We start from the raw sequence: 57,671 nt of genomic DNA on the forward strand, positions 1-57,671 counted from the left end.
TTTAAGGTTGCTTTTTAAAAAGCTGTTCGTTTGCGATCATTTCTGATCGACTTGAATTATTCTCTTAGAATCTTTCAAGGTTGTTTCACTGTTCAGTTATCAAGGTTGTGTTGTTAACAGCAACTCCAGTATATTATCATGTATCAAGAAGTTTGTCAACAACTTTTTCATTTTTCTTTCGAGCCGCTTGCGACCCGAACAACTTCATTATCATATCAAATGATTTGAAGTTTGTCAACAACTTTTTAATTAATCTTTTAAATCCTTCTTTTAAAAAGTTGTCATGCTGTGGTAGAATCTCATCTTCCTGACCGCTCTCCCCGCCAGCCATGTTATAGTACCACTTCACTCCTATAGAAGTCAATAGAAATGTCGAATATTGTTAAAGTGGCACGATTGCAGTAATTGTGCTATTTTATCTGACAATTTGTACAAACTCGTTTTTTACAGGATTTCCAATGCCTCGCGCACATTCTCAACCCCTTTTAGTAACATTCCATCCGGCTTTTGTATATTTTTCATACACACTTTAGGCAGGATACATTGCTTAAATCCCAGTTTGTGCGCTTCTGCTATTCTTTGTTCTACCATATTTACAGATCTCACTTCGCCACTCAAGCCTACTTCGCCAAAACAGATCATATCTTCTGCGATCGGACGATTGCGAAAACTTGATATGATCGCCAGGACCAGTCCAAGATCCGTTGCCGGTTCACTGACCTTCATGCCTCCTGCAATATTGATATAAGCATCCTGGTCTGCCAGTCTGACTCCCACGTTTTTTTCCAATACTGCCATCAAAAGGTTGACGCGGTTGTAATCCACGCCCGCCGCCGTTCGTCTTGGCATACCAAACGCACTGTGGCATACCAGCGCCTGTATCTCCACCAGCAAAGGTCTTGTACCTTCCATGGTACATACAACGATCGAACCACTGGCATTCTTGGGTTTGCCATCCAACATATATTCTGACGGATTGGGAACTTCCCGCAATCCTGACTGGCACATTTCAAAGACACCGATCTCGTTCGTAGAACCAAATCGGTTTTTAACAGCACGCAGGATACGATAACTGGCATAGCGATCCCCTTCAAAATAAAGAACCGTATCTACCATATGCTCCAGTACACGCGGGCCTGCCACCGTCCCCTCTTTTGTCACATGTCCCACGACAAAGATAGCGATCCCCTGTTCTTTTGCTAGGCGCATCAGCACGCTGGTGGCTTCTCGTACCTGCGAAACACTCCCCGGTGCCGAATTGACATTTTCACGGAACATGGTCTGGATGGAGTCGATGACAACCACCTGTGGCTTGCGCTCTTCGATCACGCCCTGTATCAGATCCAGATTGGTCTCGCACAAAAGTGTCATTTCATCAGAAAAGATACCGATCCGGTCTGCACGCATCTTAATCTGTTGCAGTGATTCCTCTCCCGAAATATACAAGACCGCGATTTTCTGGTCTGACAGACTCTTACAGGTCTGCAATAAGAGTGTCGACTTACCAATGCCCGGATCTCCGCCTACCAATACTAAAGAGCCCGGCACAATGCCACCGCCCAGTACACGGTTCAACTCTTCGATATGAGTATCCATCCTCTTTTCCGATGACGACTGGACATCATTTAATTTTGCCACCTGTACTTCTGTGATCTGTCTATGTGTCACACTGGATTTTTTATCAACGATTTCTTCTACCATGGTGTTCCATGCCTTGCACGCCGGGCATTGTCCGACCCATTTGGACGATTCATAACCACATTCCTGACAGAAAAATACGTTATTCTTTCCCTTTGCCATTCAATTTCCTCACGGTTTCTTCTATATATTAAGTATTCATGTAATCGGAGTGAACTTTCTATTACATAAGAAAGATCCTCGTCAATCTATGACGGGGATCTCCTTTTTATTATATCTTGTATGCTTTTAGCACTTTTTTACATCTACAGAGATCGCACTTTCGGCATCCAATTCCACGCTCAAATTCAACTTACCGCCTAAATTCGTCTTCATTGTACCGGCATCAGCCCCGGCAACCTTGACATCATATTCGGTTTCCGGTTCAAGTTCCAAAGTGATCTGCGCGTCTTCCGGTCCCTCTACCGTAAATGTCACGCCATCTTCGGTAGCCTGAAAATGCTCTACGGAAGTCCCCGGAACAGATTCATATACAAACATACCATTTCGCTCCAGTTTGGTGATCTCCTTGAAAGTCTTTACCTTGTATAAGTCTCCCTGATGACTCACATTGTCCAGTTTGGACTTGGTCTCCAAACTGTAATCTCCAAAACTAATAGTACCATCTGACTCACAACGAATTAATTCGCTAACTACAGCCATTTTCTTCTCCTCCTGCTTCTTTAAGGCAATGCCTTTTCTCTGTCTTACAATGTATGAACATTATATAATACAAGATATAAAATATCTAGTAAATCCAAGGATATTCATAAAAATTTTAGAATTATGAAGTAAAGACGATCTTGCCTTTTCTCATCGTGACAACGGCCTTACTGCCCTTCTTTACATCCCCGGAAAGAATAAGTTCTGCCAAAGGATCTTCCAGATCTGTCTGGATGCGCCGGCGCAATGGTCTTGCTCCGTATTTCGGATCATAGGAAACCTCTACCAGATGCTTCTTGACCGCATCCCGGATGGTCAGATCGATATCCAACTGCGTCTTGCAGCGCTCGATCAAAGAACGGGTCATGATCGTCACGATCTCCTTCATATCCTCCTTATTCAGGGAACGGAATACGATCGTCTCGTCAATTCGATTTAAGAACTCCGGCTTAAAGATGCGTTTTACCTCTTCCATAACGCCGTTTTTCATAAATTCATAACTATTCTTCTCATCTTCGACCGATGCAAAGCCCAGTTTCTTCGGCTCAACGATTGCCTGCGCTCCGGCATTGGAGGTCATAATGATGATCGTATTTTTGAAACTAACCTTGCGTCCCTGAGAATCCGTAATATGTCCGTCATCCAAGACTTGAAGTAAAATGTTAAATACATCCTGATGTGCTTTTTCAATCTCATCAAAAAGAACGACCGAATACGGATTACGGCGCACTTTTTCACTCAACTGTCCGCCTTCTTCGTGTCCTACATATCCTGGCGGTGAACCGATCATCTTGGATACGCTGTGCTTTTCCATATACTCCGTCATATCAACGCGGATCATTGCTTTTTCGTCTCCAAAGACTGCCTCTGCCAAAGCCTTGGAGATCTCTGTCTTCCCAACACCTGTCGGTCCTAAGAACAGGAAGGAACCGATCGGGCGGTTTGGCTCCTTGAGACCTACACGTCCTCGTCTGACCGCACGCGCTACAGCACTGACCGCATCTTCCTGTCCTACCACTCTCTTATGCAGGGTCTTTTCCAAATTGCGCAGGCGAACAGCTTCTTTTTCATTTAATCTGGATACCGGGATCTTGGTCCAGATAGAAACCACCTGTGCAACATCATCCTCTGTCAGAACTAACTGCTGTTTGTCTTTTCTGTGTTCGTATCTCTTTCGCAAAGACTTTATTTTCTTTTCCAGAGTCGCCTGCTGTTTGCGGCAATCAGATGCTCCTTGCACATCCCCTGCCATCAGGCATTCTTCTACACCGCGAGCCGCCTCCTTGCACTCTTCTTCCAAGGTCAGCATCTGATCCGGTGCTTTCACTTCCATCAGACGTAATCTGGCAGCCGCTTCATCCACCAGATCAATCGCCTTATCCGGCAGGAAACGATCTGCGATATAACGCTGCGACATTGTCACCGCAGCATGGACCGCTTCGTCCGAAATCGTAATGCCATGGTGCTTTTCATAGCGTTCCTTGATGCCTTGCAAGATAGCCTCTGTCTCTTCTTCAGTCGGTTCTTCCACCGTGATCGGCTGGAATCGGCGTTCTAGGGCGGCATCTTTTTCTACATATTTGCGATATTCTGCGATCGTAGTCGCACCGATGATCTGGATCTCGCCTCTTGCCATTGCCGGCTTTAAGATATTGGAAGCGTCGATCGCACCTTCTGCACCACCTGCACCGATGATCGTATGCATCTCATCTATGAATAATATGATATTTCCTGCCTGCATCACTTCGGCGATCACGCGTTTGATACGTTCTTCAAACTCGCCACGATACTTAGAACCTGCCACCATACCGGACAGATCCAGTGTCATCACGCGTTTATCTGCCACAGAATCCGGCACCATGCCTAACTGGATCCTCTGTGCCAAGCCTTCCACGATCGCAGTCTTTCCAACACCCGGTTCCCCGATCAGGCATGGGTTGTTCTTGCCCCTGCGGCTCAAAATCTGGATCACACGCTGGATCTCGCCCTCTCTGCCGACAACCGGATCCAACTTGCCCTGCCGTGCCATATCTGTCAGATCTCTGGCATATTGATCCAAGGTAGATGTCTCGCCGGCACCGCGTTTTCTTCTCTTATTGGCATTATTTTCTCTATATGTAATGCCTTCTCTTCCCATAGTAGAGATCAACTCTGCGAATAATTTCTGTGTATCTACGGACATGGATGCCAAGATGCGTGCGCCCGCTGTATCCTGCATACGCACCATGGCAAGCAAAAGATGCTCTGTACCGATCTCATCCATACCACATGCAATGGCTTCCTGTTCTGCCTGTGCCAGCATCTGATCTAACTTTGGTGTATTGCCGTCCCATTCTGCAACAGCGATACCGCCTTCCGGCGAGATCAGTTCTTCGATCAGGTCGATCAAATTCTTTTCTGATACGCCAAGACCCTGTAAAACCTTGGCAGCCAGACTGTCTTCCTGTCTGACCAATGCGACCAGCAGATGCTCAGTCCCTATATAATTATCTCCCAGACGTTTGGCTAAGCGTTTGGCATCCGCCAAGGCTGCCTGCGCCTGTTCCGTCAACTCCATCATATTATAAAGCCTCCATATTATAAGTCATTTAAATCAAGAATATCCAACTGTGCATCAAGGTCAGCCCCCTTATAGCGGGTATTTTCCTTGCTTTGGAAAGCCTCGGTTCCCTTGATGTCACTGTAGATCGGCTCCTGCGGTGCCGTCTGTCTATTCTTGTTTGGCTGCGCCTGTAAAGCATCTTCCGAAGCCGCCTTGCCAGCCGTTTCGCGTTTGACCTCCGGCGCTTCCTCTGTCGTCTCGATCTCAGGCTGAGTTTCTTCTGCCTCCATATCTGTCAGATCATCTTCAAAAAGATCATCCTCCAGATCGTCGAACTCGTCCTCTTCTTCCTCACGCAGATTTCTGCGCAGTTTGACAAAGATCGATGTCTTTTCCGCACCCTGATCCGCATCCTCATCCTCTGCAGGATCATCCATAAGATCTTCTTCTATCGCTTCATCTTCTGCGCCTGCCAGATCCGGATCGTTCGGCTCATCCTCATCCATCCAATCCTCTTCTTCCTCCCTGCGCCTGCGGGATAACAAAAGATTGATGATCACAACCGCAAGTACAACAATAACGAACAAAAGGATCGCTACCAGATAGCGCTGCTTCTGCCATTTTCCAAAATATTCATCACTGCCGGCAGCAGTCGTCACCGGCTCCTCTGCCGTCGTATCCTGTGATAACAGGTCTTCATTCACTCTCTGGAGGCTGCCATCCGTATTATCATACTGGAACCATCCGGTCACGCCGTCCTGATTGGTACCATATACAAAATAGAAATCGCTGTCATCCCCCTCTTTGTAAACAGATAAGGTCTGATCTCCAACGGTCAGTGTCGTCTCTGTAAAAGAATCACGCAAAAGACTATCCGGCGTTGCCAGAACCACATACTGTTCTGCTGTACCAAGCATGGTAAAAGGTGTCACCTTATTCATGGCTTCGTCATACTGATAAAAGACACCATCCCCTGCCGTGTTATCTGCTCTCTTTAGATAAAGAAGGGTGATCGATCCATTGGATAATTCCCGATAGGCATAGCCATCAATAGTCACTCTGGTACGGCTGAAGCCTGCCGGAATCGCGCTCTCCGGGTAACGCTCGGAAACCACATAGGCAACGCCATCAATGACAAACTGTCCGTCTGCCGCCTGTGTCGCAGTATCCTGTGTATCCTGGGTCTGCTGTGTATTCATATCCCCAGTGCCTCCGGCAACCTGTACGGAAGCAGAACTTCCGGTGATGGTCGGATGATACGATCAAAGAGGACTGTCCCTGAGAGGCTGCCGTAAATTGCAAAGTTGCACTCGTCCCCTCAAACGTGATCGTGTTGCCATCCGTCGTATAGGAAGCAGAACTTCCGGCGAACTGCAAAACATCTGCATTGTAGCGCAGACTGATGCTGCCGGACTCTGACGCTGTAACCGTAACCGATAAGGTATCACCGACAGAAAGACTGTCCGCACTCATATGGATCGTCGTTGTCCCCTCCGCAAAACACGGAAAAGACAAGGTCGATAAAAGGGCAAGCACGCCCACAAGCATACCTATGAAATTCTTATGTTTTCTATTCATTATGTTCACCTCAACAAGTCTTCTCAAATGAGTATTCTACATATGAAATTATAGAAAACTATAAGACTTACGTCAACAATTTCTGCATAAGAGTATGCCCCAAATTCCACCAGTCAATACAGAAAAGACTGCCACTAAAATCGTACTGTTGCATTTTAACAGATCCAGATCCATCCATAAAGCAACCGAAAAAATAATGCTGATCGATACCAAAAGCGCCACCAAGCCACACACCACGATCATTTCCCTGTCTAATCCCTTTTTCTTTGATTCCATCTTTTTCGTCTCCCTTCATTTGATGGGATCATCCTACCATATGTTATGTACCATTAATGTCTCATCTTGTTTTCCTTTTTCATTTTCGTTATGATTACAAGCGGTAATCAAATAATTGATATGAAATAATCAAAAAACGGAGGATTATTACTTATGAAAAACTGCATTGTCGCACAATCCGGCGGTCCGACCGTAGCTATCAACGCCAGCCTTTCCGGCGTGATCGAAAAAGCACATACCAGCGGCTCTTACGATCATATTTACGGATCCCTGCATGGCATTCTTGGCATCTTAAACAATGATATCATCTGCTTTGACGATAAATTAGAAGACGAGGCTTTTTTACAGGCACTTGCTACGACGCCTGCCATGTACCTTGGTTCCTGCCGTTATAAACTGCCAAAGATGGCAGACGATATCGAACTCTACGAAAAGATCTTTGCTTTTTTTGAGGCAAATGATATCACCGGTTTCTTTTATATTGGTGGCAATGATTCCATGGACACCGTACTGCAGCTTTCCACTTACGCAAAACTTCATGAAAAATCCGTCACCATTATGGGCGTGCCAAAGACCATTGATAACGATCTGTGTCTGACCGATCATACGCCGGGTTTTGGCTCTGCCGCTAAATATATCGCAACCACCTTGCAGGAGATTGCTTACGACACTTCGATCTATCCTCTGCCAAGTGTAACGATCGTCGAGATCATGGGGCGTGATGCCGGCTGGCTCACAGGTGCCGCTACCCTAGCCAGAACCGATTATGGTTTGGGGCCGGACCTGATCTATCTGCCGGAAACAGCCTTTGATACCGAGAGATTTTTAGAAGATGTCAAAGAGATCATGCAAAAGAAACCAAATGTCCTGATCGCCATATCCGAAGGCATCCGCGACAAAGACGGAAAATATATCAGCGCCTCCACCAAGACGCTTGACTCTTTCGGACACAGCCAGTTAAGCGGTGCCGGTAAGACCTTAGAGACTTTGATCGCACACCGCTTGGGCATCAAAGTGCGCTCGATCGAGTTAAATCTGCCGCAAAGATGTGCCGCTCATCTTTCTTCCCTGACGGACATCGAGGAGTCCAAGGAATTAGGACGCACCGCCGTAGCCCATGCCTTAAAAGGAGCCAGCGGTTATATGAGCATTATCCGCCGCGAATCCAACCAGCCTTATAGGGTATCCTACGATATTGCGGATATTTCTCTCATCGCCAACGAAGTCAGATCCGTACCGCGTGATTTCATTAACGCCTCCGGCAACAATGTGACAGAAAAAATGGCAGAATATCTCCGCCCTATCATTGTCGGTCAGCCAAGCCTGACCTACGAAAATGGCATGCCGGTCTATCTGCCGCTGCCGCATCTGTATCCTTCTTTATAAAAAAGAATGTGCCTTAAGCACATTCCTAAATAAATACCCCATAGAGTGCCTTATCTCACAGCACTTCTATGGGGTGATTTTTTACTATATATGAAACCTGCGTTTCATCTCTATTCTGGCAGTACGTCCGCCCAGGATCATTGATCCCAAAAACATGAAAACCGTAACCAAAAAGGCAATATCCGAAACCAGCGGCTGGGTCACGATACCGATACGGATCAGAACCAGCGGTACGATACCGACCAATACCATCGCCACCTGTAGGATCAGATAACTCTGCCAATTCCTACGGTTGATCAGCATAAGGATCGCCAATGCCAGATCCAGCAAAATGATCGCCGCCGGCAGCACGTAACTGACCGACCAGCCGGAAAATCCCAAAAAGGTATCGATCAGAATGATCAAAAGCACGGCACCCGCAACACCGGAAAGAATGCGGATACGATAGCCTGCATTATCCTTTAAGATAATGTAGCCCAGCCACAAGAGGTACGCCAGGGAACAAGTCACGATTTCTCCCCAACGCAGTGTCGGTGTCAGCCAGACATTTAAGGCGATGCAGACACTTGCGATCACAATAAAGGCAAAACTAAAGATCCGATATAAAACGGTCGTCTTGCGCACCCCCGATACTACATCCGTAGGTATGTCCTTCTTCCTTTTTCCCATCCAACACCCCACTGCAAAGCGGGCACTTGACGGCATCATCTAAAATCTCTACTCCACAATATTTACACTTACTCATAATATACTCCATTTGTCTCAATCTTTACATCTATCCCATCCTGCGCGATCTGACGGAAAACTCTGCGCTGGATCGCCGTATCCTGCCATGCCGAGGTATAGGTATAGACTAGGGTGTCCTGATAGGATGTGATAGTCGCCTTGAGACTCTGCCCCTTTGAAAAAGATAAAAAAGAATGAACGGTCTGGATATAGGGTTCATATACCTTTTCTACCTTGATATTGCCGATATTGGTCACCGTCGTCGTGTTGGCAAGCGCCGACTGGGTATAGACCAGGCGCATAGCCAGATTTTTCAAAAAGAGCGGCACGGCACGCGCTACGACCATCAACTCATTGGATACATTGTAGGAAAAGATCTTTTCCAGATGTTCCTTGTTGATCTGTGCACGCAGACTGTCTTTTGTAATGGCAAGGATCTCCGCAAAGGTATATTCGTTTTTTTGCGGTGCAAATTCTGCAGACACCATGACAAAGAAATTCTTGGTCGTAATAGAATCAAAATACGGACGCAGATTGACCGGAACCGCCACACGAATTGGTCTGTCCTCTGTAATATGGCGATAATTTTCCTGATATGCCGCCCAGATAAAAGTTGCCACCAGATACTCGTTGATGCTGACACCATAAGCATGACATACTTTTTTCAGTTGCGGAATCGGCAGATAGCCATGGATCACACCAAAACCATCGTATGCCAGTTTCTCTCCCTTGATCAGAAATGCCCTCTTGGACTGGTAAACGCTCTTAGACTTTTTCTTATAGTTTTTCAGGAAAGAATCCTCACGGTTCAAAGACGTATCTGCACTGAGCTGATCTCCCTGGGTCTCGCGCAACTTGGGATGTGCCAGACGCAGATACTGATAGGTCAGTTCCCGTAAAAAATTGATGCCTCCCATGCCATCCGTCAGTACATGAAAGACCTCTAAGTTGATACGATTCTTATAATAAGTCACACGGAACATATAACTGTTGTTCTTGGACTGATGGATCAGGCGGCAGGGATAGGTATGCTCCTCATGTACCCGCGGTGCCTTCTTTCCATTTTCTTCAAAATAATACCAAAAAATGCCACTGCGCAGACGCAGGTTAAAGCCCGGCATCTTTGGAAGTACCATATCCAGTGCCTCCTGCAAGAGCCCTTCATCGACCTCTTCTTTCAGCACACAGGAAATACGGTATGTATTTGTCATGCTCTCTCCCGCTATGACCGGAAAGAGATTTGCTGTGTTATCTAATTTGTCCCACCGAATATAATCTTTTGCCATAAATACCCCTTTTCTTCTTTTATCTATTGTGGGTCATATGCAAGGATTAGTCAACCTATATTTTTGCATATGAAAGAATGAAAAAAGGCTCACCCCTACATTTGTAAGGATGAGCCTATTGATTTACCTATACCAATCTTATAAGAAGATATACTTGAGTACAAAGAGTACTGCCAGGATATACATAAGTGGATGGATCTTCTTAGCCTTACCAACAACGATGTTGATAACAACGTAAGAGATAACACCTACTGCGATACCTTCTGAAATGCTGTAAAGAAGTGGCATTGCGATCATGCAAAGGTATGCCGGAATGGATTCTGCCGGATCATTAAAGTCGATATCAACAACAGCAGATACCATCAAAAATCCTACAAAGATCAAAGCCGGTGCAGTTGCAAATCCAGGAATGGTTGTAAATACCGGAGCAAAGATGATTGCCAGTAAGAATAAGAAACCTGTAACTACAGATGCAAGACCTGTTCTTGCGCCTTCAGATACACCTGAAGAACTCTCTACGAAAGTAGTTGTTGTAGATGTACCAAGGATAGCACCTGCAGAAGTTGCGATAGCGTCTGCCAAAAGTGCTGGCTTGATTCTCTCTAACTTTCCGTTCTCATCCAACATATCTGCCTTGTTGGCAACACCGATCAGGGTTCCGATCGTATCAAACATATCTACGAACAGGAATGCAAAGATGATAACAACGAAGTCTAAAGCATTGACTCTGCCCATATCTGCCCGGAAGCACTGACCAAAGGTCTCTCCCAAAGAACTGAAGTCGAAACTTACCCACTGGGTAGGGATCAAAGAATAGAATCCTGCATCAACATCAACGGTATAGATCCCTGTCAACTGACAGATGATACCAAGGATCCATGTAGCGAAGATACCAATGAGGAAAGATCCCTTAACATTCTTGATATGTAAAACAGCAATGATGATCAGACCGATCACACAGAGCAATGCTGCGATACCTACGGTGTGGAAATTCTCTGTGAAGTTTACAACGGTAACCAGCGTAGAGTCACTGTTTACAACAATGTGTCCGTTCTGTAAACCGATGAATGCAACGAAAAGTCCAATACCAACAGATACGCCCTTTTTCAACTGCATTGGGATGGCATTAAAGATAGCCTCACGCACATTGGTAAGAGAAAGTACGATAAAGATGATACCTTCTGCAAATACTGCCATAAGAGCGATCTTCCAATCATATCCCATGGTTCCGCATACGGTGTATGCAAAGTAAGCATTCAGTCCAAGTCCCGGAGCAAGTGCAAATGGATAATTTGCTAAAAGTGCCATGCAAAGGGTTCCGATAAATGCTGCGAGTGCAGTTGCCATAACAATCGCGTTTGCGTCCATGCCGGATGCAGAAAGGATTGAAGGATTGACTGCCAAGATGTAAGCCATTGTCATGAATGTGGTAAGACCACCGATGACTTCTGTCTTCACATCAGTGTTGTTCTCTTTGAGTTTGAACATTTTTTCTAACATGTTTTCCTCCTATTACTACGTGTCTTGCACGCGTTATCGTGGGCAGGTAAGGATGCGTTCTGCCCTTGTTCAACCAGATGATTATACTTGAAAAACCGCCCTTTTTCAAGATAAAGTGACAAGGGGATAAAAATATGTCCCATTATTTATCCTTATGTTTTTTATCAGCCATTCTTATAAATATATAACTCTGCTTTAATTTTTATAATCTTGCCTTATGAGTACCTTGTCACAAAGTCGCCACCATGCTATACTTATGAGCGTGTATGTAATCACAGGTTCGGACAATTTTGTCCCTCAAATACATAAGCAAATATTATATAGGAAGGAACACATTATGAAAATCGGATTTGACAATGACAAATACCTGCATATGCAGTCAGAGCACATCAAAGAACGCATCAACCATTTCGGAGACAAACTGTATCTGGAATTTGGCGGCAAATTGTATGACGACTACCATGCATCCCGCGTTCTACCGGGCTTCATGCCTGACTCCAAACTGCGTATGCTCCTACAATTAAAGGATCAGGCAGAGATCGTGATCGCTATCTCCGCCGGAGCCATCGCCTCCAATAAGATCAGGGGCGATCTGGGCATCACCTACGACGAGGATGTACTTCGTCTGATGGATGTCTTTCGCAGTTTTGGGCTTTATGTCGGCAGTGTTGCCATCACCCAGTACACCGGTGAAGCAGCCGCTGATGAATTCCGCCACCACTTAGACTCTCTGGGAGTTCCTTCTTATATCCTCCACAAGATCGACGGCTATCCAAGCAACATCGAGCATATCGTCAGCGATGAGGGTTTTGGAAAGAACGACTATATCAAAACCAGCCGTCCACTCGTTGTCGTAACGGCACCGGGTCCGGGAAGCGGCAAAATGGCAACCTGTCTTTCCCAGTTATATCACGAACACAAACGCGGTGTTTCTGCCGGATATGCCAAGTTTGAGACTTTCCCGGTATGGAATCTCCCACTCAAGCACCCGGTAAATATCGCTTACGAAGCCGCTACGGCTGACTTAAACGATGTCAACATGATCGATCCTTTCCATCTGGAAGCCTATGGAAAGACCACAATCAACTACAACCGTGATGTGGAGATCTATCCGGTATTAAAGGCCATGTTTGAGCGCATCTACGGCACTTGCGCTTACCAGTCTCCGACAGACATGGGCGTGAATATGGTCGGCAACTGCATCAGTGATGATGAGGTCTGCCGCGAAGCCGGAAAGGCTGAGATCATCCGCCGTTATTATACTGAGATCTGCAATATCAAAAAGGGACTTGGTTCTAAAGACGCACTCTACAAGATCGAACTTCTGATGAAGCAGGCAGAGATCTCTCCTGCTGACAGAAAGGTTGCTGTCGCAGCCATGGAAGTAGAAAATCAGACACACCAGCCTGCCGTTGCCATCGAGTTGGATGATGGCAGTATCATCGATGGAAAGACCTCTGATCTGCTCAGCGCACCTGCTGCTGCCCTCTTAAATGTCTTAAAGGAATTGGCAGGGATCGACCATGAGAAACTTTTGATCTCGCCGGAAGCCTTACAGCCGATCAGCCGTCTGAAAAAGAATTATCTCGGGAGCAATGATGCCAGCCTGCACAGTGACGAAGTGCTGGTAGCCTTATCCATCAGTTCCAATACCGATGCCAATGCCAAGGCTGCTTTTGACCAGTTGCCAAACTTAAAGACCTTAAATGTACATTCTTCTGTTATGTTGGATGAAGTGGACGAACAGATCTTCAAGAAACTGGGCATGTATCTGACCTGCGAACCAAAGACAAAGGTAAAATAATAATCTTTTGCGGTATAAAAAAGCCGATCCCCGCATGATGGCATGCACGGGATCGGTATTTTTTTACCTGTTTCTATAAAAGACTTGCCTTGATAAACTCTGCAAAGAGTGGATGTGGCTTGTTCGGACGGCTCTTAAATTCCGGATGGAACTGTACGCCCACATGGAATTTGTTGCCGGATACTTCTACTGCCTCCACGATCGCATCGTCCGGTGAAGTACCACTGATCGTCAGACCCTTTTCTGTCATCAGATCACGATAAGCATTGTTGAACTCAAAACGATGTCTGTGGCGCTCGTCAATATTTTCCTTGGCATAAGCACGTTCCAAGGTCGTACCAGCCTTGATCTTACATGGATAAGAGCCCAGACGCATGGTACCGCCCTTTCTAAGAACTGCCATCTGTTCTTCCATAAGATCAATGACCAGATGCTCGCCACCCGGATTGAACTCACCGGAGTTAGCATCCTCTAAGCCGCACACATCTCTGGCAAACTCAATGGCTGCCACCTGCATACCCAGACAGATGCCAAGATATGGCACATCATGCTCTCTGGCATACTGGCAGGCTAAGATCTTGCCTTCCACACCACGATCTCCAAATCCGCCCGGTACCAAAATACCGTCCAGACCGGATAAGATTTCTTCTACATTATCCTTGGTGATCTTCTCACTATCGATCCACTCGATCTCCACCTTGGCATCATTGGCATAACCGCCATGCAAAAGTGCCTCATGCACAGATAGATAAGCGTCATGCAGGGCTACATATTTACCTACGATAGCGATCTTGGTCGTCTTGGTCAGATGATCGATGGTATCGACCATCTTTTCCCAACCTGCCAGATCCGGCGTCTTATCCTCGATCTGTAAGCGGCGGCATACCACGGTATCCAGACCATGCTCATGCAGCATAAGAGGTGCCTTATAAAGGCAATCCATGGTATCATTTTCGATCACGCAATCCTTTGGCACATTACAGAAGAGGGAGATCTTGTCCTTGATGCTCTGCTCCAACGGACGGTCTACACGGCATACAATGATGTCCGGTGCGATTCCCAAGGACTGCAATTCCTTTACGGAATGTTGGGTCGGCTTTGACTTATGTTCGTTGGAACCGGAAAGCCATGGTACTAAAGTCACATGGATAAAACAGCAGTTTTCCCTTCCACGCTCCAGGGATACCTGACGGATAGCCTCCAAAAACGGCTGGCTTTCAATATCTCCCGTCGTTCCGCCGATCTCTGTGATCAAAACATCTGCATCGGAACTCTCTGCCCCCATATAGATAAAGCGCTTGATCTCCTCAGTAATATGTGGGATCACCTGTACGGTCTGTCCTAAGTATTCACCCTTTCTCTCACGGTTTAAGACATTCCAGTAGACCTTACCACTGGTCAGGTTGGAATACTTGTTCAGATTTTCATCGATAAATCTCTCATAATGTCCCAGATCCAGATCTGTCTCCGCGCCGTCATCTGTCACGAAAACCTCGCCATGCTGGTATGGGCTCATGGTTCCCGGATCTACGTTCATATAAGGATCCAGTTTTTGTGATGCCACCTTGTAGCCACGCATTTTCAAAAGTCGTCCCAGCGATGCTGCCGTAATGCCCTTTCCTAGTCCTGATACTACTCCGCCGGTTACAAATACATGCTTTGTCATAAAATTCTCCTTCCTCTTTTTTAGCCATAGGTATGCACGATATCCTGTGCGATCTCCAAACGGCTCATTCTCTTATCCATTGCCTGTCTTTCAATATATTTATGCGCATCCTCCTCTGACATCCCACAATAGGAGATCAAAAGACATTTTGCGCGCGATACGGTCTTTAAACTATCCAGTTTTTTCTGTAATTTTGCATTTTCTTTTTGTGCCATTGTGATACGTCTTTGTGCGACCCTGGCAAGTTTTAGGGCGCTCCAGAACATCTGCCTGCTGATCGGCTTGCTGACGGTGATCACACCGTAATCCTCCACCCGATCCATGATCTCCTCGCTGTATTCCGCTTTGACAAACAAAATGACCTGACAGATATTTTTCTCCGCAATGTCGATCGACAACTGCTCGCCGGATTCCTTACGCAGGGGTGCATTGATCAGACACAGATCAAAATCTTTGTCGACCAGCATGCGTCTGGCTTCCTCGCCGCTATCCACCACGGTGATCTCTTTATAATCATTTTGCATCAGAAAATCGCGAAAGAACTCGATGCCCTTGGGCGCATCACATACGATCAATGCTTTGTCCATCCGCGCATCCTCCCTTCATAAAAATGAATTGCTTACATTGCCTCCTGCTCGATCACTTCTATGAAACGATTTGCGATGTCCTTGCATGGACTATTCTGTAAAAATGCACTCTTCTTGGCACATTCTACCGCCTCTGTCAAAGACAAAGGCAGCTTATCGTAGGATGCTTTTTCCTCATCCTTTACCAGACGGCTACTCTTATCCACCGGCGATGGCAGAATCTCTTTGCCACGCACCCCGGCAAGCCCTGCCTGGATCACGATGGCAAATGCCAGATAAGGATTGATTCCGGAATCCGGCGAACGCAGTACAAAACAGGTACGCTTGCCCTGCACGATCGGCACACGCAAAAGACGTGACCGGTTCTGGGCTGACCAGGTAATATACTTTGGTGCTTCGTTCTCTCCAAAACGCTCATACGACTGCTTCTGGGTATTTAAAAATAAGGTAATATCACGCATACGGTGGAAAACGCCTGCCATAAAGTGTTCGGTAAACTCCGGATCGATCTCATCCATATTGACGCCGTTTTTCCATGTGGAGATCTTCATATGCAGACCATTGCCGCTCTTTCCCTTGAGAGGCTTTGGATCAAAGGAAGCAAAGACCCCGTTTCGGTTAGAAATGGCACTGACCACATTTTTGTAGGTAATATAATTGTCTGCGGTTCCAAGCGCATCCGAAGACCGGAAATCGATCTCATTTTGTCCCGGACCGGATTCATGGTGGGAAGATTCCGGCTGGATGCCCATTTCTTCCAAGGTCAGGCAGATCTCTCGCCGGATGTTTTCTCCACGATCCTTTGGCGCAATGTCCAGATATCCACCTTCATCCCAAGGAATATCGGTCGGTCTGCCCTCATCATCTGTCTTAAAGAGATAAAACTCACTCCGCAGTCCCATACGACAGGAAAATCCCATATTGGCACATTCCTGCAGGGTATCTTTTAAGAACTTTCTGCTGTCGTAGGGATATGGACTGCCATCCGGCAAGACCACATCACAATAAAAACGGATCACCCGCCCCTGCTGCGGCCGCCACGGCAGGACATTTAAGGTATCAGGTACCGGTTTCAAATAAAGATCCTGATAAACGGGATCATCATATCCTAAGATCAAAAAGGAGTCAAAATTGATGCCTGTTGTAAAAGCTGTCCGCAATTCTTCCGGCATAATAGAAATATTCTTCTGATTTCCAAAGATATCGCAAAACGCCAGTCGAATGAATTTGACATCATTTTCTTCCACAAATTCCATTACTTCTTCCATCGTATCGTCTGCCATAGTAACCTCCATCCCATTAGTAAAACGCACGGTTTTGAATGTAAAAAAGCGCCCGAAGAGGGCAAAAGTCCTGTAGACCCAAGCCCTACTTCGAACGCCATTGTTCGTTTAACAGTAATACTTTACTACATCATGTTTTCTTTGTAAAGATACTATTTTAAAAATAATTCTGCCACAAAAGTGATGGCACAACAGACCACTGCCACCTCAAACAAGCCCCCATGAAACCATGCCACCAAGATCCCACAGATCAGTGCCAGAAGACCTGCGACCGGACTCTGTGTGGCTTCCACCATTGCCGGAAAGGTCATGACCGCCAGGGTCACATAAGGCACATAATATAGAAAGGATCTGATAAAGGGACTTTTGATCTCCTTGCGCAAGAGCACCATGGGAAGCATGCGGATGCCATAGGAAACCAGTGCTGTGATGAGTATATAAATATAGATATTATGACGCATGCTCTGCCTCCTCCTTGTGTGGAAATACGATCGCAGCGACCGCAGAGATCACCAGCGTCAAAAGAATGGTCCTCGTTCCACTTGAGATCGATGCGATCCCCGGCAAAATCCCCGCCAGATAAGAGGATGCAAAACTGATGACGATCAGTCCCAAGACCACCTTATCCTTCTTTGCGGGCGGAATGATGATGGCTAAAAACATACCATAGAGGGCAACACTTAAGGCACTGACGATCCTCGCCGGCAGGATGCTGCCTGCCAGACAGCCCAACATGGTGCCAAATGCCCATGCCGGAAGTGCCAGCGTAATGATGCCATAGGTATAATTTGGATTCAAATAGCCCGGCTGCGAAACCGATAAGGCAAAGATTTCGTCGGTGATATCAAATGCCACCAAAAAGCGATGTCCGATCGATGCCTCCGGTTTGATCTTCTGGCTTAGGGCTATGCTCATCAAAAGATATCTGGCATTGGCGATAAACGTCATAATGGCGACTTCTACATAAGATGCCTCCACCATGATAAGGGAAAATGCTGCATACTCCCCCGCCGATGCGTTATTAAAAAGACTTGCCAAAAAAGCGGCAAAAGGACTCAGTCCTGCCCTTTTTGCCATGATCCCCAAGGAAAAGGAAACAGCCAAATAGCCCATGGCGATCGGGATTCCCTCCGTCATACCCTTACGAAACATTTTTCTGTTTGATGCAAGTCCAAAAGAATACTGACTCTGTGTCTTTTTCATCTGTCTTCCTAACTTTTTATAAAATAGCCTGTTTTTTCATATGTGATAAAACGCCCAAAGTCGCGATCATGCATATGCCTTCCGTCACCGGAAATGCCGTTAAAGATTGCCACCCCGACCAGGGCCAGATTTGCGATCACGCCGTAAGCCGCCACAGCAACATTGCCTACCAGAGCAAGCAAGAGGTAATTAAATACCATGGTCGTCACCCCGGATGCGAACTCTCCGACAAAGGCTGCCACGCCCAGTTTCATGGATGCCAGAAGACGGCGCAGTTTTGCCGCAATATAATTTTTAATTTACTTTTTACTTCCATTCTCTATATCCTCTTGTAACTGTGTCTGAATATCTTCAAAGACTTTTCTTGTCCTTTCATTTTCCGATGCAAATTCTGCCAAACGCAGCAGGTAGCCCTGGCTCAAGGCGATCTGGCGGCTCTTTGGATAGACCAGTTCATAATATAAACTGATGTGTCCTACCACATTGTCGACCGGCGTCTTTTTCAAGGCACGAAGCACGGCATGCCGCTCTTTAAATGCCTGCAAGACCTCCGAGGTCACCTCTGCCTGCTTCAAGGTCTCTGTCGTTGTATTATAAATATCCTCCATAGGTGTTTCCAGATTGACCCGGAAAATATCGATCTTATCTGCATCCCTAAGGATCTGGCAATAGGTCTTTTCCATCTCGGATAAATCCGGTGGCAGGCGGTAGGCACTGTGATATTTGATCGCCTTATAAAGATAAATGTCCCACGACGGATCTAAGATGACCTGACGGATCCTGCCACAAGAAGCATCCTCCTTTGTCCCAAATAAGATCTCTGTACTTAAAAGCGCATGGTCAATGGAATCCGCATCCGAAAACGTGTTGAATCTGCGGATCTGCTCAAATCTGCCGACATCATGCAAAAGTCCGCTCAGCCAGGCTGCCATGCACTCGACCTCATTTAGTGCCAGACTCTCAGCGATCGTCTGACATAGTTCTGCCACATGATAGGTATGCACTGCTTTGAGCGCGATCTTGGGATCTTCCATATCATAGTCTGCCGTATAAGATGCAAACCATTCTTTTGCTTTTCTTTTTGTCTCTGCGATTTCTCTTATTTTCATGCCATACTGCCTTTCTTTTCTGCAAACCTGTTCTATCATAACAAAAACCTGCGTCAAAGTAAAATGACGCAGGTCTTATCACATCTTTTTTTATTTTTTCTTTTTCCTAATCCCTATTCTACATCCTGAAGGGCTGCATATCTTCCTCACCGGTACGAACCTTAACAACTTTAAGAACGTTATATACGAAGATCTTACCATCTCCGATATGTCCGGTGTAAAGTGCCTTCTTAGCTGCCTCGATCACTGTTGTTACCGGGATCTTGCTGACAATGATCTCAACCTTGATCTTAGGAAGTAAGGTTGCATCCATCTCAACACCACGATAATATTCGCCGGCGCCCTTTTGTACGCCACAGCCCATGACCTGGGTTACCGTCATACCGGTCACGCCGAGATCGTTCATTGCCTTCTTTAAGGTATCAAACTTGGAAAGTTTTGCGATAACAACGATCTTATGCATACCTGTGTTGAAGATCGGCACACCGTTTGCATCCAGATCATCTGCTTCTGCAACAACCGGAACTGCGGTATCTTTTTGCAGATCAGATGCCTTATCGTACTCACCCTCACCAAGATCTGTGTTCTCGTTGACATCCATTGCCATAGAAGTATCGGTAATAGAAAATCCAGCATATGCACTTGGAAGACCATGTTCCATTGCATCCAAGCCGACGATCTCCTCTTCCTCTGTAACACGAAGTCCCATGACCGCCTTAATGATCAGGAATGTAATGGTGATCAGAACAGCTGTATAGAGTGCTGTGGTTCCCATACCAAGCAACTGTAATCCCAACTGCTTGAATCCACCACCATAGAATAAACCTTTTCCGGCGATCTGGTTTGCACCAAAGGTAACGCCATCACCCAGACCTCTTGCAAAAGCAGGTGCGGTATCGGTTGCGAAAAGTCCAACGGCGATCGTCCCCCAAATACCGTTTAAGCAATGTACGGCAACGGCACCAACCGGATCATCTACATGCAGTACATAATCACAAAGCCATACACCAAAGACGACGAGCAGACCGGAAACAGCACCGATCACGATAGAGCCAAAAGCATCTGTTACATCACACCCGGCGGTAATGGCAACCAGACCTGCCAAAGAAGCGTTCAGACACATAGATACATCCGGCTTACCATACTTGATCCACGTAAAGATCATACAAACAACGGTTGCGACCGCCGGAGCGATGGTCGTAGTTACGAAAATAGAGCCGAGTTCTTCTACAGAAGTTGCTGCTGCGCCGTTAAATCCATACCAGCCGAGCCAGAGGATAAATACACCAAGGGCACCCAGTGGAATGCTGTGTCCAGGGAAAGCATTGACTTTAACAATCTTTCCTTCCTTATCCTTGGTAAACTTTCCAATTCGAGGTCCTAAGATGGCTGCACCAATGAGGGCACAGATACCACCGACCATATGGATACAGTTAGAACCGGCGAAATCGTGAAATCCCAACTGGGCTAACCAGCCGCCGCCCCATGTCCAGTGTGCTTCGATCGGATAAATGATCGCTGAGATCACACCGGAATATACACAGTAGGAAATGAACTTTGTTCTCTCTGCCATGGCGCCGGAAACAATGGTTGCCGTCGTAGCACAGAATACTAAGTTAAATACAAAGTTTGACCAGTCAAAATTTGCATAGTTGGTGAAGATATCAAATCCCGGCTTTCCGATGATACCTACCAGATCTTCACCCAGTAAAAGCGAAAAACCGATCAGGATGAACATCACTGTACCAATACAAAAATCCATCAGGTTCTTCATAATGATATTTCCGGCATTTTTTGCTCTGGTAAAACCAGTCTCTACCATGGCAAATCCTGCCTGCATCCAAAATACTAACGCTGCGCCGATCAAGAACCAGACTCCAAAGGTCTGCGAACTGATGGCATCCATAATCTCTTGTGTCATAACGTTATCCTCCTTTAATTACATTTTAAAAGCGTGCACGTTTCGAGAATTTCCTGCGAAAACGTGCACGCCTTTGTGCATTTACTTTTTCCTTTTTTCTTTATTTGATACTGTAAAGCATCTCTCCGTAGGTCGGATATGGCCAGATGTCGGATGGGATCACAACTTCCAAGTCGTCGATCACCTCGCGCAGACTGCTCATATCACTAAAGATGACCTCGCGGTAGTATTTAGCAATCTCAAGTGCATCTGCGGATTCGTCTACCTTGTCTACATCTGCCTCCAACTTGTCTAAGCGCTCTGCTAAGGCTTCGGTCAGACTTGCTGCCTTTGCCAGCATTTTTTCTTCTGTCTTAGCCGTGACGGCTACGCCCGTTGCCTGTTTTGCATTAAAAACCTCGGCCAAGGTGTACTGATATTCTATGGCTGCTCCCATGATGTCTTTCTTGGTCATGGAGATCAGTGTCATTGCCTCGATATTGATGGTCTTATAATAGTTCTCCAACAAGATCTCGTAACGGGAACGGATCTCTGACTCGGTATATACCTTATTCTTGGTAAAGAGTTCGATCGTCTTATCCTGAATAAATACCGGAAGGGCATCTACGGTTGACTTCAAGTTTGAAAGCCCTCTTCTTTCTGCCTCTTCTACCCATTCCTCGCTATAACCGTTGCCGTTAAAGATGATTCTCTTATGGGCTACCAGTTCTCTGCGAAGGAGTTTATCCAGTGCACTGTCAAAGTCTTCTGCCTTTTCCAATTCATCGGCAAATTCCGACAAGGACTCAGCAACGATGGTATTTAAAATAACGTTCGGTCCGGAAATAGATGCCGTTGATCCTAAAGAACGGAACTCAAACTTATTTCCTGTGAAGGCAAATGGGGAAGTTCTGTTTCGATCGGTCGTATCCTTTGGAATATGCGGCAGAACCGTTGCTCCAATGGACATGAGTGTCTTTTCTTTATCGTGATAATCAACGCCCTTTCGATCGAATCCACAACATCTGACAATTCATCTCCTAAGAATACAGACATGATGGCTGGTGGTGCTTCATTGGCACCCAGACGATGATCGTTTCCTGCACTTGCAACAGATAACCGGAGCAATTCCTGATAATCGTCTACTGCTTTAATGACAGCGGTTAAAAACAGTAAGAACTGTGCGTTTTGGGAAGGAGTTGCACCGGGTTCAAGCAGGTTGGCTCCGGTATCCGTTGATATAGACCAGTTGTTGTGCTTACCGGAACCATTGACTCCGGCAAAAGGTTTCTCATGCAACAGACACGCCATTCCATGACGTCCTGCCACTGTTTTCATCATTTCCATCGTAAGCTGGTTATGATCCGTTGCTATGTTCGTGGTTGAGAAAACCGGTGCCAACTCATGCTGAGCCGGTGCGACCTCGTTATGCTTGGTCTTTGCAAGAATACCAAGTTTCCACAACTCCTTGTCTAACTCTTTCATGTACTCAGAAACTCTCGGTTTGATCGTACCAAAATAATGATCTTCGAGTTCCTGTCCCTTTGGCGGTTTTGCACCGAAAAGGGTTCTGCCGGTATAAATCAAATCCGGTCTCTTGTCGTATACGGATTGGTCTATCAGAAAATATTCCTGCTCCGGACCTACGGTTGTAATGACGCGTTTTACGTCTGTATTTCCAAATAATCGAAGCACACGGACTGCCTGCTTATCCAAAGCCTGCATGGATCTAAGAAGTGGTGTCTTCTTATCCAATGCTTCTCCACTGTATGAGCAAAATGCGGTCGGAATGCAAAGTGTATCGTCCTTGATGAACGCATAGGATGTAGGATCCCATGCGGTATAGCCTCTCGCCTCAAATGTGGCACGAAGTCCGCCTGACGGGAAAGAAGATGCATCCGGCTCTCCCTTTACCAGTTCCTTGCCGGAAAATTCCATAATGACTTTTCCGCCCGGTTCCGGGGAAATGAAACTGTCATGCTTTTCTGCGGTCACGCCTGTCATTGGCTGGAACCAATGGGTAAAGTGTGTTGCGCCTTTTTCAATCGCCCAATCTTTCATGGCTGCGGCAACGACATTTGCCACATCCAGTTGTAAATGCAAGCCATCTGCGATGGTTTTTTGCAATGCCTTATAAATGTCCTTTGGCAAGCGCTCCTTCATCACTTCGTCGTTAAAGACCATACTTCCAAATAACTCTGGTACATTCTTTGTCATAATGCTGTCCTCCTACTCTCTTTTCTTATTTAACAACCACTCTGTCCATAGTTCTTAAGAACACGGCAGATGGATCATTGACATCACAGTTTTCCCAATTTTTATTCGGCATCCAGAAATCGACGATCATATCCGCCTGATCCGGATAATATTTTTCAAACAATTCTCTATAAAGAAAGGATTCCTTTGTAAAAGGTCTTGCGTGTGTATATTTCTTTCTTTTCTCCTCATACTCCTCATCGCTATAAAGACCGTTTGCATATTCCTTGATGTAGTCCACCATGGAATGTCCTACCGCTTCAGAAAATGCTGCCTTCTCTCGAAAGAGGATATCGTAAGGGAGGTAATCGTCATCCTCAAACGCATGTCTGAGAAGGTATTTTCCTTTGTTGTAGGTGTTCATCTTGAGTTTTGGATCAATGCTCATCACATATCTGACAAAATCAAGATCTCCAAAAGGAACTCTGGCTTCCATGGAATTTACGGAAATGCAACGGTCTGCACGAAGCACATCATACATGTATAACTCCCGCAGTCTCTTTTCCGCTTCCTCCTGAAAACTCTCGGCATCCGGTGCGAAATCCGTATATTTGTAACCGAAGATCTCATCTGAGATCTCACCGGTAAGAAGCACCCGCACATCCGTCTCTTCGTGGATGGCTTTGCAGATCAGATACATGCCCATGCTTGCTCGTATGGTCGTGATATCAAAAGTTCCCAGGATCCTTACCACTTCTTCTAAGGAAGAAAGAACAATGTCTTTGTTAATGATGATCTCGTGATGGTCACTATGCAGATAATCTGCAACTTCCTTTGCATATTTCAGATCGATTGCATCCTCGTTCATCCCGATCGCAAAAGTCTTGATCGGCTTTCCCAAGATCTTCTGTGAAATGGCACAGACCAAAGATGAATCCAAACCACCGCTCAAAAGGAATCCGACCGGTGCATCTGCATCCAGTCTCTTTTCTACGCCCTTGACCAAAAGTTCTTTGATCTTCTTACATGCCGTTTCCAGATCATCACTGCTGTAGGTCTGTCGCTTGGAAAGATCTTTGTAACAGATGAACTTGCCATCCTCATAATAATGTCCCGGTGGAAATGGCATGACCTTATCGGATAAGCCGATCAGATTTTTTGCTTCACTGGCAAACATGATCGAGCCTTCGCTATCATATGCATAAAACAAAGGGCGGATACCAATGGGATCTCTTGCCGCGATCAGATCATCTTTCTTTGCATCGTAGATGATCATTGCAAATTCCGCATCCAGTCGTTCAAACATTTCCACGCCGTATTTTTCATACATAGGAAGGATGATCTCACAATCCGAATCACTCAAGAAAGTGTATCCCTCATTTTCCAGGATTTCCTTTTCCTGACGAAAACCATATAACTCGCCGTTACATACGACATAATTTCCATGCAGGGAAAATGGCTGCATACCACTTTCGTTAAGTCCCATGATCGCCAATCTCTGAAATCCTAAGACCGAATCTCCGACGATCTCTACCCGGCTCATATCCGGTCCTCTTGAAGTCGTCTTGGCAAAATGCATTTGAAATTCCTCCATGGAAATATGCTTTTTTGCCAATGCCATAATTGAACACATATTTCTTGTCTCCTTCCCTTTCCAGCGCTGCCTGGATTTTTGTAAAAAAAGAAGGCGCCACAGATCAGTCTTAAAACTAATCTGTGGCGCCTTTGCCATCTGAATTTATTTACATCATAGTCATTGTCTTTGGCGATGTCAATAAAAAATTTAAAATTGTATACAATTTATACAAAATAACTGACATATACAAAATTCATTGTCACTTTTTGTAAGTTTTTGCCATATTCTATTCCTTATAGACCATATTCTGCCTTGTACTCGTCATACATAGCACGGAATTCCGGTGTGTTGTTCTCCTTGAGGGTGTCCAGATACTCATGGGTATCATAGACATCATCCCTGGTCTGGATCATACATACGGCAACATTGGAACAATGGTCAGATACACGCTCAAAGTTGGTCAGCAGATCTTCAAACGGTACGGAAAGTGCGATCGTACACTTGCCCTTCTGCAAGCGCTTGATATGATGCTTCTTTGCCTTGTCGTTGATACCGTCGATCACGTCCTCCAAAGGCTCTACGTGCTTTGCCAGTTCATAATCGTCTGTATTAAATGCCTGCATGGTCATAGAAACGATCTTTTGCAGGGCGCGGATGTAAATCTGCAATTCTTCCTTTGCCTTGTCGGAAAATACCAGTTCCTTTTTTTTCATATCCTGCGCCGTTTCACAGATATTCATGGCATGATCGGAGATCCGCTCAAAATTGCCACTGCAATGCAGGATCGTAGAAATGGTCTGGTTATCTGCGACGCTGAGCGGCTTTGCAGATAATTTGATCATATAGGTGCCAAGCATATCCTCAAAGGTATCGATCTGGCTCTCTAAACTTGCCACCCTCTTTGCCGTCTTTTTATCATATTGTTCCAAAAGATCGGTAGAAAGGACTAAACATTCCTCGGTGAGTTCTGCCATCTTGCGAGCAACTGTCACACAGTGTCCAACGGCGAATGCCGGCTTCTCAAGAAAACGCTCGTCCAAAAGAGCAAGTTCGGATGGAAGTCCTTCCATCTCCTCGTCCTCCTCATCATCATCATTTCCACGAACAGTAATGGTAGCCAATTTTTCCAGAAGTCGATGGAACGGAAGCAGGCATACCGTAGCGACCACGTTAAACACACTGTGGATCACTGCGATCCCTGCCGCATTGGCCTCGGTTCCCAAGAAGGCAAAATGCATAAATGCATTCAAAGTGTAAAATACGACCATAAAAAGGATCGTGCCAATAATATTAAAGTATAAGTGGACAAAAGCCGCACGCTTGGCATTCTTCTTTGCTCCGATTGCAGAGATCAATGCCGTGATACAAGTACCGATATTCTGTCCCATGATGATCGGAAGTGCTGTACCGAAGGTAACGCTGCCGGTAGCACAAAGTGCCTGCAAAATACCAACGGATGCCGAAGAAGATTGGATCACTGCCGTAAGGACGGCACCGGCGATCATACCAAGTACCGGATTGGAAAACATGGTCAGGATGCTGGTGAATTCCGGGACATCTGCCAACGGTTTTACCGCATTTGACATGGTATCCATTCCAAACATCAGGACAGCAAATCCCAGCAAGATACCACCGATATCATGCTTCTTTTCATCCTTAGTAAACATCAGAAGGATGATACCGATCAGTGCTAAGATCGGGCAAAAAGATGTCGGCTTTAAGAATTGTAAAACAATATTGCTACTCTCGATGCCGGATAGACTGACAATCCAGGATGTGACCGTCGTACCGATATTGGCACCCATGATGATACCAACTGCCTGTGACAGTTTCATAATACCGGAGTTTACGAATCCGACGACCATGACCGTCGTTGCGGATGACGACTGAATGACTGCCGTAACTGCAGCACCTAAAAGTACACCTTTGATCGGTGTAGATGTCAATTTCTCTAAGATGTGTTCCAATTTACCACCTGCCGTCTTGGCAAGTCCATCTCCCATGGTCTCCATTCCATACAGGAACATGGCAAGACCACCTATCATGGATAACACGCTAAAAATGTCCATCATTATCTCCTCTTATATAGTATTGTCAAAAATTCTATGTAAAATATTTTTACACACACAATTACACTGTATAAGATTTGTATGTGAAATTCAAGTAAAATCCATGTAAAATCTATCTAAAGTATGGATTATTCCCCACGCATGTCCTATACCACAAATGGTTAGTTTTCATCTATAGTCTCGTCCCTTAAGATCAGGACATCCCCCAGTTGCAGTTCTGTATCTTTTTGTGGCAGAATGGACAGGCTATCCCGCAGGATCAGGTAGACCTTGGTATTTCCCTCTTCCTCCACATCTTCCAGACATTTTCCTGCCAGACGGGAATCCACCATGACCTCTGCGATCTCTTTGATATCTTCCCTGCCCCAGTCTGAAATACTGCTCTTTCTATGATACTGCTCCACAAAACCTGCACTGATGATACCGGTCGGGATGGCAACAACACCTACCCCAAGATAGGCGATCACGATCGCCATGACACGCCCTAAAGTCGTGATGGGATAAATGTCCCCATAGCCTACCGTAAGCAGGGTACTCATGCTCCACCACATACCGCTAAAGGCATTGCGAAAGACCTCCGGCTGCGCTGCATGTTCCACACTATACATGCAAAGACTGCTAGCAAGCATGAGGATCAGCACGATAAATACCGAGGATATGATCTGATTTCTTTTTTCATATAAAACAGTGGTGATCACATTGAAAGAGTCGTATCTGGCATTCAGACGGAACAGATGGAAAATACGCGCCACGCGGAGCATGCGGAAGATTACCATGCCGGAAAGGAAAAATGCCGGAATGATGGTAAGCAAGTCCACAATTCCATCAAAAGATATCAGAAAATGCAGGCGAGACCGCAATTCGCTCTTGTCCGGATAAAGATAATCTGCCGTCCAAATGCGCAGTGCATACTCTACACAAAAGATAAGCAGAGTGATCCATTCTATGATATGAAATACGAAAAAAAATGCCGCCAATTCCTGAAAAGTCAGTAAGACAGTCACTGCGATATTTGCAAAAATGGTGATCGTGATAAAGACGTCAAACGCCCGGCTGATGCGATTACTTTTATCCCCGATCTGGATGATGTTAAAGACTTTTTCTTTCATATGATCCACCTGTATCTTTTCTTACATTTTCCATTTTGTGCCGGCTGTTGGCACGCTACATTTTTGGTGCTCTCTCTTCAAACTCCGGTTCTACCTGCTCCGCAGTATTTACAGATACCTTTTGTAAATGCTGTTCAATGGGGAGTTCATAATATGACACAGGATATGTCATAAAAATAAAAAAGCCTTGAAAACTCAAGCTTTTAGAGTGGACTAGACGGGAGTCGAACCCGTGTCCAAAAACCAATCCCCTGTCCTTCTACGAGTGTAGTTTGTTCTTTGACATTCCCTCTGCCGCCCGGGAACAAACACCCTTGCGGTTTTAGTAGCTTCATGATACGCCCATGGACGCAAAGCTTAGTCCATGTCGTTTCTCACATAGTCGAAGCCTGGGTCCTAATGTGTGAGTGCACTAGGTCAGACTACTGCCAAATTAGGCAGCGTATGCTAAATTATTATCTTCAGCGTTTAATTTTAATTTGGCCATTTAACGCATTACCATACGACTCGCTTCTCCAGCTTCATAATCCCTGTCGAAACCTTTACTAGCCCATATTCACTTGTAACTTCCAAGCCTCCTACTATAGACATCGGTGACTCGGAACAGATATATTATAACAAGTTATGGCTTTTTTTCAAGTCAACTTGTCATTTTCTAGAGTTACATTTCCCATATGCTAAAGATTGCGCACCTTGAAATCGCGTTCCGCTTCACGGCGCATATCCTTTTTGGCAATATCTGCACGCTTATCATAGAGTTTCTTACCCTTTGCCAGCGCGATCTCAACCTTGACAAGACTGCCCTTGAAATAGACCTCCACCGGCACTAAGGTATAACCTTTCTCGGCGATCTTGGCTTTTAACTTATTGATCTCTGCCTTGTGCATCAAAAGTTTCTTGGGACGCAACGGATCCCGGTTAAAGATATTCCCCTTTTCATAGGGAGAAATATGCATCTGGTAAATGATCACCTCATCATTCTCGATCCGCACAAATGCCTCTTTGATGCTACATTTTCCCATACGAAGCGACTTGACCTCTGTGCCATGCAGCGCGATGCCTGCCTCATATTTTTCTTCCAGAAAATACTCGTGATATGCCTTTTTATTGTTTGCTATGAGTTTCTTGCTCTCTTTACTCATCTTCATCCTCCGCCAAAACAAAGTCGATCGTGCGCGCCATGGTATCGCAGTCGTCTACCACAACTTTAACACGCTGCCCCAGTTTATAATGTCGATTTGTGCGCTCTCCGACAAGTTCATAAGTTTCTTCTACAAACTGATAATAGTCCCCCCGGATCGTAGAGATATGCACGAGCCCCTCAATGGTATTTGGCAGTTCCACATAAAGCCCCCATCCGGTCACACTGGAAACAATACCCTCGAAGGTCTCTCCGATATGTCGGCTCATGTATTCTACTTTCTTTAACTTGTCTACCTCCCGCTCCACCTCGTCTGCCCGGCGCTCCAGCCGACTGGTCTCTGTTGCAATGACCGGCAACAGCGATTCATAGTGTTCCCGTCTTGTCTCATTATATCTGCCACGCAAGGTTTCCTTAATGATACGATGGATCTGCAGATCCGGATATCGGCGGATCGGCGAGGTAAAATGGCAATAATAATCTGCCGCCAATCCAAAGTGTCCTGTACATTCTACCGTATATTTTGCCTGTTGCATAGACCGCAGCGTTAGTCTTGAAATAAAATCTTCCTCCGGTGTCCCCTGGATTTTACCCAACAGTTTTTGCAATTCTTTCGGATGCACCTCATCCGCGCCACCCTTGATCGTATAGCCAAAATTTCCGATAAAGGTAGCCAGTTTACGGATCTTCTCGCCATCCGGCGTTGCATGAGTACGATACAAAAACGGGATCTCCTGCCAATAAAAATGCTCTGCGACCGTCTCATTGGCAATCAGCATAAAATCTTCAATGATCTTGGTTGCCACATTGCGCTCATAAGGCATCACATCCACAGCATGTCCCTGCGCATCCAGAACGATCTTTGTCTCCGGAAAATCAAAATCAATGGATCCCCGCTGCATACGCTTCTTGCGAATCAGACCGGATAATTCTTCCATCAGGGCAAACATCGGCACCAAGTCCTGATACTTTTTACATTCCGCCGGATCCTTGTCCACCAGGATCTTCTTGACCGATGTATAAGACATACGCGCATCAATATTGACAACCGTTTCCGCGATCGTATGATCGATCACATTTCCCTTGGCATCCAGTGTCATGATACAAGAAAGTGCCAGACGGTCTTCCCCAGCATTTAAGGAACAGATCCCATTGGAAAGTGTATGCGGCAGCATAGGGATAACACGGTCTACCAGATAGACACTGGTGCCGCGCTTTTTCGCCTCCTCATCCAGGGCACTCCGCTCCTGCACATAATTTGACACATCGGCAATATGCACGCCCAGTTCGTAACCGTCGCCTTTGTGGCAGATGGAAATGGCATCGTCCAGATCCTTGGCATCTTCTCCGTCAATGGTCACCATGGTAACCCCGCGCAGATCCAGTCTTCCGGCACGATCGGCTTCCGACACCTCATTCGCCACACGCGTCGCCTGATTTAAGACCTTTTCCGGGAATTCCGTCGGCAGGTCAAAGCCACGTACGATCGACATAATATCTACGCCCGGATCGTTACGGTGCCCTAAGATCTCCGTGATCACGCCCTCCGGGTTGCGGTTCTTTTTGCCATAACTCGTGATCTGACAGACCACCTTATGTCCGTCCACCGCATGCATGTCCTTCCCCTGCGGGATAAAGATGTCCTGCGTGATCCTTGCATTGTCCGATATGACAAAGCCATAATTTTTTGACTTTTCATACGTTCCGACGACCGTCGAAATATCATGGGACAAGACCTCTATGATCTTAGCCTCTCTGCGCTTTCCCTTAGACGGTGGCAAAAGTTCGATCCGCACCTGATCACCATGAAAAGCATTTCCGACATATTCCTCCGGGATATAGTAGTCCTCACCCTCATCCTCCACACAAACAAAGCCAAAGCCCTTGGCATGGCTGATAAAAGCCCCCTCTTTTACCACTTTTTCTGCCTTCTGGTACTTGCCCTTTTTTGATACCTGGGCTTTGCCCTCCTCGACCAGAGCATCCAGCACTTCCTGTAGATCCTGACGTTTGCTCTTTGGGATATCTAAAAGCATAGCGATCTCTTTGGTGCGCATAGGAACATAAAGTTCATCGCACAAAAGACCATATATCATTTTTTTGCGTTCTTCCAATTTTTTCTCGTTCATATCCAATCTCCCTGACATCACTAGGATGCCCCGTCCTCACTCTTTTCATAAAGAAAAAAGCCACCGTTTCCACGATGGCTCACATACCTATGATTAAAAACTTCCGATATTCAAAACTGCGGCAAGCACAAAGAATAATAAAACAAGAACACTGGTGATCTTGACAAGCATTCCCTCTTTGGAATGTCCCTTATTCTTGCTCCAGTATGTCTCAGATGTCTGTCCGCTCAAAGAACCAAGACCTGCTGACTTACCTTCCTGCATCAGAATAATCACGATAATAGCCAAACATATAATAATAAATGCAATCATAAGAATTGTCTTTAATACTTCCATGAGAACCTCCTAATGTAAGCCCGTAACTACGAGCCATTCGTCACAACTTAACAAAGTATAACACAGTCATACCTTATACGCAAGAGTTTTTTATAGACCGCCCGAATGAAAGGAGAAAAAAAGAGACGTCCCTTTGTTCAAAAGGAACGCCTCTGAAAATGCTATATTTTAGTAAGCAACACCCTGTGCGATCATAGCATCTGCAACCTTTTCAAAGCCTGCGATATTAGCACCGGCAACCAGATCTCCGTCTAGGCCGTACTTTGCAGCAGCATCGAGTGAGTTGTGTACGATACCGGTCATGATGTGCTGTAACTTCTCGTCAACTTCTTCAAATGTCCAATGTAATCTCTCAGAGTTCTGGCTCATCTCAAGTGCTGATGTTGCAACACCACCTGCGTTTGCGGCCTTTGCCGGTCCAAAGAGGACGCCAGCCTTCTTAAGTGCCTCAATAGCGGCTGGTGTAGAAGGCATGTTTGCACCTTCACATACAGCAAGAACGCCATTGTCGATCAGCATCTTAGCATCGTTTTCATCCAATTCGTTCTGTGTTGCACAAGGAAGCGCGATATCACACTTCACTGACCAAACACCATGCTCTCCGTTCTTCTTCTCATGATATTCAGCAGATGGCCGTGCAGCAGCATACTCTGTCAAACGAGCACGCTTTACTTCCTTTACTTCCTTCAAAAGGTCTACATCGATTCCTTCCGGATCATAGATCCAACCGGTAGAATCAGAACATGTCACTGGCTTACCGCCTAACTGATATGCCTTCTGGATAGCGTAGATAGCAACATTTCCTGCACCGGAAACTGCGACTGTCTTGCCGTTAAAGTCTGTATTTCTGAGACTCTTTAATGCCTCCTGTGTATAATAACAGAGTCCATAACCGGTTGCTTCGGTACGAGCAAGAGAACCACCGTAAGTAAGTCCCTTTCCTGTAAGTACGCCGGTAAATTCGTTGCGCAGTCTCTTGTACTGACCATACATAAATCCGATCTCACGTCCGCCAACACCGATATCTCCGGCTGGAACGTCTGTATCAGCACCAATATGCTTCTCAAGTTCTGTCATAAATGCCTGGCAGAATCTCATGATCTCCATGTCTGACTTGCCCTTAGGATCGAAGTCAGAACCACCCTTGCCACCGCCGATCGGAAGTGTTGTCAGGCTGTTCTTGAAGATCTGCTCAAATCCAAGGAACTTAATAACAGAAAGGTTTACGGATGGATGAAGTCTAAGACCTCCCTTGTATGGTCCGATTGCAGAGTTGAACTGTACTCTGTATCCACGGTTGACCTGAACCTTGCCATTGTCATCTACCCAAGATACTCTGAACTGGATAATACGCTCCGGCTCAACGATACGCTCGATGATGCCCCATCTCTCCAATTCCGGATTGGCTGCCACAACAGGCTCCAAAGATTCCAGAACTTCTGCCACTGCCTGCAAAAATTCTTTCTGCTCTGCGTTACGGCTCTCAAGTCCGTCATACACTCTCTGCAAATAACTACTCTCGAATTTCATTGATTGTGTCCTCCTACTCAAAACTTCTTTCCGACCTTGTTCTCACAAAATCTAGTGACATTATATACTTTATCGCGTTGAAGTGCAATGCATAATTAAAATTTTTAACTTGCATTTTTTGATTTTTCCCGCGATAAAAATATGCAAAAAAAACCTCCCGTGCATAATTGCACAGGAAGTTCCTGCATTCTGATCAGACGTTGATCTCAGCCTTTACACCGAGAACATCTTTATTTTCATCCAGGATCGGCTGGATGACTTCTTCTAAATATTTGACTACCTGACGAGGTGCGCGTCCAACGTACTTGTCCGGCTGCATGGTTGCTTCCAGTTCCTCTAAGCCCATCGGGAACTCATCATCTGCTGCGATCAATTCTAAGAGGTTATTATCCTTGCCCTCTACCTTGACCGTCTTTCCTGCTTCCATGGAAAGGGTTCTGATCTTTTCATGCAGATCCTGACGGTTGCCGCCATTCTTTACCGCATCCATCATGATGTTCTCGGTTGCCATAAATGGCAGTTCACTGCGCAGTCTCTTTTCGATGACCTTTGGATAGACCACAAGACCATCCACAACATTCAGGCAAAGATCTAAGACACCGTCACATGCCAAAAATCCCTCTGCAATAGAAAGTCTCTTATTAGCAGAATCATCCAAAGTTCTTTCAAACCACTGGGTTGCAGATGTGATCGCCGGATTCAAGGCATCAATAATGATATAACGTGATAAGGATGCGATACGCTCGCTACGCATCGGATTGCGCTTGTATGCCATGGCAGATGAACCGATCTGGCTCTTTTCAAATGGCTCCTCTACTTCTTTTAAGTGCTGAAGCAGACGAATATCGTTGCTCATCTTGTGTGCAGATGCCGCAATGCCTGCCAAGATATTGCAGACTCTGGTATCCACCTTGCGGGAATATGTCTGTCCGCTGACCGGATAGCACTTCTCAAAGCCCATCTTCTTTGCGATCATCGGATCGATCTTGTCGATAGTCTCCTGATCTCCCTGGAAGAGTTCCAAGAAACTTGCCTGTGTACCGGTAGTTCCCTTAGATCCCAAAAGTTTTAAACTAGACAAAATATAATCCAGGTCTTCCAGATCCATAACGAACTCATTTAACCAGAGTGTCGCACGCTTACCAACAGTTGTTGGCTGTGCCGGCTGAAAATGTGTAAAAGCAAGGGTCGGCATATCTTTATAGGTATCTGCAAACTTTGCCAATTCTGCAATGACATTGACCAGTTTCTTGCGCACCAGAAGAAGTGCATCACGCATGATGATAATATCGGTGTTATCACCTACATAGCAGGAAGTCGCTCCCAGATGGATGATGCCTGCTGCCTTCGGGCACTGTTTGCCATATGCGTAGACATGGCTCATAACATCATGGCGAACCTCTGCCTCTCTTTTCTTTGCCACATCATAATTGATGTCGTCGACATGTGCTTTCATCTCATCGATCATATCCTGTGTGATGACCGGCTTGCCGTCCTGGCTCAGTCCTAATTCCATCTCTGTCTCAGCAAGTGCGATCCAGAGTTTTCTCCATGTGGAGACTTTTTATCCTGAGAAAAGATATACTGCATTTCCCTGCTGGCATATCTCTCTGAAAGTGGGCTACTGTAACGATCTGTACTCATACTCTCCTCCTATAAATTGCGTTCCAATTTCTTTGCCATATCGATCTCTTTGTCAAAATATTCACCACGGATATCTTCCTTCGGCGGCTCCATCGGATACTTGCCGTTAAAGCATCCCCGACAGATCGACAGACCTTCCACCATCTCATCCAGGCGCTCCATGCCAAGATATCCAAGAGAATCTGCACCAATAATCTTTCGGATATCTTCGATAGAACGATTATAAGCAATCAATTGCTCTCTTTCCGGAATATCCGTTCCAAAATAACATGGCCAGAGGAATGGTGGTGAACTAATGCGCACATGCACTTCCGTCGCACCTGCCTCACGCAGCATACGCACAATACGGTCTGATGTCGTTCCACGCACGATGGAGTCATCGATCATGACGACTCGTTTGCCTGCAACGGCTTCCTTTAAGACATTTAACTTGATACGCACACTGGATTCACGACTGCTCTGCTTTGGTTTGATAAAGGTACGTCCCACATAACCGTTTTTGACAAAAGCAGTTCCGTAAGGGATCCCGGACTGTAAGGAATAGCCCAGGCTGCCGCATTGCCCGACTCCGGTACGCCGGTAACCAAGTCTGCTTCAACCGGTGAGTCCATGGCAAGGAACTTGCCCGCCTTGATACGGCTGCCATAAACGCTGACCCCGTCAATATGACTGTCCGGTCTTGCAAAATAAATATATTCAAAAATACATCTGGCTTCTTTTTCTTTTGGAAGTGCCATTTCCATATCGGACTCAATGCCCTTTTCCGGTGTGATTGTAACAACTTCGCCCGGTAAGACATCACGGACAAATTCGGCACCGATGGTATCCAGCGCACAAGTCTCGGATGCTAAGATATAAGCATTGTCACGCTTACCGATGCAAAGTGGCTTAAAGCCGAAAGGATCTCTGGCACCGATCAGTTTTCGTGGAGAAGCCACAACAAGTGCATAGGCACCTTTTAACTTCATGCAGGCGCGGCGTACTGCCTCCTCTGCAGTCTTAGACTGCAAGCGCTCTCTGGCAATATGATAGGCAATGACCTCGGAGTCGATCGTTGTCTGGAAAATGGCTCCGGTATATTCCAGATCCTTTTTTAATTCCTTGGCATTGATCAGATTTCCATTGTGTGCCAGCGCCAGCGTTCCCTTGACATAATTTAAAACGAGAGGCTGTGCATTTTCTCTGGTGGACTCTCCTGCGGTCGAATAACGGACATGTCCTACACCAATGTCACCCCGCATCTTTTCCAAGGTCTCGCCGTCAAAAACCTCATTGACAAGTCCCATCCCCTTATAAGAAGTGACCTTGCCCTTTGGTCCGCTCGTCTCACTAACGGCAATACCGCAGCTTTCCTGTCCCCTGTGCTGTAAGGCAAACAAGCCATAGTAAATAGAGGAAGCCACGTCACCGCCGTCAAAATCATACATGCCAAAGACACCACATTCTTCATGCAGTCCTTCAAACGGCATAGCCTTATTTGAATCTGTTGTCGTCATCTGCATCTCCTGTCTACGCTCCAAATTTCTTTCCTGTCAGCATTTCAAATGCTTCTTTGTATTTTGCGATGGTCTTGTCAATGACATCCTGGGGAAGCAGATAATCGCTGTCCGGATTTGCCTTTAACCAGTTTCTTACAAACTGCTTGTCAAAAGAAGGCTGTCCCTGTCCTGCCTGATAGCACTCCAATGGCCAGAATCTGGAAGAATCCGGTGTCAGCATCTCATCAGCCAAAACGACATTGCCATCCTCATCCAGACCAAACTCAAACTTGGTATCTGCAATGATGATGCCCTTGGTAAGTGCATAGTCTGCACATTTCTTGTAAAGTGCAAGTGTATATTCCTTGATCTTGGAAGCATATTCCTCTCCCTTGCCCGGGAAAGCCTTTTCCAATACTTCTACAGACTGTTCGTAAGAAATATTTTCATCATGCAGACCGATCTCAGCCTTTGTTGACGGTGTATAGATCGGTTCCGGCAATTTTTCAGACTCCTGTAAACCAACCGGAAGGGTGATGCCGCATACTGTGCCGTTCTCCTGATAACTAGCCCAGCCGCTTCCTGTGATGTAACCACGGACGATACATTCGATCGGAATCATCTGCAACTTTTTACACATCATGCTCTTTCCTTCATATTCCTTATTCTGGAAGAACTCCGGCATATCTTTCACATCCACTGAGATCATGTGGTTTGGAACGATATCCCTGGTGTAATCGAACCAGAACTTGGACATCTGTGTCAGGATCGCTCCCTTGTCTACGATCTTGTTCTTTAAGATCACGTCAAATGCAGAGATACGATCGGTGGCTACCATGATGATGCTGTCACCATTATCGTAAACTTCGCGGACCTTGCCTTCTTTCATTGGTTTCATTTGTCTTTCCTCCATTATCCTTAATTATTTATGCTTTTATGATATACGCCTGCAAAATACAGGCGGATCTTACTTTTTGATCAAAAGTGACTTGCCTGTCATTTCTTCCGGCTGTTCCATACCCATCAGTTCGATGAGGGTCGGAATGATATCTGCTAAGCATCCATTTTCACGAAGACCATAGGAAGGATCTGCGTTTACCAGGATGAATGGTACCGGATTGGTCGTGTGTGCGGTCAGCGGCTCACCTGTCTCGTAGTTTACTAACTGCTCGCAGTTACCATGATCTGCACAGATGAACATGGTGCCGTCTACAGACTTCAAGGCTTCTACTGCACGTCCCACACAGGAGTCAACGGCTTCTACCGCTTTGATGGCTGCTGCCTCAACGCCGGTATGACCTACCATGTCCGGATTTGCAAAATTGATGATGATCACATCATATTTGTCAGAAGTGATCGCATCACATAATTTGTCACATACTTCATAAGCACTCATTTCCGGCTGAAGATCATAAGTTGCAACCTTTGGAGACTTTACAAGGATGCGGTCTTCGCCCGGGTTCGGCTCCTCTACACCACCGTTGAAGAAGAAAGTAACATGCGCATACTTTTCTGTCTCGGCAATTCTTGCCTGGGTCTTTCCATGTGCTGCTAAAAATTCGCCGAAAGTATTGTGTAACTCTACCTTGTGGAAAGCGATCTCCTTATTCGGGATTGTCACATCATACTCGGTAAAGCATACATAGGTAAGCGGCAGACGCTGACCTCTGTCAAATCCGTCAAAATCATCACTGCAGAAGGCTCTTGTGATCTCTCTCGCACGATCCGGGCGGAAGTTAAAGAAGATCACGCTGTCATCTGCGGATACCTTGCCGATCGCCTGACCATCTTCTGTGATCACGGTCGGGATCACAAACTCATCCGTCTTGCCATCATCATAGGATGCCTGCATAGCACTGACAGCATCGCTTGCTGTATTGCCCTCGCCAAGAGTAAGTACACGGTAGGCCTTTTCCACACGATCCCAACGATTGTCACGATCCATGGCATAATAACGACCGGAAAGACTGGCGATCTTACCGACACCGATCTTTGCCATCTCCTCTTCTAAAGCCTTGACATACTCAATACCACTGGTCGGTGCTGTGTCACGGCCGTCCATAAATCCATGGACATAAACCTTGCTCAAGCCCTCGCGCTTTGCCATCTCGAGCAATCCATATAAATGGGTAATGTGGCTGTGCACACCACCATCTGATAAAAGTCCGAATAAATGAAGGGCAGAATCCTTTGCCTTAGCATTCTCCATTGCTTTTTTCAAAGCCTCATTCTGGAAGAAATCTCCGTCCTCGATTTCTTTGGTAATACGGGTCAGTTCCTGATATACGATACGTCCTGCGCCCATATTCAGGTGTCCTACCTCAGAGTTTCCCATCTGTCCGTCCGGGAGTCCAACCGCAAGTCCGCTGGCATTTCCCTTAACATAAGGATAGTTCTGCATCAAACTATCGATATTTGGTGTATTTGCCTCATATACGGCATTTGCTTCGTGTCTGTCATTCAGACCAAATCCATCTAAGATCATTAAAACAACTGGCTTCTTGCTCATTCTCTTTTCCTCTTTTCTCTGAAATTATATTTATTCTATCCCGATTTCATGGTAAAAATCAATGGACACAATAACTAAAAAACATGCACTTTACACTTGAACTAATGGACAAGTAGATAGCCGTCACCATCAAAAGCTATCTGGTCCGAATATCCTTCTACATCAGCAAGGATCTGGCGGTATTTTTCCGGGTCGGATACCAGTTCCAGATTTCCTCCCGAAAAATGACACGGCAGGAGTCTTGCACTCAGTGTCCCGGAATCATCAATGATGATCTGTGCCATGGCAGTATCATAATCATCCGGCATTTCTGCTTCCTGCGAAAAATAGAAATTTCCCAGACTGTAAAAGACCGGAACACCATCCATGATGTCTGCCCCCTGCAAACAGTGCGGATGAGCGCCTATGATGGCATCCGCTCCTGCCGCCACAAAATCTTTTGCCAGTTTGACCTGGTCACTGCCGTATTGATGTGTGTGTTCCGTGCCCCAATGCACATAGCAGATCACATAATCGGCATTTTGCTTTGCCTTTGCGATCTGGCTACATATTTCGCCGAGTCCAAAGTCTTTAGGACTCCGGGACTGTCCTCGGTCGCTTCCTTGGTGTATTTGGTGCTCCGCTCGATCTGGGTCGCCGCCACGATGGCGATCTTCTTGCCGTTTGCAATGAAAAAGATCGGCTCCGATGCCTCCTCCAGGTTCCTGCCGGCACCGATATAAGGGATATTCTGCGCCTTTAAGGTATCTAAGGTATCCAAAAAGGCATTCTCTCCAAAGTCATAGACATGATTGTTGGCAAGTCCCGCGACATCTACGCCCAGGAGCACGAGGTTCTGGCAGGTCTTTGGATCTCCGCGGAAGGTATAGGCTTTTCCCGCCAGTGCCTGTCCACGTGTCGAGTAGACAAACTCGTTGTTGATGGTCATGATATCTGCATTGAGCATTTCCTGACGCAGATCTGCCCCCAGGCATTTGGTGATATCATCCCCCACACTGTGATAATAGTCTGTCGTCCCCACGCCCTCAGCCAGAGAAAAATCACCGGTAAAATCCAGCACGATACGATCTGCATCCTGACACTCTTTAACATACGTCTTGTCATAGGCATACTGCTGGATCCCAGTCTCCATACAATAATCATACCACAAAACATGGATACTGTTCCCTGTGATTTCGTACCAAATCTCTCCATCGTCCAACTGGGCATAAGAAGCGATCTTTTCCAACTGCTCTATACCATAGTTGCCGGTGAACCAGGAAAGAAACTCCTCGTCGATCGGATGGTTTCCTATAAATTCTTTTGTACTTTTGTTGAGTATGGCATCATAGGCCTGATCCACGTTGGAAATGTTTAAAAGTTCTTCCTTTTCCGTGGTCTCCTCCTGCTTCTCTTCCTGTCCGTCGGACTTTTGTGCACGCCGGATAAAGTCTGCCCCAAAGAGCAGATACCAGACCAAAGCGATCATGGCGATCACAAAGACCGCCGCCACGATGCCCACGTAATTCTTACTCTTTTTCATCCATCAGTTTGAGCACACGCACGACTGCTTCCTTGGCACCCTCATTATCCTGATCTGCCGCCATGCGATAGTATGCCAGTGCCGTGCTGTAGTTCTGCTCTACTCCAATACCGTTTTCAAACAAATATCCCAAATTGATCTGTGCAACCGCATAACCCTGCATAGCAGCCAGTTTCTGATAATAGATTGCCTGATCAATATCTGTTTCCACGCCAAATCCATTATAGTAAAGGTAGCCGATCTGGTTCAAAGCCGGAGCATAGTCCTGATCTGCGGCGCTCTGATACCACTGTAAGGCTTCCTTATAATCCTGATCGCAGCCAAAACCGTTTTCAAACATCTGTCCCATATAATACTGTGCCATGGCATAATCTTTGCCTGCCGCTGTCTTGAAACACTTCATGGCTTCCTCATAATCCTGTGCCACGCCCTCACCACGCATATACATCATGCCAAGATCCGTCGCCGCAGCATTTGGAAGATAAGCGTCATAGATGGTAAGGTCTTTGAGTTCTGCCACCTGCTCATATATGCTCATCGCCTGTGCATAATCCTGCGCACAACCGATACCGTTCTCTAAAAGATAAGCCATATAATACTGCCCTACCGGAATGCCCTTTTGGTAGGCAAGATTGATATTTTCATATGCCTTGGCAGGTCTGTCTGCCTCATCCTCATAACCAGCCAGATATGTGCGCGCCAAGCCTACATATGCCCGCTCACTTCCGGCATCGATCGCCGTCTGGAAATAGTCTGCTGCCTGGTCCAGATCCACATCCTGCGCAATACCGTTGAGGGCATAATATCCCAGTACACAAAGTGCATCGGTATTTCCCACTTCTCCTGCGGATTCATACCACTTTTTTGCCTCTGTAAAATCCTGTTCGCAGTCCTCACTGCCATAATCATAACGATTTGCCAGTTCCATCATGGCTTCTTCATCGTTATCTGCACCCAGCACTTCCAATTCCTTGATCGACAACTGGCTGTAGTCGGAGACTTCCTGTTTTGCCACTTCTTTGACGGTCTCCTTAGTCTCTTTTTTATCTGTTTTGCCGCATCCTGCCAGTAAGCAGGCGGTAAGTATAAGTCCTATAACAAGTCCACGCTTCATTTGTATCTATTCCTCCTGTCAAAAATACGCATTTCTTTTCGATCCATACGCACCTAACCACGGCTTATTTTAGCATATATAAAGAAGTGTCACAAGAGAAAAAGGAGACATCCAGAATTGGATGTCTCCTAGAGTTACAATAGCAGTTGTAACGATGCCATTATGCATTATAATTTACGATCTTGCCAAAATCTGCCTTCAAAGAAGCACCGCCGACAAGTCCGCCATCAATGTCAGGCTTTGCAAAAAGTTCTGCAGCATTGCCTGCATTTACAGATCCGCCATACTGGATGCGGATTGCTTCTGCTGTAGCCTCATCATATACTTCTGCGATGCATTTTCTGATTGCGCCGCATACTTCTTCTGCCTGATCGCTTGTTGCGGTCTCGCCTGTTCCGATTGCCCAGATTGGCTCATAAGCAATGACTGCCTTCTTTGCCTGATCTGCTGTGACATTCTGGAATGCGATCTTGATCTGCATACGGATCCATTCAATGTAGATACCCTGTTTTCTCTGGGTCAAAGTCTCACCACAGCAGATGATCGGTGTCAAACCATGTTCAAATGCCTTTAAAACCTTCTTGTTTACAGTCTCGTCTGTCTCAGCGAAGTATTCTCTTCTCTCTGAGTGTCCGAGTACCACGTACTCTACGCCTGCATCTGTAAGCATGTTTGGAGCGATCTCGCCTGTGTAAGCGCCACTCTCCTCAAAATACATATTTTCTGCACCAATGTGGATATTGGTTCCCTTTGCAGCCTCAACTGCAGGAATGATATCAATTGCCGGTACACAAAATACTACATCTACGTCATCATTCGCTACTAACGGCTTTAATTCGTTGATCAAAGCAACTGCCTCGCTTGGAGTCTTGTTCATTTTCCAGTTGCCTGCAATAATCTTTGTTCTTGCCATTATAATAACCCCTTTTCTTATTTATCGTTTGCTGCTGCTACACCAGGAAGTTCCTTACCCTCTAAGAATTCCAAAGATGCGCCGCCACCGGTAGAGATATGTGTCATCTTGTCGCCGTAGCCAAGGTTGTTTGCTGCGGATGCAGAGTCACCACCACCGATAATGGTTGTTCCATCGATATTTGCAAGTGCTTCACAAATAGCGATCGTTCCCTTTGCAAAGTTTGGCATTTCAAAACATCCCATTGGTCCGTTCCAAACAACAGTCTTTGCATCTTTGATCGCATCGGTAAAGAGTTTGCATGTCTTAGGTCCGATATCCATACCTTCCATGTCGTCCGGGATCTCTCCACGTTCTACAACCTTGAAGTTGCAGTCGTTCTTGAAGTCATCACCTACAACGGTATCGATAGGGATCAAAAGTTTAACGCCTTTTTCCTTTGCCTTTTCTTCCATCTGAAGTGCATACTCCATGTAATCCTTCTCGAGAAGAGACTTTCCTACAGGCTCGCCATGTGCAGCCATAAAGGTATATGCCATACCACCGCCAATGATCAAAGTATCTACCTTGTCAAGGAGGTTCTCGATAACAGAAATCTTAGAAGAAACCTTTGCTCCACCAAGGATAGCAACGAACGGACGAACCGGATTCTCTACTGCGTTTCCGAGGAAATCGATCTCTTTCTGCATCAAGTAACCAACAACTGCGGTGTCAACATACTTTGTCACACCAACATTTGAGCAATGTGCTCTGTGCGCTGTACCGAATGCATCATTTACAAATACATCACAAAGGGATGCCAGATCCTTAGAGAACTCGTCTCCGTTCTTGGTCTCCTCTGCACGGTATCTTGTGTTCTCAAGTAAGATGATGTCGCCATCTTTCATTGCTTCTACAGCAGCCTTAGCATTTGGTCCTACAACTTCCGGATCTGCTGCGAATTTTACTTCCTGTCCTAAGAGTTCTGTAAGTCTCTTAGCAACCGGTGCTAAAGAAAGTTCCGGAACCGGCTCTCCCTTTGGCTTGCCAAGATGTGAACAAAGGATCACCTTGCCACCGTCAGCAACCAGTTTCTTGATGGTAGGAAGTGCCTGTACCAGACGGTTCTCATCTGTGATCTTGCCATCAATAAGAGGCACATTAAAGTCGCATCTGCAAAGAACGCGCAGACCCTTTACATTGATGTCATCGATTGATTTTTTATTTAATCCCATGATTAAATCCTCCAGTCTTTTAATAAAAAAGAGGTCCGGTCCCAACGACCGGACCCCATGTTGGCTAGGACTATGCTAACTCAGAGAAATACTTGATTGTACGAACCATCTGAGATGTGTAACTGTTCTCATTGTCATACCAAGAAACAACCTGTACTAAGTTGTCTTCTCCAACCATTGTCTGTGTAGCATCGAAGATTGAACCATATGTGCTTCCGATGATATCAGAAGAAACGATCTCATCCTCATTGTATCCGAATGACTCTGTAGCTGCTGCCTTCATTGCTGCGTTGATTTCTTCAACTGTGCAAGACTTCTCAACAGTAGCAACAAGGATTGTTGTAGAACCTGTTGGGCATGGAACACGCTGTGCAGATCCGATCAACTTTCCGTTCAACTCAGGAATTACAAGACCGATTGCCTTTGCAGCACCTGTTGAGTTAGGTACGATATTAACTGCAGCTGCACGAGATCTTCTAAGGTCACCCTTTCTCTGTGGTCCATCAAGTGTCATCTGATCACCTGTGTATGAGTGGATTGTGCTCATGATACCAGACTTGATACCGAAAGCATCGTTAAGAGCCTTAGCCATTGGTGCCAAGCAGTTTGTTGTACAAGAAGCTGCTGAGATGATCTTGTCATCTGGAGTCAATGTCTTATGGTTTACATTGTAAACGATTGTAGGAAGATCATTTCCTGCAGGTGCAGAAATAACAACCTTACGAGCACCAGCGTTGATATGAGCCTGTGCCTTTTCCTTGCTTGTGTAGAAACCAGAACACTCTAATACTACGTCTACCTTTAATTCACCCCATGGGCAATTGTTTGCATCCGGGAAAGCGTAGATCTTGATTTCCTTGCCATCAACTGTGATAGAATCTTCTCCAGCAGATACTGTATCAGCCAAAGCATACTTACCCTGTGATGAATCATACTTTAACAGATGTGCTAACATCTTTGGGCTTGTCAAGTCGTTGATTGCAACTACTTCATATCCTTCTGCTCCAAACATCTGTCTGAATGCAAGACGACCAATACGGCCGAATCCATTAATCGCTACTCTTACTGCCATTTTAAATTCCTCCTAAGATTTAAAAATACTATGTCTAGGGAATAACATTCCCAAACTGACTTCATTTTAACCAATTTCTACCTACATTTCAACCCCAAAAACAAAGTTTGATAATTTTTTCACTAAGATTTTTCCTCTGTCCTGACATTTTGCGGATTCGTTGCATTTTATGCGACATTTTTCTATAATTGGTAAGTGAATGGAGGTACTTTGCCAATGAAACTTTGGGACAATCACATGCACTGTCATTTTTCCGGTGATAGTGACGCGGATCCTTTGGATATGATAGAAAAAGCCAGACAGTTGGGTCTGTCCGGCATTACATTTACAGACCACTTGGATTTAGACTATAAGGAAGAACCACATCTTTTCGATCTGGATCTGGATGCTTGCGAAAAAGCCATGCCGGCTTTGCGAAAAGAGGCTGCGCCTTTCTTTGTACTTCATGGCTTGGAACTGGGTCTGCAACCGCATCTTGCACAAAAGCATGCCGATCTGCTTGCATCCTATGCCTTTGACTATGTCATCGGCTCTGTGCATGTCGTACATACGCGAGATCCTTACTACCCTGTTTATTTTGAGAGGCGCGATCCTGCGGAAGCCTATACAGAATATTATCAGGCCGTCTATGAGAACCTGGCGGCATTTCACAATTTTGACGCTCTGGGGCATTTGGACTATGTCTTTCGCTATGGGCCGCAGGATCCTGCCCAGCCTTACGATACTTACACGCCATATGCGCCGCTGATCGATGATATCCTGCGTTTTCTCATTGCACATGATATTGCACTGGAAGTCAACACCGGTGCCTTCCGCTGTGGGCTTTCTGTGCCAAATCCATGCCCGCAGATCCTAAAGCGCTACCATGAACTCGGCGGAAAACTGATCACGATCGGCGCAGATGCACACAAACCCAGCGATATTGCATTAGGCTTTGACCGTCTGCCGGGCTTTCTTGCCTCCTGTGGATTTGACGAATATATGGTCTATCTCCACCGTGTGCCGCATCCACATAGCATCTACTAATTTTCCGGCATATAAAAAATGCTTCTGCACATTTTCGTGCCAAGCACAAAAAGAGCCATCTCGTAATGAGATGGCTCTCTGATTTCTAATATAACATCTCTTGAACGATCGTGCCGCCTCCGGCAACATAATGTCCATCATAAAGGACAACTGCCTGCCCCGGTGTGACCGCGCGTACCGGTTCTTCAAAGTCCAGCCGCATCTGTCCGTCTGCAAGCATTTTCACATGGCACTTGGTGCCCTTGTGGGAATAACGGATCTTGGCAAGGAATTCCTGTCCGTCCAAGAATTCCGGCACAGCCATGCAGTTGATCTGGTCTGCGACCAGATGATCCGTAAAGACATCGTCATCATCGCCCAGAACAACACGGTTATTTTTCGCATCGATCTCCTTGACAAAAATGCGCTTGCCTACAGAAATGCCAAGTCCCCTACGCTGTCCAATCGTATAATGCGTAACGCCCTCATGTTTTCCAACAACTGTACCGTCGCTCAGGACAAAATCCCCCGGTCCCGGTACACGATCCGGTGCGGCCTCATCAATAAAGGATGCATAGTCATTATCCGGTATAAAACAGATATCCTGACTGTCCTTTTTGTGTGCCACCGGAAGTCCAAGATCTTCCGCGATCTGCCGGATCTGATCCTTGTGATAGACACCGACCGGCATCAATGTATGCGACAGTTGTTCCTGGGTCAGGTTATAAAGCGCATAAGTCTGATCCTTAGCAGCCGTCACAGAGTTGGTGATCGCATATCTTCCATTGGGTAGCTGCGCGATCCTTGCATAATGACCGGTCGCGATATAATCTGCGCCGATGGAGAGCGCACGGTCTAAAAGTGCCTCCCACTTGACATAGCGGTTGCAGGCATTGCAAGGATTAGGGGTACGCCCCTGTAAATATTCTTCCACAAAATAATCCATGACCTTATGCTTGAACTCTGATTTAAAGTTCATCACATAATAAGGGATCTCCAGCCTTGCAGCCACACGTCTGGCGTCATCTACCGCAGAAAGCCCACAGCAGCCGCCATTTTCCTCCTGCACAAATTCATCCTCATCCTGCCATATCTGCATGGTCACGCCGATCACATCATAGCCCTGTTCTTTTAAAAGATATGCCGCCACGGAGGAGTCTACTCCTCCGGACATACCAACAACTACTTTTTGTTTCAATTAGTATTCTTCCTCTTCTTCCAGTTCCTCGATATCATTGACTGGTGGCTCCAAGCCCTCGATCTTGATGCCATTTTTCTGTGCATAATCCCAGAGTGCTGCATGGATCGCCTGCTCTGCCAAAAGGGAACAGTGAACCTTTACAGGTGGAAGTCCGTCCAAAGCCTCCATAACTGCCTTATTGGTAACTTCCAAAGCTTCCTGTACCGTCTTTCCTGCAACAAGTTCCGTTGCCATACTGCTGGTTGCCACTGCTGCGCCACAGCCAAATGTCTTGAACTTTGCTTCTTTGATAATACCATTTTCGTCAATATCCAGATACATTCTCATGATATCGCCACACTTAGCGTTACCAACCGTACCTACGCCACTCGGATTTTCCATTTCTCCGACATTTCTTGGATTTTGAAAATGATCCATTACCTTTTCACTATACATAATTTTTCCTCCGTTTTAAATACTTATGACAAATGTTTTTTCGCATAGTCCTCATAAAGTGGTGACATGCTGCGAAGTTTTGCAACAATTTCTTTCAAATGATCCACAACATAATCCAACTGTTCCTTGGTGATCTCATCACTTAAGGTCAGGCGAAGGGATCCATGTGCGATCTCATGTGGCAGACCGATTGCTAAAAGGACATGGGATGGATCTAGGGATCCTGATGTACATGCAGATCCTGATGATCCACAGATACCAGCCATATCCAACATGATCAACATTGACTCGCCCTCAATAAAACGGAAGCAGAAATTAATGTTGTTTGGCAGTCTCTTAACTCTGTGTCCGTTTAATTTTGCAAACGGAATTTCATCTTCTATTCTTGCAATCAGATAGTCACGAAGTTCGCTTTCCTTTTTGATACGCTCATCCATGGTTGCCATAGCAATCTCAACCGCCTTGCCAAGCCCAACGATACCCGGCACATTTTCCGTTCCGGCACGACGCTTTCTTTCCTGGGCACCACCATGGATAAAGGATTTTAATTTAAGTCCCTGACGAATGTAAAGGAAACCAATACCTTTTGGTCCATTTAGTTTGTGTCCACTGGCGCTCAAAAGATCGATATGCATCTTTTCCACATCGATCGGCACCTGGCATATGCCTGTACAGCATCTGTATGGAATAAAATGCCATGTTCATGTGCGATGGCACCAATCTCCTCGATCGGTTCAATGGTTCCGATCTCATTGTTAGCAAACATCACAGAGATCAGAATGGTATCCGGGCGGATTGCCTTCTTGACATCTTCCGGGGAAACCAGCCCGTCTGCATCCACATCCAGATATGTCACTTCATAGCCCTGCTGTTCCAGATAAGCGCAAGTATGCAGGATGGCATGATGTTCGATCTTGGTCGTGATGATGTGTTTTCCCTTATCCTTGTAGACCTCTGCAACACCCTTTAATGCCCAGTTGTCTGACTCACTTCCGCCTGCAGTAAAATATATATTTGAAGCCCTGGTTCCGATGGAGGATCCGATCGTCTCTCTGGCATCTTCAATCGCCTGCTTACACTTCTGTCCAAAATCATAAACGGCAGATGCATTGCCATAAATCTCTGTAAAATAAGGAAGCATTGCTTCCACAACTTCCGGTCTGACTTTTGTCGTAGCCGCATTGTCCAAATAAACAAATTCTTTCATAAGTTTTCACCTCGTTTTATTTCCTACCTCTTTACTAGGATATTGATATACTAGCATTCCCATTTTGTTCTGTCAACCAAATTCTAACATATAATGTTAAAAATGTTTTTGGGATGGAAATCTCTTGCGAAAAAATACTCACCCCGTCTATTCTGGTGCATTACTTCTTACAATTACCGGGCTTTTCTGTCGTCTTTTAGGCTTTTATTATAAGATCTTTTTGTCACGCGCCATCGGTGCAAAGGAACTCGGACTTTACCAACTGGCAATGCCCCTCTTGGCAGTAGGAATAGCCTTTGCCAACTCCGGCATCCACACCGCTATCTCCCGTTTTGTCGCCAAAAGTTCTTCCGCCAAAGATGGCAGGGAAAAATCCTACCTGGCTATGGGAATGTGCCTCTCCCTTGCCTGAGCGCCGTCTTTTGCATCCCCTGTCTGCTTTTTGCTGACAGCATCGCAGCCGGACTCTTTCATGAGCCTTCCATAAAGACACTCCTCTATCCGCTCATCTTGTGCATCCCCTTAGAATGCATCCATGGATGTATCAACGGTTATTACTATGGTCTGCAAAAATCAAAGATTCCATCCATCGGACAGTGCATTGAACAAGTGGTACGCATCGGCAGTGTTATGGGCATCTACTATATTACCATACATAGCGGTCTGCCTTTCACGAAATTTCATGCCATGCTAGGGCTCCTCCTGGGCGAGATCGCAGCAACCTTTTATTACTTAAATCTCCTGTCCCTCAGCCAGAAGCAGATCCGGCAAAAGCCAAGCGCACAAGTCAACACCACCTGCAAAGATCTTTTGTCCATGGCTTGTCCCCTGACTGCCACCCGCCTGCTCCTCACTGTCTTACACGGCATTGAAAATATCATGATCCCGCTTTGTCTGGTGCGCTTCGGGCTGACCAATACCCAGTCCCTCAGCATCTATGGCATCTACAGCGGTATGGCTCTGCCCATGATCTTTTTTCCGACCGTCCTTTCCAACTCCATCGCGGTCATGCTCCTGCCCTCGATCTCGCGCGCCAAGGAAGAAGGCAGGAACTATTATATCCGGCATTCCATCACCGTTGGCTTTTTCCTCTGCATGTTCTTAGGCTTTTTATGTTCCTTTTTCTTTTATTTTTTCAGCCCTTTGATCGGGCAGAAAATATTTGCAAACGAAGTCGCCGGTATCTACATCCGCACCCTGTCCTGGCTGTGTCCTTTTCTTTTTCTCGGCACGACCATGAACAGCATCTTAAACGGTCTTGGTAATGTCAAAGATACCTTTTTTAACAGCATGACCGGTGCCCTGATCCGTCTTGCCTTCATCTTCTTTGGCATCCCGCTTTACGGCTTCCGCGCCTTCCTGCTTGGCGTCCTGTGCAGTCAGGTCGTATCGGCTTTCATGGCATACCTGCGCCTGCTTTCCATTACATGCAAAAAGAATGCATAAAAAACCGTTGTAAGGCTGTCCTTACAACGGTCCTGACTTCGATTTTTATCTTATGCTATCTTTTGCGCTTTTTATGCATAAATATATTTCTTTTCAAAATCATCGATACAAAGCGGTTTGTCATACAGATAGCCCTGAATGACATCACAACCGCAGGAAACGATCTTCTGCTTTTCTTCCTCGGTCTCTACCCCTTCGCACAAGACCTCAAACTCGATCTCCTTAAAGGTATTGACCAGATTGGAAAGAATGGTCATTCCCATCTGATTTTGGATGGAATGTAAAACAAATCCACGATCAAACTTGATCACATTTGCCGGAACCTGTCCTAAAACATATAAGGAATTGTAGCCGGAACCAAAATCATCTAAAGCGATCCGGTAGCCCTTCTCGCGCAGGTGGTTCATTTTAGCAATGATCATTTCCAGATCCTTGACCAGCACTGTCTCCGTCAATTCAAATTCGATATATTGTTTGTCCAGCCCTGCATCTTCCACCAGATGATCCAGAGATTCAATAAAACGATCTTCTAAAAGGTCCACGCGCGACAGATTGACCGAGATCGGGAAAAGTTCATGTCCGTCGTCCCGCCATTTACTAAGAAGTTCTACGCTCTTTACCAGCACCTGATAATCCAGTCTGGAAACGATCCCAGCCTGCTCTAAGATCGGCACATAGATCGCCGGTGACAAGATCTCGCCGTCCTCGTCACAAAAACGTGACAGAGCCTCCGCACCAATGATACGGTCATTCTTGGCAGAACATTTTGGCTGTAAATAGACCTGGATCCCGTCTGTATCAATGGCATGTTCAAAATTTGGAATAATACTTGCCTTCTTGATGGATCTGCGGCGCAGGTCTTCGGAATAAAAAGCAACCGTATTGGAATAACTATGCCGGATGCTCCTGCGTGCATAGCGTGCATTGTCCTGTGCATAGATAAAACTGTCTCCCGGCTGCATGACGTACAGACCGCACTCCACATGGATCTTGACACGGTCATAATGCTCACTGACTCGCTCCAAGAAGCGGTCTGCAATATCCTGATAAAAGGCTAAGATCTCCTCATCGCTATCTCCACCCGCCTCACAGAGAACTAATAAATGGTCCACATAACTCATGCTTCCCAAAATACTCTTTTTGTTTTCCCGGCAAAAATAATCCACCATAAGTGTGATCAGCCAGTCCCCTTTTGCTGTCCCATAGATCTCATTAAAATACTTGAGATTGCGCAGATTAAAACTGGCAAGTACCGGTTTTTTCATCTCCACTACCACCTTGGATCCCAGCATCTTAAAACGCTCTAAAGATGGTAATTCTTCTGTTTTGTGTTCTAAAATTTTATTTAACATTTTTAATTAAACTCCCACATGGATTCTATCATCAGTTACCGCAAAGTGCAACAAAAAAATTCATCGCGCTCTTGACATCATACATATTATGCCAAAATGCGACGAACTTTTTGTCGAATCCTCTGGATAGCGTTATCAATATTCTTTTCTGTCTTGTCCATCTTTACGGCGATCGTATGATAGTCCAGTCCCTGTACCATGTAAAAAAAGACTTCCAGTTCCATCTTGCTCAGATTTTTGATGATCTGTTCTACGATCTGCTCTGTCTTTTCCGCATCGATCCATACATTTTCCGGATTCTGCACATCATCCGCCAAGATATTCTCGATGATCTGCCGGTTTGGGCTCTCCTCGTCCTCCGAATCAAAGATCGACACATAGGAATTGAGCGGCTGGTTCTTCTTGCGATCCGCCGCCTCGATCGCCTTATAGATCTGCCGGCTGATGCAGAGCCTTGCAAAATGTGAAAAACTCACTTGCGTCTGTGGGTCATAATCCTGGATCGCCTTGAAAAGACCGACCATGCCCTCCTGCACGACATCCTGTTCTTCACTGCCTTTGATAAAGAACTTTTTGCCGTAAGCAGAAACCACTTTTTGATATTTTTTGCACAGATGCTCCATGGCTGCAAAATCGCCTGCGCGATAGGCTGCTACCAAGACTTCATCCGTCATCTCGTCATATCTGTCCATGGGCTCCCCTATTTTTTCAAAAGCCGCTGCCGCACGATCTCATACGTCAGCACGCCTGTTGCCACAGAAACATTCAGGGAATCGATATCCCCTTTCATCGGGATGGATGCCACGAAATCACAGTGCTTTTTCACAAGGTCACTGACACCGCTTCCCTCATTGCCCATCACAAGTCCGATCGGTCCTGTCAGGTTCAGATCATACATGGTGCTTCCACCCATATCCGCACAGACGAACCACATACCTTCCTGTTTGAGTGTTTCGATGGTCTGGGACAGATTTGTCACCTTTGCGACCGGTGTATAATTGATGGCTCCGGCACTTGCCTTTGCCACGGTTGCCGTCAGTCCTACTGCACGTCTTTTTGGGATAACCACGCCATGCGCCCCCGCCAGATTTGCCGTACGGATGATGGCGCCCAGATTGTGGGGATCTTCCACATTATCCAAAAAGATCAAAAACGGATCTTCGCCGGCATCCTTTGCCTTTTGTAACATATCATCGATACTGGCATAGGTGTAGGCAGCCGCATAAGCGATCACGCCCTGGTGCTTTCCGGTCTCAGAAATCTGATCCAGACGCTCCTTGGTCACATAAGAAATGATCGTGTCGTGCTTTTTTGCCTCTCTCTGGATCGTCCGGATCGGTCCGTCCATGCAGCCGTCCAAGAGAAACAACTTGTCTATGGTCTTGCCTGAGCGAAATGCCTCCAACACGGCATTTCTTCCCTCTATTGTAAGGCTTTGTGTCTCTTCCATTCTTTATCCTTTCCTGCTTATAATAAATGACAGCGTTCCAGCCCAATGCTGACCACTTCCATCATGCGCTCCATCTGATCGGTCAGATAGAGATATCCCATCAATGCCTCAAATCCCGTAGCACTGCGGTAGTCCGTCACCGTTGCATTCTTTGCCATGGTGTGTGACTTGGCATTGCGCCCTCTGCGGTAAATATCCTTTTCCGTATCCGTCAGCACATCCATCAGTGCCTCCGCCATGATCGCCTGCGAATGTGCCTTGACGACATGGCTGGTCTTGTGATGCAGTTGATTGACCGGCGTATTGCCCCTGCCTACCACAATGGAGCGGATAATCACATCAAAGATCCCGTCCCCGATATAAGCCAGTGTCAGCGGCGAGTAGGTACGGATATCAACGTCAGCGATCGCAAATTTATCTTTGATCTCTTGATTTAGGCTTTTTTCCATTTTACCCCTTCTCTGGTATCTTCCAGTACAATGCCCTTTGCCAAAAGTTTGTCACGGATGGCATCTGCTCTGGCAAAATCACGGTTCTTTCTTGCCTGCTGACGTTCCTCGATCATTGCCTCAATGTCAGAATCCAGCATTTCTTCCCTGGTCTCTACGATAATACCGAGCACATCGCAAAGTGTTTTTAACTCGTCCAAAAGTGCCTGCACATATGCCTTGGAGGAAGATCCGTCTGCATTCTGGTTGGCATATTTTACCAGTTCAAAAATAGAAGAGATCGCGTCTGCCGTGTTAAAATCATCTTCCATGGCCGCCTTGAACTTGTCTACATAGTTCTTTGCTTCTGCAAGTTTTGCTTCCTCGCCGTCCAAAAATGCCTCTGCCTCTGCGTGATCTGCTAAGAACTGCAGATTGGATGCTGCGGTACGGATACGCTCCAGACCATTCTTTGCGGCTTCCATCAGTTCTGCGCTGAAGTTGAGCGGGCTGCGGTAATGTGCCTGCAACATAAAGAAACGCAGAACCTGCAGGTCATATTTTTCGCCGATCTCCCTTACGGTAAAGAAATTGCCCAGAGACTTGCTCATCTTTTTGTTGTCAATATTAAGGAAACCATTGTGCATCCAATATTTGGAGAATTCTACGCCATTGGCTGCCTCACTCTGTGCGATCTCATTTTCATGATGCGGGAAGATCAGATCTTCGCCACCGGCATGGATATCGATCTCATCGCCCAGATAATGCTTTGCCATAACAGAGCACTCGATATGCCAGCCCGGACGTCCGTCGCACCATGGAGACTCCCAGTATGGCTCACCATCCTTTTTTGGTTTCCAGAGCACAAAGTCAAAGTCATCTTTCTTTTCGTCTCCGACTACCTTGATGCTTCTGTGTCCGGCTTCCAGATCGTCCAGATTTTTATGAGAAAGTTTGCCATAGTCAGCAAACTTGCGTGTGCGGTAATATACGGTTCCATCGGATACCACATAGGCATAGCCTTTTTCGATCAGGGTAGAGATCATCTGGATCATACCCCCGATCTCCTCGGTTGCCAGCGGATGGGTCGTTGCCGGCATGACATTCATGTCTGCCATGTCCTTTTTGCACTCTGCGATATAGCGCTTTGACACTTCTTCTGCCGTGGAACCTTCCTCGATCGCCTTTTTGATGATCTTGTCATCCACGTCCGTGAAGTTGGAAACGTAGTTGACATCATAACCGATAAACTCTAAATAACGGCGCACTGTGTCAAAAACGATCATAGGTCTTGCATTACCGATATGAATGTAATTGTAAACCGTCGGTCCGCAGACATACATACGGACCTTGCCCTCTTCGATCGGCACAAACTCTTCTTTTTTCTTTGATAATGTATTATAGATCTTCATGAAATTCTCCTTATGTTCTTATTTCTTTAAACTACGTATTTCATTTTCCAACTGCAATACACGGTTGACCAGTTCTGAATTTTCCTGTTGCAAGACCTTGATGTCTTCCTGTACCGGATCCGGTAAATGGATCTGATCCATATCGCTGGTCGGCACCTTGACATTGTTCTGCTTGACGATATGCCCCGGCACACCAACCACAGTACAGTTGGGCGGCACTTCCTCGATCACAACACTCCCTGCACCGATCTTGGAATTCTTGCCTACAGTAAAGGAACCGATGACCTTGGCTCCGGCACTGACCATGACATTATCCTCCAAAGTCGGATGACGCTTGCCTGTCTCCTTACCGGTTCCACCCAGGGTAACTCCCTGGTATAAGGTGACATTATCTCCAATGATCGTAGTCTCTCCGATGATGACGCCGGTACCATGATCGATAAAAAATCCTTTGCCGATCGTTGCTCCCGGATGGATCTCGATCCCGGTCCTTCTGGCGGCACGCTGGGAAATCCATCTTGCCCAGAAATAATGACCTTTCAGATACAACTTGTGCGCCCTGCGGTAACTGATCATAACCTTAAAACTCGGATACAGGATCACTTCCATCGGACTTTTGATGGAAGGGTCTCTCTCCTGAATGACCGCGAATTCTTCCTTTATATGTTTAAACATGACTAACAACCTCTTTGTCTATTCTCTTTTTAAAATTCTTTGCTACATCCCTGACAGGACGAACATCGATTTGCCGAATCAGCAACGGCTACGCTGCTCTCATAAAAAGATTCCAACAAACAGACTGCCTGAGAAGAAATGCCTTCTTCTCTTCCGGTAAATCCCAAATGCTCCTCAGTCGTTGCTTTGATATTGACCTGATCCACAGAAATCCCGAACACGCTTGCTACATTTTCCTCCATGCGTTCTATATAAGGACGTAACTTTGGCTGCTGTGCAATCACCGTAGCATCAATATTGCCGACCACATAACCGTGGTCTGCGATCAAAGCACCTACATGTTCCAATAACTTCATAGATGAGATCCCGCGATAAGCCTCATCCGTATCCGGAAAATGTTTACCGATATCTCCCAGTCCTGCCGCGCCAAGGATAGCATCCATGATCGCATGCAAAAGCACATCGGCATCCGAATGTCCCAATAAACCAAGCGTATGCGGCACCTCTACGCCACCTAAGATCAACTTACGACCTTCCACTAATTTATGCACATCATAACCTGTTCCAATCCGCATAGGTCTTTCCCTCCTATTCTACGGTCTTTATCCGTAAAATATAACATGATCTTCAAATTCAAAAACCACCCTATATGATACCATATCCACAAGTTGCTTTTCAATAAAAAAGAACGTGATGCAAAAAAGCCTCAATCCAAAGGATCAAGGCTTCATTCAGTAGCGAGGGAGAGACTCGAACTCTCAACCTCCCGGGTATGAACCGGACGCTCTAGCCAGTTGAGCCACCTCGCCATATTAAAGTGTTGGAATGGGACCTATAGGGCTCGAACCTATGACCCTCTGCTTGTAAGGCAGATGCTCTCCCAGCTGAGCTAAGATCCCATTTCATTGCCGCTCGTCGCGACCGAAATTAAATATACTATACTTGTACCCTTTCGTCAACACTTTTTTAAAAATTTTTTCAATTTTTTTATTTTTCAAACTTTTTCTACAATTTGGACTGGATAAGGGAATCTATCAGTTTGACACACTCTGACGCATCCTTGGAATAACCGTCTGCCCCGATCTCCTCCGCAAAACTCTCCGTGATACAGGCACCGCCAATGATGATCTTTGCCTGACAGCCTTTTTCCTTTGCCAGATCCACGACATCTTTCATTCGCATCATGGTCGTAGTCATAAGGGCTGACAGACCAATAATCTGTGCATTTTCTTCTATCGCTTTATTTACGATCGACTCTGCCGGCACATCTTTTCCCATGTCAAAGACACGATAACCATAGTTCTTGAGCATGAGCACCACCAGATTTTTGCCAATGTCGTGGATGTCGCCCTCTACGGTCGCAATGACGACGGTCGCCTTCGCCTCATCCTTTTTGTCTGCCAGAAGCAGCGGTTCTAAATACTCCATGGCTTCTTTCATGGCATTGGCTCCCGCGATCAACTGTGGGAGAAAATACTTTTTGTTGTCGTAATATTCTCCCACCTGATTGATGCCCGGGATCAGATACTTTTCGATTACAGCCGATGGTTTCTCTCCCGCTTCCACCTCTTTTTTTACTTCCCGTATGATGGATTCCTTGTCTCCCTTTACCACGCAGTCAAAGATCGGGTGATGAGCCTCTTCTTTCGTCTGGCTATCTACCTTGACATCCTTGGAGCCGACCATCTTCATGGCTGTCGTAGGTACTGTTCCCAAGTAGCGCTCTGATGCCCCTTCCTTACCAAGCAAAAGATCTGTAGCCAGCGCCGTATACATGAGGAGTTCCTGTGATGGGTTGGCAATCGCCATGGTCAGTCCCTTGGAAAGAGCCACATTCAAAAATGCCGTATTGACAAAGATACGCTGTGGCATACCAAAAGAAATATTGGAAAGTCCACAGATAGTAGGCAGATGTAGAGTATCCTTGCAATAGGAAATCGTCTCAAAACATTCCAAAGCCGCCGACGGATTGGCTCCCACAGTCGCCACCAGGACATCGACCACAGCATCGTTATCCTGCAATCCGATCGCACGCGCCGCCTCTAATACATGGGTAATATGTTCTTTCTTTTCGTCCAGATCCTTTGGCAGTCCTGCCTGTGAAAGCGGAAGCAGAACAAACATGGCTCCGTACTTTTTGGCGATCGGCAAAAGTTCTTTCATTTTTTCTGCTTCACAGGAAATAGAATTGATGAGGGCTCGTCCCGGATAGATACGAAGGGCTGCCTCCATGACATCCACATAAGAAGTATCGATGGAAAGCGGCAGATCTACCGTCGATATCACCTCATAGATGGCATCCAGCATAGTCGCTTTTTCGTC

General features: G+C 46.0%; 44 protein-coding genes, 2 tRNA genes, 1 other RNA gene and 7 pseudogenes (1 of these 54 running past the window's edge). 5 read left to right on the forward strand and 49 right to left on the reverse strand.

What is annotated here, in order from left to right; translation table 11 throughout:
• Nucleotides 1-136: 136 nt before the first annotated feature.
• From DW996_RS11440 to DW996_RS11470, 7 genes are all read right to left on the reverse strand, one after another.
• A complete protein-coding gene (locus tag DW996_RS11440) occupies nucleotides 137-331 on the reverse strand; it encodes a hypothetical protein (RefSeq protein WP_118535860.1) in 195 nt (64 codons plus the stop codon).
• Between the two features lie 113 nt (nucleotides 332-444).
• Nucleotides 445-1,800 carry a DNA repair protein RadA gene (gene radA, locus DW996_RS11445; RefSeq protein ID WP_118535862.1) on the reverse strand — a complete coding sequence of 452 codons (1,356 nt, stop codon included), beginning with the start codon at nucleotides 1,798-1,800 and terminating at the stop codon, nucleotides 445-447.
• A gap of 126 nt (nucleotides 1,801-1,926) precedes the next feature.
• Nucleotides 1,927-2,340 carry an endosialidase gene (locus DW996_RS11450; protein WP_118282715.1) on the reverse strand — a complete coding sequence of 138 codons (414 nt, stop codon included), beginning with the start codon at nucleotides 2,338-2,340 and terminating at the stop codon, nucleotides 1,927-1,929.
• 121 nt (nucleotides 2,341-2,461) lie between these two features.
• Complete coding sequence (locus DW996_RS11455; protein WP_207663760.1) at nucleotides 2,462-4,900, reverse strand: ATP-dependent Clp protease ATP-binding subunit; 2,439 nt, start codon at nucleotides 4,898-4,900, stop codon at nucleotides 2,462-2,464.
• Nucleotides 4,901-4,917: 17 nt separating this feature from the next.
• Nucleotides 4,918-6,081, reverse strand: coding sequence for a hypothetical protein (locus tag DW996_RS11460; RefSeq protein WP_118535864.1), 1,164 nt, complete (start codon nucleotides 6,079-6,081; stop codon nucleotides 4,918-4,920).
• Entirely contained in the window at nucleotides 6,011-6,460 is a 450-nt protein-coding gene (locus DW996_RS11465) for a hypothetical protein (RefSeq protein WP_118535866.1), read from the reverse strand. Before DW996_RS11465 ends, DW996_RS11460 begins: the two co-directional genes overlap by 71 nt.
• Before the next feature lie 72 nt (nucleotides 6,461-6,532).
• Nucleotides 6,533-6,736, reverse strand: a complete 204-nt coding sequence (locus tag DW996_RS11470; RefSeq protein WP_118282709.1) for a hypothetical protein — start codon at nucleotides 6,734-6,736, stop codon at nucleotides 6,533-6,535.
• A 153-nt stretch (nucleotides 6,737-6,889) separates the two neighbouring features.
• On the opposite strand from DW996_RS11470, the gene DW996_RS11475 reads away from it, so the two are divergent.
• A complete protein-coding gene (locus DW996_RS11475) occupies nucleotides 6,890-8,122 on the forward strand; it encodes a 6-phosphofructokinase (protein WP_118535868.1) in 1,233 nt (410 codons plus the stop codon).
• 84 nt (nucleotides 8,123-8,206) lie between these two features.
• Here the strand turns inward: DW996_RS11475 and DW996_RS11480 are convergent, their stop codons facing one another.
• The 3 genes from DW996_RS11480 to DW996_RS11490 all read right to left on the reverse strand — a co-directional run bounded on the left by DW996_RS11480 (nucleotide 8,207) and on the right by DW996_RS11490 (nucleotide 11,634).
• Nucleotides 8,207-8,791 carry a DUF6320 domain-containing protein gene (locus DW996_RS11480; RefSeq protein WP_147403556.1) on the reverse strand — a complete coding sequence of 195 codons (585 nt, stop codon included), beginning with the start codon at nucleotides 8,789-8,791 and terminating at the stop codon, nucleotides 8,207-8,209.
• A 68-nt stretch (nucleotides 8,792-8,859) separates the two neighbouring features.
• A complete protein-coding gene (locus DW996_RS11485; protein WP_118535872.1) occupies nucleotides 8,860-10,134 on the reverse strand; it encodes a hypothetical protein in 1,275 nt (424 codons plus the stop codon).
• A 138-nt stretch (nucleotides 10,135-10,272) separates the two neighbouring features.
• Entirely contained in the window at nucleotides 10,273-11,634 is a 1,362-nt protein-coding gene (locus DW996_RS11490; RefSeq protein WP_118282698.1) for an NCS2 family permease, read from the reverse strand.
• 337 nt (nucleotides 11,635-11,971) lie between these two features.
• On the opposite strand from DW996_RS11490, the gene DW996_RS11495 reads away from it, so the two are divergent.
• Nucleotides 11,972-13,438 (forward strand): DUF1846 domain-containing protein, encoded by a 1,467-nt coding sequence (locus tag DW996_RS11495; RefSeq protein ID WP_118535874.1) that lies wholly within the window; start codon nucleotides 11,972-11,974, stop codon nucleotides 13,436-13,438.
• Between the two features lie 73 nt (nucleotides 13,439-13,511).
• Here DW996_RS11495 and DW996_RS11500 read toward each other — a convergent pair whose 3' ends face one another.
• The 26 genes and pseudogenes from DW996_RS11500 to gap form a co-directional block, all read right to left on the reverse strand.
• Nucleotides 13,512-15,104, reverse strand: a complete 1,593-nt coding sequence (locus DW996_RS11500) for a CTP synthase (RefSeq protein WP_118282693.1) — start codon at nucleotides 15,102-15,104, stop codon at nucleotides 13,512-13,514.
• Between the two features lie 20 nt (nucleotides 15,105-15,124).
• Nucleotides 15,125-15,691: an ANTAR domain-containing response regulator gene (locus DW996_RS11505; RefSeq protein WP_118282691.1), complete on the reverse strand. Its 567-nt coding sequence runs from the start codon at nucleotides 15,689-15,691 to the stop codon at nucleotides 15,125-15,127.
• Between the two features lie 32 nt (nucleotides 15,692-15,723).
• Nucleotides 15,724-16,974, reverse strand: a complete 1,251-nt coding sequence (locus DW996_RS11510; RefSeq protein WP_118535876.1) for a glutamine synthetase family protein — start codon at nucleotides 16,972-16,974, stop codon at nucleotides 15,724-15,726.
• Between the two features lie 152 nt (nucleotides 16,975-17,126).
• The gene (locus DW996_RS11515; protein WP_118282686.1) at nucleotides 17,127-17,435 is read right to left on the reverse strand and encodes an AzlD domain-containing protein; all 309 of its coding nucleotides are present in this window, start codon (nucleotides 17,433-17,435) and stop codon (nucleotides 17,127-17,129) included.
• Nucleotides 17,425-18,177, reverse strand: coding sequence for an AzlC family ABC transporter permease (locus tag DW996_RS11520; protein ID WP_118535878.1), 753 nt, complete (start codon nucleotides 18,175-18,177; stop codon nucleotides 17,425-17,427). Before DW996_RS11520 ends, DW996_RS11515 begins: the two co-directional genes overlap by 11 nt.
• Nucleotides 18,178-18,185: 8 nt before the next feature.
• Nucleotides 18,186-18,431 carry a hypothetical protein gene (locus DW996_RS11525; RefSeq protein ID WP_147403384.1) on the reverse strand — a complete coding sequence of 82 codons (246 nt, stop codon included), beginning with the start codon at nucleotides 18,429-18,431 and terminating at the stop codon, nucleotides 18,186-18,188.
• 45 nt (nucleotides 18,432-18,476) lie between these two features.
• Entirely contained in the window at nucleotides 18,477-19,325 is an 849-nt protein-coding gene (locus DW996_RS11530; protein WP_243098772.1) for an HD domain-containing protein, read from the reverse strand.
• 74 nt (nucleotides 19,326-19,399) lie between these two features.
• Nucleotides 19,400-21,207 (reverse strand): annotated as a pseudogene (locus tag DW996_RS11535) (ammonium transporter).
• Between the two features lie 100 nt (nucleotides 21,208-21,307).
• Nucleotides 21,308-23,403 (reverse strand): annotated as a pseudogene (locus tag DW996_RS14925) (glutamine synthetase III family protein).
• A gap of 29 nt (nucleotides 23,404-23,432) precedes the next feature.
• Nucleotides 23,433-25,015: pseudogene (asnB, locus tag DW996_RS11545) on the reverse strand (asparagine synthase B).
• Nucleotides 25,016-25,251: 236 nt separating this feature from the next.
• On the reverse strand, nucleotides 25,252-27,027 hold the full coding sequence (locus DW996_RS11550; protein ID WP_118535926.1) for a Na/Pi cotransporter family protein: 1,776 nt from the start codon (nucleotides 27,025-27,027) through the stop codon (nucleotides 25,252-25,254).
• A gap of 161 nt (nucleotides 27,028-27,188) precedes the next feature.
• Entirely contained in the window at nucleotides 27,189-28,136 is a 948-nt protein-coding gene (locus DW996_RS11555) for an ion transporter (protein ID WP_118535882.1), read from the reverse strand.
• 206 nt (nucleotides 28,137-28,342) lie between these two features.
• Nucleotides 28,343-28,688, reverse strand: a transfer-messenger RNA (tmRNA) gene (ssrA, locus tag DW996_RS11560).
• A gap of 125 nt (nucleotides 28,689-28,813) precedes the next feature.
• Nucleotides 28,814-29,278, reverse strand: coding sequence for an SsrA-binding protein SmpB (gene smpB / locus DW996_RS11565; RefSeq protein WP_118281894.1), 465 nt, complete (start codon nucleotides 29,276-29,278; stop codon nucleotides 28,814-28,816).
• Nucleotides 29,271-31,406, reverse strand: a complete 2,136-nt coding sequence (gene rnr / locus DW996_RS11570; RefSeq protein ID WP_118535883.1) for a ribonuclease R — start codon at nucleotides 31,404-31,406, stop codon at nucleotides 29,271-29,273. Before rnr ends, smpB begins: the two co-directional genes overlap by 8 nt.
• A gap of 93 nt (nucleotides 31,407-31,499) precedes the next feature.
• Nucleotides 31,500-31,742 carry a preprotein translocase subunit SecG gene (gene secG, locus DW996_RS11575; RefSeq protein WP_118281896.1) on the reverse strand — a complete coding sequence of 81 codons (243 nt, stop codon included), beginning with the start codon at nucleotides 31,740-31,742 and terminating at the stop codon, nucleotides 31,500-31,502.
• A 168-nt stretch (nucleotides 31,743-31,910) separates the two neighbouring features.
• Nucleotides 31,911-33,272, reverse strand: a complete 1,362-nt coding sequence (gdhA, locus tag DW996_RS11580; protein ID WP_118535885.1) for an NADP-specific glutamate dehydrogenase — start codon at nucleotides 33,270-33,272, stop codon at nucleotides 31,911-31,913.
• 193 nt (nucleotides 33,273-33,465) lie between these two features.
• Nucleotides 33,466-34,916: pseudogene (gene purB / locus DW996_RS11585) on the reverse strand (adenylosuccinate lyase).
• A gap of 9 nt (nucleotides 34,917-34,925) precedes the next feature.
• A pseudogene (gene purF, locus DW996_RS11590) lies at nucleotides 34,926-36,412 on the reverse strand (amidophosphoribosyltransferase).
• 13 nt (nucleotides 36,413-36,425) lie between these two features.
• On the reverse strand, nucleotides 36,426-37,307 hold the full coding sequence (locus DW996_RS11595) for a phosphoribosylaminoimidazolesuccinocarboxamide synthase (protein WP_118535886.1): 882 nt from the start codon (nucleotides 37,305-37,307) through the stop codon (nucleotides 36,426-36,428).
• Between the two features lie 54 nt (nucleotides 37,308-37,361).
• Nucleotides 37,362-38,903, reverse strand: coding sequence for a 2,3-bisphosphoglycerate-independent phosphoglycerate mutase (gpmI, locus tag DW996_RS11600; protein WP_118535888.1), 1,542 nt, complete (start codon nucleotides 38,901-38,903; stop codon nucleotides 37,362-37,364).
• 101 nt (nucleotides 38,904-39,004) lie between these two features.
• Nucleotides 39,005-40,425: pseudogene (locus DW996_RS13495) on the reverse strand (CapA family protein).
• Nucleotides 40,412-41,539 carry a tetratricopeptide repeat protein gene (locus tag DW996_RS11615; RefSeq protein WP_118535894.1) on the reverse strand — a complete coding sequence of 376 codons (1,128 nt, stop codon included), beginning with the start codon at nucleotides 41,537-41,539 and terminating at the stop codon, nucleotides 40,412-40,414. Before DW996_RS11615 ends, DW996_RS13495 begins: the two are co-directional and overlap by 14 nt.
• 160 nt (nucleotides 41,540-41,699) lie before the next feature.
• Nucleotides 41,700-42,452 carry a triose-phosphate isomerase gene (tpiA, locus tag DW996_RS11620; protein ID WP_118535896.1) on the reverse strand — a complete coding sequence of 251 codons (753 nt, stop codon included), beginning with the start codon at nucleotides 42,450-42,452 and terminating at the stop codon, nucleotides 41,700-41,702.
• A 17-nt stretch (nucleotides 42,453-42,469) separates the two neighbouring features.
• Entirely contained in the window at nucleotides 42,470-43,666 is a 1,197-nt protein-coding gene (locus tag DW996_RS11625) for a phosphoglycerate kinase (protein ID WP_118281904.1), read from the reverse strand.
• 70 nt (nucleotides 43,667-43,736) lie between these two features.
• A complete protein-coding gene (gene gap, locus DW996_RS11630) occupies nucleotides 43,737-44,738 on the reverse strand; it encodes a type I glyceraldehyde-3-phosphate dehydrogenase (protein ID WP_118281905.1) in 1,002 nt (333 codons plus the stop codon).
• A 216-nt stretch (nucleotides 44,739-44,954) separates the two neighbouring features.
• Between gap and DW996_RS11635 the strand changes: the two genes are divergently transcribed.
• Nucleotides 44,955-45,764, forward strand: a complete 810-nt coding sequence (locus DW996_RS11635; protein ID WP_118535898.1) for a histidinol-phosphatase HisJ family protein — start codon at nucleotides 44,955-44,957, stop codon at nucleotides 45,762-45,764.
• Nucleotides 45,765-45,849: 85 nt separating this feature from the next.
• Here the strand turns inward: DW996_RS11635 and mnmA are convergent, their stop codons facing one another.
• The 3 genes and pseudogenes from mnmA to nifS all read right to left on the reverse strand — a co-directional run bounded on the left by mnmA (nucleotide 45,850) and on the right by nifS (nucleotide 48,586).
• Entirely contained in the window at nucleotides 45,850-46,941 is a 1,092-nt protein-coding gene (gene mnmA / locus DW996_RS11640; protein WP_118281907.1) for a tRNA 2-thiouridine(34) synthase MnmA, read from the reverse strand.
• On the reverse strand, nucleotides 46,942-47,379 hold the full coding sequence (nifU, locus tag DW996_RS11645; RefSeq protein WP_118281908.1) for a Fe-S cluster assembly scaffold protein NifU: 438 nt from the start codon (nucleotides 47,377-47,379) through the stop codon (nucleotides 46,942-46,944).
• A gap of 23 nt (nucleotides 47,380-47,402) precedes the next feature.
• Nucleotides 47,403-48,586, reverse strand: a pseudogene (gene nifS / locus DW996_RS14930) (cysteine desulfurase NifS).
• 124 nt (nucleotides 48,587-48,710) lie between these two features.
• On the opposite strand from nifS, the gene DW996_RS11655 reads away from it, so the two are divergent.
• Both DW996_RS11655 and DW996_RS11660 read left to right on the forward strand, forming a co-directional pair.
• On the forward strand, nucleotides 48,711-48,998 hold the full coding sequence (locus DW996_RS11655; protein ID WP_118535900.1) for an oligosaccharide flippase family protein: 288 nt from the start codon (nucleotides 48,711-48,713) through the stop codon (nucleotides 48,996-48,998).
• 98 nt (nucleotides 48,999-49,096) lie between these two features.
• Complete coding sequence (locus DW996_RS11660) at nucleotides 49,097-50,032, forward strand: MATE family efflux transporter (RefSeq protein WP_147403557.1); 936 nt, start codon at nucleotides 49,097-49,099, stop codon at nucleotides 50,030-50,032.
• Nucleotides 50,033-50,103: 71 nt separating this feature from the next.
• Here the strand turns inward: DW996_RS11660 and DW996_RS11665 are convergent, their stop codons facing one another.
• The 10 genes from DW996_RS11665 to DW996_RS11710 all read right to left on the reverse strand — a co-directional run.
• Nucleotides 50,104-51,384, reverse strand: coding sequence for an EAL domain-containing protein (locus DW996_RS11665; RefSeq protein WP_118535904.1), 1,281 nt, complete (start codon nucleotides 51,382-51,384; stop codon nucleotides 50,104-50,106).
• 86 nt (nucleotides 51,385-51,470) lie between these two features.
• The gene (locus tag DW996_RS11670) at nucleotides 51,471-52,076 is read right to left on the reverse strand and encodes a sigma-70 family RNA polymerase sigma factor (protein WP_118281912.1); all 606 of its coding nucleotides are present in this window, start codon (nucleotides 52,074-52,076) and stop codon (nucleotides 51,471-51,473) included.
• A gap of 8 nt (nucleotides 52,077-52,084) precedes the next feature.
• Nucleotides 52,085-52,834, reverse strand: a complete 750-nt coding sequence (gene rlmB / locus DW996_RS11675; protein WP_118535906.1) for a 23S rRNA (guanosine(2251)-2'-O)-methyltransferase RlmB — start codon at nucleotides 52,832-52,834, stop codon at nucleotides 52,085-52,087.
• Nucleotides 52,835-52,851: 17 nt separating this feature from the next.
• Nucleotides 52,852-53,283: a Mini-ribonuclease 3 gene (locus tag DW996_RS11680; protein WP_118281914.1), complete on the reverse strand. Its 432-nt coding sequence runs from the start codon at nucleotides 53,281-53,283 to the stop codon at nucleotides 52,852-52,854.
• A complete protein-coding gene (cysS, locus tag DW996_RS11685) occupies nucleotides 53,268-54,674 on the reverse strand; it encodes a cysteine--tRNA ligase (protein WP_118535908.1) in 1,407 nt (468 codons plus the stop codon). The genes DW996_RS11680 and cysS overlap by 16 nt, the downstream gene beginning before the upstream one ends.
• Nucleotides 54,675-54,692: 18 nt before the next feature.
• Nucleotides 54,693-55,349 (reverse strand): serine O-acetyltransferase EpsC, encoded by a 657-nt coding sequence (epsC, locus tag DW996_RS11690; protein ID WP_118281916.1) that lies wholly within the window; start codon nucleotides 55,347-55,349, stop codon nucleotides 54,693-54,695.
• 29 nt (nucleotides 55,350-55,378) lie between these two features.
• On the reverse strand, nucleotides 55,379-55,924 hold the full coding sequence (gene ispF / locus DW996_RS11695) for a 2-C-methyl-D-erythritol 2,4-cyclodiphosphate synthase (RefSeq protein ID WP_118281917.1): 546 nt from the start codon (nucleotides 55,922-55,924) through the stop codon (nucleotides 55,379-55,381).
• Between the two features lie 160 nt (nucleotides 55,925-56,084).
• Nucleotides 56,085-56,158 (reverse strand) — tRNA-Met (locus tag DW996_RS11700).
• Nucleotides 56,159-56,175: 17 nt separating this feature from the next.
• A tRNA-Val gene (locus DW996_RS11705) sits at nucleotides 56,176-56,248 on the reverse strand.
• 106 nt (nucleotides 56,249-56,354) lie between these two features.
• Nucleotides 56,355-57,671, reverse strand: the 3' portion of a protein-coding gene (locus tag DW996_RS11710) for a homocysteine S-methyltransferase family protein (RefSeq protein WP_118535910.1). The gene runs 1,110 nt beyond the window's last position; only the last 1,317 of its 2,427 coding nucleotides appear in the window; its start codon lies off the right edge, out of view; its stop codon occupies nucleotides 56,355-56,357.

This window comes from Roseburia sp. AM51-8 (genome assembly GCF_003478275.1).
Lineage (GTDB): Bacteria > Bacillota > Clostridia > Lachnospirales > Lachnospiraceae > Pararoseburia > Pararoseburia lenta.

What these genes read in the sequence shown, in the direction of transcription:
- DW996_RS11525 (WP_147403384.1), bottom strand. Translation starts at nt 18,431, where the DNA reads ATGAAACTGGGCGTGGCAGCCTTTGTCGGAGAGTTCGCATCCGGGGTG.
- gap (WP_118281905.1), bottom strand. Translation starts at nt 44,738, where the DNA reads ATGGCAGTAAGAGTAGCGATTAATGGATTCGGCCGTATTGGTCGTCTT.
- DW996_RS11530 (WP_243098772.1), bottom strand. Translation starts at nt 19,325, where the DNA reads ATGATAGAACAGGTTTGCAGAAAAGAAAGGCAGTATGGCATGAAAATA.
- tpiA (WP_118535896.1), bottom strand. Translation starts at nt 42,452, where the DNA reads ATGGCAAGAACAAAGATTATTGCAGGCAACTGGAAAATGAACAAGACT.
- DW996_RS11500 (WP_118282693.1), bottom strand. Translation starts at nt 15,104, where the DNA reads ATGACAAAGCATGTATTTGTAACCGGCGGAGTAGTATCAGGACTAGGA.
- cysS (WP_118535908.1), bottom strand. Translation starts at nt 54,674, where the DNA reads ATGAAGATCTATAATACATTATCAAAGAAAAAAGAAGAGTTTGTGCCG.
- DW996_RS11505 (WP_118282691.1), bottom strand. Translation starts at nt 15,691, where the DNA reads ATGGACAAAGCATTGATCGTATGTGATGCGCCCAAGGGCATCGAGTTC.
- nifU (WP_118281908.1), bottom strand. Translation starts at nt 47,379, where the DNA reads ATGTATAGTGAAAAGGTAATGGATCATTTTCAAAATCCAAGAAATGTC.
- DW996_RS11550 (WP_118535926.1), bottom strand. Translation starts at nt 27,027, where the DNA reads ATGGACATTTTTAGCGTGTTATCCATGATAGGTGGTCTTGCCATGTTC.
- smpB (WP_118281894.1), bottom strand. Translation starts at nt 29,278, where the DNA reads ATGAGTAAAGAGAGCAAGAAACTCATAGCAAACAATAAAAAGGCATAT.
- DW996_RS11625 (WP_118281904.1), bottom strand. Translation starts at nt 43,666, where the DNA reads ATGGGATTAAATAAAAAATCAATCGATGACATCAATGTAAAGGGTCTG.
- DW996_RS11460 (WP_118535864.1), bottom strand. Translation starts at nt 6,081, where the DNA reads ATGAATACACAGCAGACCCAGGATACACAGGATACTGCGACACAGGCG.
- DW996_RS11475 (WP_118535868.1), top strand. Translation starts at nt 6,890, where the DNA reads ATGAAAAACTGCATTGTCGCACAATCCGGCGGTCCGACCGTAGCTATC.
- DW996_RS11455 (WP_207663760.1), bottom strand. Translation starts at nt 4,900, where the DNA reads ATGATGGAGTTGACGGAACAGGCGCAGGCAGCCTTGGCGGATGCCAAA.
- DW996_RS11680 (WP_118281914.1), bottom strand. Translation starts at nt 53,283, where the DNA reads ATGGAAAAAAGCCTAAATCAAGAGATCAAAGATAAATTTGCGATCGCT.
- DW996_RS11440 (WP_118535860.1), bottom strand. Translation starts at nt 331, where the DNA reads ATGGCTGGCGGGGAGAGCGGTCAGGAAGATGAGATTCTACCACAGCAT.
- DW996_RS11515 (WP_118282686.1), bottom strand. Translation starts at nt 17,435, where the DNA reads ATGCGTCATAATATCTATATTTATATACTCATCACAGCACTGGTTTCC.
- DW996_RS11595 (WP_118535886.1), bottom strand. Translation starts at nt 37,307, where the DNA reads ATGGAGGAAAGACAAATGAAACCAATGAAAGAAGGCAAGGTCCGCGAA.
- gpmI (WP_118535888.1), bottom strand. Translation starts at nt 38,903, where the DNA reads ATGAGCAAGAAGCCAGTTGTTTTAATGATCTTAGATGGATTTGGTCTG.
- DW996_RS11480 (WP_147403556.1), bottom strand. Translation starts at nt 8,791, where the DNA reads ATGGGAAAAAGGAAGAAGGACATACCTACGGATGTAGTATCGGGGGTG.
- DW996_RS11495 (WP_118535874.1), top strand. Translation starts at nt 11,972, where the DNA reads ATGAAAATCGGATTTGACAATGACAAATACCTGCATATGCAGTCAGAG.
- DW996_RS11490 (WP_118282698.1), bottom strand. Translation starts at nt 11,634, where the DNA reads ATGTTAGAAAAAATGTTCAAACTCAAAGAGAACAACACTGATGTGAAG.
- DW996_RS11470 (WP_118282709.1), bottom strand. Translation starts at nt 6,736, where the DNA reads ATGGAATCAAAGAAAAAGGGATTAGACAGGGAAATGATCGTGGTGTGT.
- DW996_RS11615 (WP_118535894.1), bottom strand. Translation starts at nt 41,539, where the DNA reads ATGAAGCGTGGACTTGTTATAGGACTTATACTTACCGCCTGCTTACTG.
- DW996_RS11555 (WP_118535882.1), bottom strand. Translation starts at nt 28,136, where the DNA reads ATGAAAGAAAAAGTCTTTAACATCATCCAGATCGGGGATAAAAGTAAT.
- gdhA (WP_118535885.1), bottom strand. Translation starts at nt 33,272, where the DNA reads ATGAAATTCGAGAGTAGTTATTTGCAGAGAGTGTATGACGGACTTGAG.
- epsC (WP_118281916.1), bottom strand. Translation starts at nt 55,349, where the DNA reads ATGTTTAAACATATAAAGGAAGAATTCGCGGTCATTCAGGAGAGAGAC.
- DW996_RS11485 (WP_118535872.1), bottom strand. Translation starts at nt 10,134, where the DNA reads ATGGCAAAAGATTATATTCGGTGGGACAAATTAGATAACACAGCAAAT.
- secG (WP_118281896.1), bottom strand. Translation starts at nt 31,742, where the DNA reads ATGGAAGTATTAAAGACAATTCTTATGATTGCATTTATTATTATATGT.
- rlmB (WP_118535906.1), bottom strand. Translation starts at nt 52,834, where the DNA reads ATGGAAGAGACACAAAGCCTTACAATAGAGGGAAGAAATGCCGTGTTG.
- DW996_RS11510 (WP_118535876.1), bottom strand. Translation starts at nt 16,974, where the DNA reads ATGGCAGACGATACGATGGAAGAAGTAATGGAATTTGTGGAAGAAAAT.
- DW996_RS11665 (WP_118535904.1), bottom strand. Translation starts at nt 51,384, where the DNA reads ATGTTAAATAAAATTTTAGAACACAAAACAGAAGAATTACCATCTTTA.
- DW996_RS11670 (WP_118281912.1), bottom strand. Translation starts at nt 52,076, where the DNA reads ATGGACAGATATGACGAGATGACGGATGAAGTCTTGGTAGCAGCCTAT.
- DW996_RS11635 (WP_118535898.1), top strand. Translation starts at nt 44,955, where the DNA reads ATGAAACTTTGGGACAATCACATGCACTGTCATTTTTCCGGTGATAGT.
- DW996_RS11520 (WP_118535878.1), bottom strand. Translation starts at nt 18,177, where the DNA reads ATGAAAAAGACACAGAGTCAGTATTCTTTTGGACTTGCATCAAACAGA.
- ispF (WP_118281917.1), bottom strand. Translation starts at nt 55,924, where the DNA reads ATGCGGATTGGAACAGGTTATGATGTGCATAAATTAGTGGAAGGTCGT.
- radA (WP_118535862.1), bottom strand. Translation starts at nt 1,800, where the DNA reads ATGGCAAAGGGAAAGAATAACGTATTTTTCTGTCAGGAATGTGGTTAT.
- DW996_RS11465 (WP_118535866.1), bottom strand. Translation starts at nt 6,460, where the DNA reads ATGAATAGAAAACATAAGAATTTCATAGGTATGCTTGTGGGCGTGCTT.
- rnr (WP_118535883.1), bottom strand. Translation starts at nt 31,406, where the DNA reads ATGAACGAGAAAAAATTGGAAGAACGCAAAAAAATGATATATGGTCTT.
- DW996_RS11450 (WP_118282715.1), bottom strand. Translation starts at nt 2,340, where the DNA reads ATGGCTGTAGTTAGCGAATTAATTCGTTGTGAGTCAGATGGTACTATT.